Raw genomic sequence first — 57,671 nt, forward strand, 5'->3', positions numbered from 1 at the left:
GTCAACTGACTGTGAAAGGAGAACTTGTGATGCTAAAAGTAAAACAAGTAAGCAAGATTTATGAAGGAAAGATCGCCTATCGTGCGTTAACGGATATTAACTTAACTATTGAAGAAGGTGAATTTGTCGGAATCATGGGTCCTTCTGGAAGCGGGAAAACGACGCTGCTGAACATGATTGCCACCATTGATGAACCGACAACAGGGGAAATCCTGATTAATGATAGAAATCCCCATGTCTTAAAAAAAGAGGAGCTTGCTCAATTCCGGCGCCGTGAACTGGGCTTTGTATTCCAGGACTTCAACCTGCTTCATACCTTGACGGTTGAAGAAAATATGGTCCTTCCGCTGACATTGGACGGAAAAAAAGTGAAGGAAATGAAGGGAAAAGCCCATCAAATTGCTGAAAAACTGGGGATTACCGGCATTATGAATAAACGGACGTATGAAATTTCCGGGGGACAGGCGCAAAGAGCCGCTGTGGCAAGAGCGATGATTCATACGCCAAAGCTGCTATTGGCAGATGAACCGACAGGAAATCTGGATTCCAAGTCTTCCAAGGATGTAATGGAAATGCTTGAATCGATTAATAAAACGGAGAAGACCACGATGATGCTTGTCACACATGATGCACAGGCGGCGAGCTATTGCAACCGGGTCATCTTCATCCGGGACGGCAAATTCTATTCGGAGATACACCGTGGCGATAACCGCCAGGCGTTTTTCCAAAAGATCATCGATACACTTTCGCTGCTGGGAGGGGATGCACATGACCTTTCGTCAGTTCGCGTTTAATAATGTCATCCGCAACAAGCGGCTGTATGCAGCCTATTTTCTCAGCAGTTTATTTACAGTCATGGTCTTCTTTACCTTCTCGATTTTTGCGAATCATCCTGCATTAAGCGGGGATGCGATGAACTCAACCGTCACGAAGGGAATGAATGCAGCAGCCGGAATTATCTATGTGTTTTCGTTCTTTTTTGTGTTGTATTCGATGAGCTCATTTTTGCAGTCCAGGAAAAGAGAATTCGGCTTATTAATGATACAGGGCATGAGCATGAAGCAGATCCGCCTCATGGTGTTTTTGGAGAATATGCTGATTGGCTTATTTGCAACTGTGGGCGGCATTCTCCTGGGCCTTGTGTTTGCAAAAGGGATTTTGCTTCTGGCTGAGAATGTGCTGATTATTGAACGTACGCTTTCTTTTTATTTTCCGGTAAAAGCCATTCTGGTTACCCTTATATCTTTCATCATTTTATTTTTCTTTATTTCCTTATTTGTCACGTATGTTCTGCGCAGCAAAAAGCTGATTGAATTAATTAAAGGAAATAAGATGTCAAAGGGTGAGCCGAAAGCGAATCTTTTCTTAACGTTGCTGGCTGTTCTTTTATTAGGAGCGGGGTATGCAGTCGCTTTACTCGCAAAAGGTGTGATGGTAGTAGCCGCCATGGTGCCGGTGATCATCGTTGTCAGCATTGGGACCTACCTGTTATTTACGCAATTAAGCGTGTTTATCATTAGGAGATTAAAGAAGAATGAGAGTGTTTTCTGGTTTAAGACCAATATGCTGCTGTTTTCCGATTTAGCTTTCCGCATGAAGGATAATGCACGGACATTCTTTATGGTGGCCATGGTTTCAACGGTTGCCTTCAGTGCGATCGGCACATTGTTCGGTTTTCAAACCGTTTTGACCTCCAGCGTGAAAAATCAGAATGCCACAACGTTTTCCTATAAAACGAGTGAAGATCAAGAAGAGAAAAATGTTGCGGCTATCAACCGAATATTAAAGGAAGAAAACATTGAGACTGAATCGGCACATACTGTATTGCAGAGCTTTGAAGTGGGCGGAAGTTCCACTCAGATTGCCAGCCAATCCGATTTTAACCGTTTTGCCTCCCTTATTGGTGAAGATCCCGTTACTTTAAAAGAAGGACAAGTGGTTGTGGTGGAGTATGAAGGCACCAACTTCGGGCAATCGAAGGACCTCATGAATGAAACCATTACACTGACGTCCGGCACAGTTTTGAAACCGAAAGAAGCTATTCATTCGAAAGCCCTGCCGGCAATAGATTCCTATTTTATTATGTCTGATGAAGACTTTAAAAAGCTGCCTGAACCGGCTTGGGAAGAAAGCTATTATGCCTGGCAGGCAACAGATGGAGAGGAAAGGGTCATGGCTGCCTCAGAAAAGCTGTACAAGGAACTGCCAAGATATGAGATCACATCAGTGGAGTATGAAATATATGAGATTATGAAAGGCTACGGTCCCATTTTATTTGTCGGACTGTTTATCGGGATTGTCTTTTTCGTCTCTGCCGGCAGCTTCCTGTACTTCCGTCTTTACATGGACCTGGATGAAGATAAACAAAAATTCAGGTCGATATCCAAGATGGGGCTGACCGGTAAAGAGTTGAAAAAGGTCTTAAACAGACAAACGATGATTCTATTTTTCGCGCCGATCCTCATCGCTCTTATCCATGGTGCTGTAGCCCTGACAGCGTTATCAAATCTGTTCTACTTTAACTTGTTTAAAGAATCTGTCGCTGTTCTGAGTGTTTTCCTGGCCATCCAGGTTGTTTACTTCTTCATAGTGCGCTTTTTCTATACGAAGCAGATACAGGCGTCGATTTAATAAAAGGATTAAGGGTCAGATTGAATCTGGCCCTTTGTTTTCTGGAGAATTTTGCTGCAGTCTAAGCTGCTTCGGACAGAAAAGGGAGAAGCACAGGATTTTGAGTCAGAACTTGGATCAACTTCTGACAGAGAAAGCAGGAACCGAGGGTTTAGAGTCCGAACCCGGATCAACTTCAGACACAGAAGTCTGGAAACATGGATTTTAAGTCCGAACCCAAACCTGCGTCACACCAGGGGTCAATGCTGGATTCCTGTGTTGTAAATTGAATAAATTATTGTGTTCCTTGCATATAATTCTGAAAAGTGTTATGCTTATTAAGAATTATTTTTGTTCGGTGTAAAGGATAGTGTGAGTAAAAACTTTACGTCTTGATGATCACTGAGAGCAAGGATAGTAACACAATGTGTGGTTTACACACAAGGAGGCAACAAACATGGAAAACGGTAAAGTAAAATGGTTTAACAGTGAAAAAGGCTTCGGATTCATCGAGCGTGAAGGTGGAGAAGACGTATTCGTTCATTTCTCAGCTATCCAAGGCGAAGGCTACAAATCTCTAGAAGAAGGTCAAGAAGTGACTTTCGACGTTGAGCAAGGCCAGCGTGGAGCTCAAGCAGCTAACGTTCGCAAAGCTTAATCTTAAACCAAACTCAGGGCAGGCTCTTTATGGGCCTGTTTTTTTGTTTATGTGGCACCCCGCTCACTAAGGAGCAGGGCACATTAAAGATTGGCGAATCCTATCCCCGCTCAACCTCCATCATAATTTTCGTAACATAATGCTCCTTATCATTCCGGACGACAGTATCATAAATGTACTCTTCAAATACATGCTCTCCCAAGGTTAAACCGAGCAATTTCATCTCTGAAAAAAGCCGCTTATAAGTATCGCCGATCGTTTTTTCGCTCCCAACATGATAACCGATGAGGAAATCCCCTTTAACGGCCCGGAAATAGGGATGGCCTTCCTTTGGATTGGGCTGCTCGATATACAAATAGCTGTAATTGGCGTATTCCCCCTTCAGCACCTGCTCACGCTTCGTTATGGACCCGATCGGGTAGCCAGAATCAAGCTGCGAGATCTGCAATTCATTAATAAAATCCGAAATGACCTCTAAAAATTCTTCGTCCGGTATATTTTGAATGTTTCTGCTTAAATAAAGGGTTGCTTCCGGCAAACGCTGAAGCGTAATCCGGCTAAAATCAAGGTGGGAGGCTTCTTCCATTATGGCTATTTTGGCTTCAATCATTTTCTCCTTCATTTCGATTTCCTGACGCTTCTTTACAATCTCTTCTTTTTTCCGGTACATGATGGATAAAAAGCTTTCGGGCGATTTATTTTGCATGTATTGCTGTATATCGTTAAGTGACATGCCAAGATCCTTCAATAAATCAATCACAAAAAACAACTCTAATTGATGAATGGAATAATAGCGGTATCCTTTTTCATTTTTCATGACCGGTGACAAAATTCCAATCTGATCGTAATAAAAAATGGTCTGCTTGTTAACCTTGCAAAGCTTTGCGAATTCACCTGTCGTTAAATATTTGCCGTCTTTTTTACTCATTTTTACATCACTGCCCTTGACTATATAGTTACTATATACACTAGGATAGATCGTATAAATAAATCAAGTTTGACTGTTTTGTAAGGAGCATGATATAGATGAAAAAACCAAAAATCACATTAGGATTATTATTGACGAATTTATTCATTGCCTTTTTGGGAATCGGCCTGGTCATTCCTGTCCTGCCTACGCTGATGAATGAATTAGGCATAACGGGCACAACGATCGGCTATTTGACAGCAGCATTTGCCTTAGCCCAGCTGATTGTTTCCCCGTTTGCAGGGAGGGCAGCCGATAAATGGGGCAGGAAAATCATGATTGTCACCGGCCTGTTTATTTTCGGCCTATCAGAATTCTTATTCGGGATCGGCAAAGAAATCGAGGTTCTGTTCGTTTCGCGGATTTTAGGCGGGATTAGTGCGGCCTTTATTATGCCGGCCGTTACAGCCTTTATTGCGGACATTACCACGACTGAAACCCGCCCGAAGGCACTCGGGTATATGTCAGCGGCCATCAGCACCGGTTTTATCATCGGTCCAGGCATTGGCGGATTTTTAGCAGAGTTCGGAACGCGGGTGCCATTTTTCTTTGCAGGGGGACTTGGTGCGCTTGCAGCTGTGCTATCCCTGATTTTATTAACAGAGCCTGAGCGCAATGAGGAAAATAATGAAGGAGCCGAAGCAGGAAAGAGCGGCTTCAGACGGGTGATGGAGCCAAAGTACCTGCTTGCCTTTATTCTGATTTTTATTGCCTCATTTGGGCTTGCTGCTTTTGAATCCTTCTTTAGCTTATTTGTCGATCACAAGTTTGCCTTTAAACCAGCGGATATTGCTATTGTCATAACGGGCGGAGCCATTTTTGGCGCAGTATCGCAAATCCTGCTATTTGACCGCCTCACCCGCATCTGGGGCGAAATCAAACTGATCCGCTACAGCTTACTGTTATCCGGCCTGCTTGTATTTTTAATGACCGTTGTTCATTCCTATTTTGCGATCCTGCTTGTAACCTTTCTTGTATTTGTAGGATTCGATTTATTCCGTCCGGCTATCACTTCCTATCTTTCCAATATCGCCGGCAATGAACAGGGCTTTGTGGGCGGAATGAATTCGATGTTTACAAGTCTCGCGAATATCAGCGGACCAATTATAGGGGGAATGCTGTTTGATATCGATATTAACTATCCTTACTATTTCGCAGCTCTCGTCACTGCAGTGGGGATTGGTTTAACCCTCGTGTGGAAAAAGCCTGCAGAGAAGGCATCCAAAGTGGTGAAGGCAATCTAAAAGAGTGAATTAGCGTTTAATTCACTCTTATCCATCATTACTGTTTAGCTCCATTTTCCGGGTAGGGCTGACCGTACCCTTCCACATTCCCTGCACGCTCTTTTTCATATTCTGATCCTGAACCCTGACGGTTTACTGCTGCGGAATTTGTTTTCTGTTTCTCTGATTTATTGTTCTGACGCGGCAAATTCTTCACCTCCCATACACAATTATAGTGCTTAAAATTTGGAAAACTATTCAGCGGGAGGATCCCTCATCTGTTTGGACAGGGGAAGTGGAAAACGGTGCGGGGGAGTCCGAACCGGGGACTCAACATAACATTATTCAAAAATCACGTTTCTGCAAAAGCAGGAGCTTTTTTTTTGACAGTTCGGTTTAGATGAAAAGGAAAAATAATACAAAAAAGAGAAGTAATTAGGGAAAAAGAGTGGTTTTTTTGGCAGTTCTACAAATGATTGAATTCAATACAAAGCTCCTCGAAGGAACGGGGAGCTTTTGCCTGAGGAGTAAAAAAATTCTCTAGGATATATAAGAACGAAAGGTTTGAAAAAGGGCTAAAGTATATCCAGCTATTTGAAGACAATAAGCAAGCTGGCTTTCTCCGACTCCTTATGGGGCGTTTTCGGCTGTTTATAAAAAGAAGCTTATTTCCTTTCATAGACTGACGATTCATTCGGCAATGAAGCGGTTAAAGGAAATCATGCAAAATTAATGCAATCCATAACTAACATCTGTTAGATAATGTGAATTAATAGAGTAAGTACAACTATCAAATAATAGGGAAACCTGCATAACTCTGTACTGCAATAGGGCTAACCCCCTTACTATTTCACTGTGGCAGCATAAGATAAGAGTACTTATTCAATAAGGAGGAATTATCTATGCCGGCAGTCGTTTATGTTGATGATGATTGGACTGGGCTTTCGAATGGTACTGAAGTTACTACCCCAGATGGTCCGGCGGTAATTGGAACAGATGCTTTTGCCACAATCGGGGAGGGGGTGTTTGCGGTTGATTCAGGGGGAACCACCCATGTACTCCCGGGCTTATATAAGCCAGGTCTTACAATTTTTATAGACAAGAGTGTCACTATTCTTGGACCACAGGCCAATGTGGATCCGCGGCCTGCTTTCCTTTCAACAAGAATTCCGGGGAGTGCAAATGAAGCAATCATAGATGGAAGGGGGGTATTGGATAACATTCTTAGGATTAATGCAAATGATGTATTCATTAATGGTTTTGAAATCCGCAATGGAAGAACTGATTTAATTAATTCGTTTGGAGGGGCACAAAGGCCAAAAGTCAGTTATAATATTATTCACCAATCAAGTCTGGATGAAGGAATTCAATTGCGCAATATCCGGGACGGTGTAATCGAATATAATTATGTATTTGACACCTTTGGTGATGGCATTAATATTTGCTGTGAATCTTTCGATAGCTTCATCCAGTATAATCAGGTGGAGAATAGCCGGTCACCAGATGCCGCTATATATGTTTATAATTCTACTAATATTACTATTCAGTGGAACCTCGTTCAGAATACACAGGTGAATGATGGAATCAAATTGGGATCCTCGTCTGCCCCTTTGGATACCGGCAGATTTGTGGGCAGGGTTCTAAATAATGTCGTTCGTGATTTAGTGGAAGATGGAATTACAGTCATTTCAAGTGATGCTGTAGTCGCTGGAAACGATGTATATAGAAGCCGCAGCACGAATGGCGCCATCTATTTGGACCGTAATTTAAATAATATCCAGATCACCAATAATTGCGTTCATGACAATGGCATATTAGGGGACGGTAAGGTCACTTATGGGATTAAAATTGGATCAGGTACCAATATTTCAACAAATGTCCATGTTAATAATAATAATATATTTAATAACATAGATGGCGGGCTGTTTTTCAACTCATCGAACCCGCCTCCGCCTGCACTTAATGCAGAAAATAACTGGTGGGGAAGCGCAAGTGGACCGAGTACCGTGCCAGGCCCTGACTCAGCAATTGGAAATGTAGACTATATGCCTTTTTTAACTGAACCAGGCCCAGTCTGCCTTAGTCAGCCGACTATAGAAGGGCCAGGAAACATTATAGTTGAGAATGATACAGGAGAGTGCTCGGCTACTGTATCTTATACTATTACAGCTTCTAGCCCATTTTTCCCCATTAATGAGCTTACCTGTTCTAACGGGAGTATCCATACCTTTTCACCACCTCAATACAATGTTTCCGTAATAGAAAAAGATATATTTCAGGTAGGAACCACAAATGTTGTTTGTACTGTCACCAACACTGATGGCAATACAGATTCTGTTGAATTTACTGTTACAGTTAATGATACTGAACCTCCCAAAATTACTTGTCCAAACGATATAAGAGTAACTGTCGATGCCGGTGAGGGCGGAATGATTGTTACTTTTCCTCCTCCTGATGTAAGCGATAATTGTCCCGGGGTTACGGTGGTGTGTTCTCCGTCTTCCGGTTCCTTCTTTCCAGCAGGAAATACTGTAGTGAATTGTACGGCGACGGATGGATCAGGAAATACTGCAGAATGTTCATTTACCGTTACTGTTGGAGAAAGAACAGTTGGAGAATTTAACAGTGTTGCAATTGGGGCTCGGAGGGTCTATGATTGGGTGTTTGATGCACTAACGATTGAAACAGATAGTATTTTATCTCCTGCCGCAGAAGCAGTTGCATTGGCGGCTGCTGAAGACAGAACGCCACTGGATGTCATTTGCGAAGTTCCCGATTTACCAGGATTTTTTTCGCTTGAGTTTCAGCCGGATATCAGTGAAAATGTGTCCTGTAAGGTTTCATCCAAAATTGAGAGAATAGGAATTCTTGTTAACGGTGTACTCACCGACTTGGCCATTATCAACGTGATTTTTACTATTTGCCCCTTAATTACTATCATTGACAGCAAAGAAGAAATTATCGATCAATTTCGGCCAGCGATCAGCCAGACTCGGCGATTGGCTGTCTATGTGCCGGAACCTTTAACAAGTCAAAACATTCATTGCCGTATTATTGACCTAAGCTGTGAGACGAACTTTAATGAAACAGGTGTACCGGATCTTGGACTTCAAATCACACTCAATATTTGCTTTGATATTCAAGTTGAAGCCGATGTGAAAATGGAAGTGCTCGCTAAATTTTGTTTCCCTCGTCCAAACCTGTATCCATGATTTACAAAGGGTTGAGTGTTCCGGTTCCGATGATAATCCTCCGGGAGTCTGCCCCTAACGTGAGTAAACTGACTTTTCAGGTATCTATATCCTATGTTGTAAAATATATAGTAGACCTTCCTTTTCTAAAAGGGAAAGGTCTGCTTTTTATATATTCAAAAAAGGATGGTGCATGGAAAAATGACACGTAAAATGTAAGTTTTGCAGGGTGTTTGATCCGAGCCGGGGGATTATCTATTATGAACCATAGTCTTAAGGCTCTCACTGAAAAAGAATTCTTTATTAAACAGCTGACGTATATTGATGAAAATTATCAGGACTTAAATGGCCTTTACCTTTCTTCCAGTCCGCTAAAAAAGCGGAGAAAGGATTTTCTCAGTATTTATGTAAGGGAAGTAGAGCAATACATTGCTTTTTGTAATCAGGCGCCTGCGGCCTGCGGAAAGTATTGGTTGAAACAAAGGTAACTGTATTATTTGACGGGGAGGATGACCGGGAAGTTTCTCATATTTGCCTCCGGGAAGAGTCAGACCCTGACAATGGGTGCATCTCGTTCCTGTCTCCGGTTGGCAGGCAGCTTCGGTTAAAAAATCTGGGAGAAAAAACGTCACTCATGATCCCAAGCGGCCAGCTGGATGTGGTGATTGAAAATATATCCTGGGACCAGGAATAAGTCTTTAGCAGAGGGACATGGGACGTGTCCCTCTGCTCCTTTGGGAACGCTGCGATTCAAATAATTGACTGCCTTAACTGTAACTTATAGTATTACAGTAAGTTTGATGCCAGTTTAATTTGTGTAAACATTAAACAAACTAGGTGTGAACGAAAAAAAGGAGTGACTTATATGAATCCAAGCTATAAACCACTATTAGAACCATTGAAGTTAAAAAACAAGGTGGAAACCAAAAACAGAGTGGTCCTGGCACCGATGACCAATTTCTCCTCCCATCCGGATGGAACAGTATCAGATGCCGAGATCGATTATTACGTACGCCGCTCCAAAGGGGCAGGAATGGTGATTACGGCTTGTACATATGTGACAGCCAACGGAAAGGGATTCCATGGTGAATTTGGCGGCGATCATGACGGAATGATTCCAAGTCTTTCGAGACTGGCATCCAGCATTAAAGAACAGGGTGCCAAAGCCATTCTGCAGATCTTTCATGGCGGGAGGGAATGCCCTCCTGAGCTCGTTCCAAATGGCGAAACAGTAAGTGCCAGTGCGGTTGCGTCTGAAGGAAGCAGCAATACGCCAAGAGCACTGACGGAAAAAGAAGTGGAGGATATCATTGCCGCTTTCGGCGAGACTACCCGCCGGGCCATCGAGGCAGGCTATGATGGCGTTGAAATTCATGGCGCCAACGGCTATTTAATTCAGCAGTTCTTTTCTCCGCATTCAAATCGCCGTGAGGACCGTTTCGGAGGCAGCCTTGAAAAGCGTATGACGTTCCCGCTGGCTGTGGTAGACGCAGTGCAAAAAGCTGTACAAGAACATGCAAAAGAGCCATTCATTGTCGGATACCGTTTTTCTCCGGAAGAGCCTACTGAGCCAGGAATCACTATGGACGATACTCTTCAACTGGTGGATGTGCTGTCAGATAAAGGGCTGGATTACCTTCATGTCTCCCTGATGGAGTTCTGGTCCAAGCCAAGACGCGGGGCTGATGAAGCTAAGCCGAGAATTCAGCATCTGTTAGAAAAAATGAATAACCGCCTGCCGCTTATAGGAGTAGGGTCGATCCATACCCCTGATGAAGCCGTAAAAGCATTGGAAACGGGAGTGGCCATGGTCGCCCTTGGCCGGGAACTGATTATGGAGCCGGACTGGGTGCAGAAGGTGCAGGAAGGAAAAGAGTCTGAAATTGCCACTACTTTATCCAGGAAGGATCAGGAGAAACTGGTCATCCCGGATCCGCTCTGGCAGGCAATCGTGAACACTCCGGGCTGGTTTCCGGTTGTAGATTAATTGATACATTTATTATTAAATTAAAGGGCAGAAGTGACAGCTTTCATTGTCATTTCTGCCCTTTTGTTTTTTCTCCATCTTGCTTCCTCCATCCCACGCTGGACAGTTCCATCCATGAAGTCAGCCATATTTTTTTTAAAAAAATTCCTTTGACATTTTCCTGACACATTGTGCCTTTAAAGTATGACTTGTAAGGCAAACAAAAACTAATTCCAATTCAAAATAGATAAGAAGGAAGTGTTTAATCATGACAGAGTTTAACGAAGAAAGCAGAACGGAGAACCGGGCCGCGAAAAAGCCGGTATGGAAAGGATTCCTGTCAACCGTGGCAGCAGGTGTGCTGGGTTCGGCGCTTACGCTGACAGTCGTTCCGTATTTCCAGGAAGATACGCCGCAGGCAACTATTCAGGAAGAAACTGGACAAGCTGTAAGCTCATCCAATCTTGATGTGACGCCAGTATCTGCCACATCCAATTCCCTGGCGGATACAATTGAACAGGCATCGAAGGCGATTGTCGGCGTTGTGAATATGCAGCAGCAAAACAATAATCCGTTCAGCCAGTCGGGTGATGCTGCTGAAAGCGGTACGGGGTCGGGGGTTATTTTTAAAAAGACGGATGATGCGGCCTACATTGTGACCAACAACCATGTGATTGAAAATGCAAGCGAAATTCAGGTGACGCTGCATGATGGTGAGAAGGCAACAGCAGAATTGATTGGAACCGATGCGCTGACAGACATTGCGGTGCTGAAAATCAAAGGGAATGTAGATGCCGCAGCCATGACGTTTGGGGATTCTTCCAAGCTGAGAGTCGGCGATCAGGTGCTGGCGATCGGCAATCCGCTTGGCCTGGATTTATCGAGAACGGTGACACAGGGCATTGTGAGTGCGGTGGACCGCTCGATTGAAGTGAGCACTTCTGCAGGGGAATGGAACTTAAATGTCATTCAGACGGATGCAGCGATCAACCCGGGCAACAGCGGCGGCGCATTGATGAATACAGCCGGGCAGCTGGTCGGGATCAACAGCCTGAAGATCGCGGATAGCGGGGTGGAAGGCCTTGGGTTTGCCATCCCAAGCAATGAAGTGAAAACACTGATTGATCAGCTGATTGAAAATGGGCAAGTGGTCCGCCCGTATCTTGGTGTTGGCCTGGCAAGCTTTGACGAAGTTCCCCCTCAATATTTGCGCAATCTTCCTGATGGCGTAACTAGCGGAGCGATTGTAGCAAACATAGATCCGGATTCCGCTGCAGCTAAAGCAGGATTGCAGGCAGAGGACATTCTCGTCAGTATTGGCGGAAAGCAAATCACGAATTCAGGAGATTTACGCAAGCATTTATACAGCGGTTTTTCGATTGGCGATAAGGTGAAAATTGAATTTTACCGGGGGGGAGAATTGAAAACAGCTGAAGTCACGCTGACAAGCAACCAGAAAGTAAATTAAGAGAGGAGAACAGGATGAAGAATAAGAAAGTTTTTTATTGGATTTTAGGCAGTGTATTAACAATCGGAGCAGCGGCAGCCATCATTTTTACAATAAAAGAGGATAATGCAGCTGCGACTGTAAACGGGGAAAAAATCAGCAGGGATGAGCTGCATGAGCATCTCGTTGACCAGTACGGGCAGGAGCTTCTGGATTCGCTTATCACCGAGAAAGTGATTGATCAGGAAGCGAAGAAAGAAAATGTGAAAGTGACACAGGAAGAAATTGATGAGGAAAAGGCTGTATATGCAGAGTCATATGGCGGGGTGGATGCTTTAAAGCAGACACTCGAATCAAGCGGCCTCTCGATGACTGATTTTGAGGAGGATATCGAATCCTATCTGGCAACGAAGAAGCTGCTCGAACCAAGGATTGAGATTTCGGAAGAGGATATGAAGGCCTATTTTGATGAAAACAAAGACAGCTTTGCCCAGGAGGAACAGGTATCAGCGAGCCATATTTTAGTAGAGGATGAGGAAACGGTAAAAGAAGTCATTGAGAAGCTGAATGATGGCGGGGACTTCGCAGAGCTGGCGGCTGAATACTCGACAGATGATAGCAGCAAAGATTCTGGCGGAGACCTCGGCTTTTTCGGAAGGGGAGACATGGTCGCGGAATTTGAAGAGGTCGCTTTCTCTCTGGAGCCGGGTAAAATCAGTGATCCTGTTAAAACCGAATATGGCTATCACGTAATCAAAGTGGCAGAAAAGCAGGAAGCAAAAGAAGCAGTCTATGAAGATGTGAAAGAAGAGGTTAAAAATACATTATTTGAAACAGAGATGCAGACTGAATACACCGCATGGCTGGAAGAGAAATTTGAAGAATATGAGATTAAGAATTATTTAGAGGGCTGAGGGGAATCTTGAGATGAATTTTTTAAAACGAGCGTTTTTAAGCGTGAAGGCCAGAAAAGGGAAAAGCATTTTGCAGATCTTCGTATTTACCGTGATTTGTGTATTAGTGCTGGCAGGACTGTCGATCCAGACAGCTGCCGAAAAGTCGGGTGATCTCGCCCGCCAAAAGCTTGGGGCAGATGTCACCCTGCAGACAGATATGGAAAAATTGAGAGAGCAGGCGATGTCCCAGCAGCAGAGCGGAGGGGAGCGGGTACGTTTCCAGTCAGTGCCTGTCCCGCTTGATGCAGCAGAGGAACTGACAACTTATGACCAGATTAAAGGCTATAATTTTTACTCATCCACCACTGGGCTGGCCACCGATTTTGTGCCGATTGAAAGCGAGTCGGCTTCCTCAGACACATCTGAGGAAAGCAGTGAAGGGCAGGAGCCTGGAAGAGGCATGCCGGGCGGAATGATGCAGGGGGATGTGAGCCTGCAGGGGGTTGCCTTTACAGACTCGGTTACGGAGTTTATGGATGGAACCTCCTCGATTGTTGAAGGAACTGGGATCTCAGAAGAGCATATCGGAAAAAACGTTGCTCTGATTGAACAGACATTGGCGGAAGAAAACGAGCTCGCTGTTGGCGACAAGATTACCGTGACGAACCCGCGTGATGAAACGGCTGTAATGGAGCTTGAAGTGATCGGAATCTATCAGACAACTTCTGCCGGATCTGATCAGGCAATGGATTTCACAGCACTGAATCCTTATAACAAACTGTATGTTCCATACACTGCTGCTGCAGCACTAAAAGGTGCTGACTATGAAAATACAATCGATAGCGCCATCTACTATATAGAGGATCCAGCTGATATGCAGAGCTTTATCGATCAGGCAAAAGCAGAGAGCAGCATTGATTTCGAAACGTTCAAGCTTGATGCCGATGACCAGCTTTATCAGCAGATGGTCGGACCGATTGAGAATGTAGCCGGATTTTCGAAAAATATTGTGTACCTGGTATCCATTGCCGGAGCGATCATATTGGGCCTGATCGTCATGATGTCGATCCGTGAGCGGAAGTATGAAATGGGCGTCCTGCTGGCGATCGGGGAAAAAAGGTGGAAGCTCGCAGGCCAGTTTATGGCGGAAATTTTAGTCGTGGCTGTCCTATCGCTCGGCATTGCCACAGCGAGCGGCAATGTGGTGGCGAGCCAGCTTGGCGACCAGCTCCTGAATCAGGAATTGGCATCAGCGGAACAGACCAATACACCGGAATCCTTCAGAGGGAGAGGCATGGGCGGCTTCGGTCCGGGAATGATGCAGGCTCAGGAAACAGTGGAGACGGTAGATGAAATGAATGTACAGGTGACGGGAGAAGATCTTGGCTTCCTTGCGCTAATCGGTCTCGTGATTGCGGCATTGTCGGCATTATTGCCTTCGTTAACCGTATTGCGCCTGCAGCCAAAAGCCATTCTAAGCAAGCAGGATTAAAAGGAGATGGAAAAATGAGTTCATTGCTGGAATTCAAAAATATCAGCTACTGGTATAAACACGAAAATAAAAAACACGATATCTTGAAAAATATTAATGTGAGTTTTGAAAAAGGGAATTTTTACAGCATTATCGGGCCGTCCGGATCCGGGAAAACGACATTCCTGGCACTGGCCAGTGCCCTGGATGTTCCGAAAGAAGGAGAAGTGCTGTACGAAGGAAAGGATATCCGAAAAATCGGGCTGACACGGTTCCGGAACAAATTTGTCTCGATTGTCTTTCAATCTTATAATCTGCTTCCCTATATGACAGCCCTGCAGAATGTATTGACGGCGATGGAAATTACAGGGTCTTCTGCGAAAAATAAAAAGGCGATCGCTCTGGAAATGCTGCAGCGGGTTGGAATTTCCGAAATTCAGGCCCGGCAAAAAGTGCTTACATTAAGCGGGGGCCAGCAGCAGCGTGTGTCTATTGCCCGGGCCTTGTGCTGTGACGCCGAGCTGATTGTGGCGGACGAGCCGACCGGCAACCTGGATGAAGAGACTGCCAGGGAAATTGTAGGACTTTTGCGGGCGCTTGCCCATGAAGAAGGGAAATGCGTGATTGTCGTAACGCATGACCCCGACATTGCGAGAGATTCGGATGTGGTTGTGAAGCTTTCGAAAGGGAGTATTGCGGTTTCATCCAACGAACCCGAGCTGGTTTCGAATTGAAGAAAGGTGCCTTTTCCCTATGGGGAGGAGGCACCTTTTTGGTGTACGCTGTATCGAACGTTTTTTGGTTCTTTTAACCGATGGCAGAGTGGGAAGTAGCACATAAATGAACTAAGTCGGGCCTGTTGCCTCAATGAAATTTCAATTCAGAATATTTTATTTGTTATGATAAAATTATAAATATTTGGGGGTGATTGGCTATGCTGGAGGAATTATTGACAGAAATGAAGTCGGGTGCCGCAAAATTTTTTCAATCGTATCCTGTTAAAGCAGATGTATTGCTGACAGGAATAGAATGGAAGGATTTTCATCTAAATTGTCAGATTGCCTCTAAGATCAGAAAGACCGGAATCAATGCGCTGGTAAAGCAGAAATCTGATCATAGTATATGTATGTCTTGTTCTGCAAAAGTTCATTGTTCAATTGAAACTGCTGCATTTTCTCCTATTTTCATTAAAAAAAGAGTGGCAGGAATTATATTAATTACTCCCATAAAAGAACAGAGGGAGTGGCTGCAAAATAATTTGGACCTTCTAGAGCTTCAGCTTGATTTATGCAGTGAATGGGCAGGTGCAAAACTAGAAAATCATGAAATGAAAAAGGAGAATAATCAGTTTTTAGGAGAGATAAATGGAATATTTCATTTTATCCATGAGCCTATATTGATAGCTGGAAGGGACGGAACCATTCATAACATCAGCAATAGGCTGTGCAGCATGCTGAATAAAACTCAAGCAGAATTAATAGGTGAACATATGACAGAAGTCATTTCGGTTCCGGACTGGCTGAAGATGGCCAAAATAGCCAATCAGCAGGAAATGAATGTCTCTCTCCATACAAGTAGAACCGTACGAAAGTCAGAACCCTATCTGGCCCGATTAAAGCCTATTTTATCAGCTGGACAAATCGAATCTTTTCTTATCCAGTTGAATCCCATTTTAAAAACAATGAAAAAAGAGGATAAAAAATTTCTGTACTCCTTTCATGATGTTAAAGGGACAAGCGAGGCCATTCAACGTGTGGTTGAAATAGCAAAAAGAGTAGCTCCAAGCGATTCTTCAGTTTTACTTAGAGGTGAGAGCGGTACCGGGAAGGAAGTATTCGCCCAGTCCATACATCAGGCGAGCAATCGAAAAGACGGCCCATTCATCGCCATTAATTGTGCAGCCATACCTGAATCGCTGTTGGAAAGTGAGCTTTTCGGACATGTAAAAGGGGCTTTTACAGGTTCAAACGCAGATAAACCAGGAAGATTTGAGATGGCCAATGGCGGAACGATATTTCTGGATGAGATAGGTGACTTATCTCTTCATCTCCAGGCTAAATTGTTAAGAGTGGTTCAGGAAAGAAAAATTGAACGGGTTGGGGATACGAAAACCACTCAAATAAATGTACGCATTATAACAGCTACTCACCGCAATCTGGAAGAATTAATTTCCGAAGGGCAATTCAGGGAGGATTTATATTACAGGCTAAATGTAATTCCAATTACCATTCCTCCCCTAAGAGAAAGAAAAGAAGATATTCCTATTCTCGTCGAATACTTCTTAAAATCGTTTTCTCAGAAGCTCTTCCGATCACCAAAGAGATTATCTAAAGATGTCAATGAAATTCTGCTGCATTATCATTGGGCAGGTAATATACGGGAACTCCAAAATGTTGTCCATCACTTTATGCAGCTGGAGATCGGTGATTTGGTCACGATTAAAAGCTTGCCTGTCTATCTAAGTGACCTATATAAAAGCCAGGTAAACAAGAATGCTCTTCAGCAAATACCGGCTGTAACATCCGGCAGAAGAAAGAAACATTCAGATGAAAAGGAGCAAATTCTAAAGCTATTGGATCAATTTGGCAGAGATACGACAGGGAAAAAGAAAGTAGCTGAACAGTTGAACATAAGCCTTCCTACATTGTATAGAAGGATTAGCAAGATGAAAATTAAATGATTCTTCAGTTGAAATAAAAGGGTTTAAAATATGATAAAAAGTCAAAAAAATGAGAAAAAACGAGAAAACTTGAGAAAATCGTTTAAATTATTAGGATTTTTATTTTTAAATTCCTTCTCATTATCAACAGTTTTGCATTTGAAAAAATCTTAAAGGCAATCAATCCCATACTCCTCAAGCCTGAGGGGTTTTCTCTTTTCTGGCACAGTTCTTGCATTTATAAAATTTGAAAGGGGCAGCACATCATATGTCTTGGCAGATTAGAAAGAATGACATTCCCATTTTAGCATTAGGAGCAAAGCTATTATCCTGCGGCGGGGGCGGTGATACGAAAACAGCGGAAAATCTGTTGATGTCCATTATGAGAGAAGATGATGTCATTGCGGTCAAAACCATCTCAGATCTTGGGGATGAATGGGTGGCTGCGGCAGGAATTATGGGTTCCATTGTTTTATTTAATGAGGATATTCCAAGCGGCCGTGAAGGAGTCCAGGCTTTAAAGCTTTATGAATCCGTCATAAGCAAGAATGTAGGAGCCCTTATTTCAATCGAAATAGGCGGTGTTAATTCCTTAATACCCTTAGTAATAGCAATCCAAGCGAATTTGCCCGTCATAGACGGGGATGGAATGGGAAGAGCCTTTCCGGAGTTATTTATGACTGCCTTTCATTTATCGGAAATTCCGTTATCACCGATGGTTTTACAGACACATGACACGAACAGGGTTATTTATGACGCAGAAAATGCTCATTACACAGCAGAAATGGCAAAGGTTTTTACCGTAAAAAATGGAGGCCATGCCCATTTAGTTGGATATGGAGCTAAAGGACGGAAAATGAAGACGTCTATGATTCCCGGAACATTAAATTTAATTTTCAGGCTGGGCAATGTCCTTAAAAGTGAAACATCAGCAGGCGTTAAAATGGATAATATGATACACGTGTTTGAAAACTCCATTTATGGGAAGCCTCAGCAAATCATTAGCGGAGTGGTAACAGAGGTCCGCCGCTGGTTTGAAAAAGGCTCACTTGTAGGAAAGTTCATTGTTGAAGGGCGATCTGCATTTTCAGATCAACGGATTGAAATAGAATTCAAGAATGAATTTATATCCATAAAAAATGGCCAATACATCTGTACAGCACCTGATCTCATCCTGGTATTAAATGAGGAGAATTTAATTCCTTACAATGTTTCTGAAGTTCAATCAGGTCTTTCCATCACCATAGTCGCTGTCCCTGCGCCTAATATTCTTCGTACAAAAGACATGCTGGAGCTAGTCGGTCCGAATAGCTATGGATTAGCCTGTTCCTATAAACCATTTCAGGGGGATTCAGGCTATGAAACTTGGAATTGATGTAGGCGGTACAAACACAGATGCAGTAGTCATAACGAACGACGGCAAGCTTCTTTCCTGGTCGAAACACTTAACAACAAAGGATATCATTACCGGCATTAAATTAGCAGCAAACGAAGCTTTACAGGAAGCGAATATTCCTCCAGAAAAAATTGAGGGTGTATTCCTGGGGACGACTCATGTGCTCAATGCCTTATACTACCCTAACAATCTGGCAAAAACCGCGCTGATCCGCATGACCAAGATACCTTCTTTAATTGGACCTGCCATACAATGGCCATCGTATCTTAAGAAGTATATTGGGAAAGTGTATGATTTTAAGAGTTTGTGTGATTACAAGGGGAATAAAGATGATTCTTTAAATCCGAATTCTGGCCAAATAAACAAGCTGCTCAGCGATATTGAAAAATACAGCATTGAATCCATTTGTATTGTGGGAGCTTATTCCCCTTTATATGAAACGGAAGAACGAGAAATCCGGAAAATCATAAAGGAACATTATCCTGAAATACCGGTTACGATGTCACATGAAATTGGAAGCACCGGTTTTATAGAAAGGGAAAATGCAGCCTTATTAAATGCCATTTTATCAAAAGTTATAAGGCAGGCTATGACTGACTTATCAAAAATATTTAAGAATCTATCGTTAAATTGTCCATATTGGCTGACACAAAATGACGGATCACTTATGGAAATTCATGAGGCTTCGGAATATCCCATTCTGACGATTGGTTCTGGTGTGAGCAATAGTATTAGAGGCGCCAGTATCTTAAGCGGTTTAAAGAGCTGCATTGTTGTGGATGCTGGCGGAAGCACAATCGATATTGGAAAAATCATAAATGGACAGCCCGAAGTTTCTGTAGGTTCTTCTTCTATTTTTGATATTCAAGTTAATGTCCGTGTTCCGCAAATTCATTCTTTGCCATATGGAGGCGGGAGTCTTATCACGATTGAAAACGAATTGGCAAAAATCAAGGAAACGATTGCAAATGATATCGAACAGCAGGGGATGGCATGGGGAGGCCATACATGGACGTTAACCGACTCCTTTCTTAAACTATTTCCCGATTCTTTTCAAGATGAAACTTTAAAGTTGAAAGGATTGGACCTTTTATCAAAAGAAGACTGCAGAAAAGTTATTCAAATGGTAACAAAAGATATTAAGGAGTCAATCTCACGACTCCAGCCAAGTGTCGAGGATCTGCCTGTCATTCTTGTTGGAGGCGGAAGTCCGCTCCTCGCTAATCGGTTATTTGGCAGATATAAGAAGGTATTGCATCCGGCTGGCTACCATATTTGCAATGCTGTCGGAGCATGCTTTGCTCCTCTATCTGCAGAAATAGATAAAGTTTTCTGGTTAAATGGCATTACTAAACAGGAAGTCATTGACCGGGCAAATGAACAGCTTTTTCAGCAGCTTCTCCAAAAAGGAGCAAAAAAAGAAAGCATAGAGCTTGTTTCATTGGAAGAATTCCCATTTGATTATCTGGAAGGCGAAGTATTAAGAGTTCGGTTAAAGGCTTTAGGAGAATTGGCCTGATAGGATGTGGCCACTCCATTTTAAATATAGACAATGTCAAATTTAATAAAGGAAGTGTATATGAATGAAAATCAAAGTGATCATGCCTATTACATCGGATATTTTTAATGACGAAATTAAAGAGGAAGTTAAATACTATGCAAGCGATACAACTGAAGTGGGAGTTACAAGTCTGGATTATGGGCCTGCCTCTGTTGAAAGCGAATATGATGAGGCCTTATGTGTACCTAATTTCTTAGAAAAAGCAAAAGAGGCAGAAGAAGAAGGGTTTCAAGGCGTTATTAGCGACTGCTTCGGAGACCCGGGTGTAAAGCCTGCCAGAGAGATTTTGGATATTCCGGTTGTGGGTGCATGTGAAGCCTCTATGCTGTTCGCAAGCTCTCTTGCAAAATCTTTTTCAGTGGTAACTGTGCTTCCGAATGTTGTCCCAATGATTGAGAATATCAGCAAGACATTAGGGGTAAACGGAAATTTGGCTTCAGTACGCTATGTGAATATTCCCGTTTTGGAAGTTCACGATAAAGATAGGCTAAAAAGAGAATTATACGAGGAAATGATTAAAGCAATCGAGCTAGATCATGCACACGCACTTGTATTAGGCTGTACAGGCTTTATGGGGGTGGCAGCGGAACTGCAGGAACGCTTAAAGCAGAACGGGTACGATGTTCCGGTCATCGATCCAGTGTTTGCCGCTACGAAACTACTTGAAAGCCTGATTTCGATGGGGGTAAAACAAAGCCGCCTGACTTACATGACACCTCCATCTAAAAAGCGAGTGAAAAGTTCATAAGAAAAATGAGCTTAGTTATATCGCATTTTACTTTACCTCAAAATAAGAGGACTCTTTTCTAAATCGAACAAAAACATACAAGGCATTTAAAAAGGAGGTTGAAATTCATGGAAGATCATTCAAAGTTAGGAGACGATTACTCTCTGTCCAGAGTTCCGAAGTCAGCACGTTTGCCAATGTGGGATATCATGCTTGTCCGTGTTGGTGCTCTGGCGACACTCTCTCAATTTATGCTTGGGGCTGCTCTGGGATACGGAATGACTTTTTGGCAGGCGTTTTGGGCCATGATGCTCGGAAGTGTAATATTGCAGGTCGTAAGCTTTCTAATCGGTTATGCGGGGGCGCGTGAAGGGCTGTCTACGAGTCTATTGTCTCGCTGGACAGGATTCGGCCGATACGGTTCGACCATTATCGGAGCCGTCATCGCCATTTGTACAATTGGCTGGTTTGGTGTGCAGAACTCCGTTTTTGCCAATGGACTGGTTCAGGCGACAGATGGAAAATTGAGTCTGCCAGTCGCAGCTGCTATCACAGGATTAGGGGTGACGGTATTGGTTATATTTGGATTTAAGCTTTTGAGCATGACTGCGAAAATTGCCGTACCAGCTTTCCTATTGGTAGTAGGAGTGGGAATCTACCAAGTATTAAGCGACCACTCCATATTTAACCTTATGAGTACTCCTCCTCCCGGAGAAGGACTTTCCATCGGGGTAGGTGCAACAATGGTTGCGGGAGGCTTCATGATTGGTGCAGTCATCACACCTGACTTCAGCCGCTTTGCCCGAAACGGCAAGGATGTATTCTGGATGACCACCATCGGAACCCTTGTTGGCGAGCTTGGTGTCGGAATGATCGCGGTTCTTATGGCCCATGCAGCCAAAACAAGTGATGTTGTCAGCATTATGCTTCAAACATCGGGCTGGCTTGGAGCTGCAGTTGTTGTTTTTTCAACAGTGAAAATTAATAACTTAAATCTATATTCTTCTTCACTGGGATTTACAAATATCATTGATTCCGTATTCAAGGTGAAAGTAAATCGCGGGCTCATTACCCTTATCATTGGTGCGATCGGAACACTGTTATCCATTCTCGGCATCCTGGACAGATTTGTGGATTTCCTCGTTCTGCTTGGAATCATGATTCCTCCTATAGCCGGTATTATGGTGGTGGATTACTTTGTGTTAAAAACATATCGTAAAGCACTTGATGAAAGCAGGGAAAAAGGCATCTTGCCATCAGAGCCGGAGAAATTAAATCCAGTGACTTTATTCGCCTGGGCTGCAGGATTTGCAGGCGGCTATTATATAACGCTAGGAATACCATCCATCAATTCGCTGTTAATAAGCGCTATCATCTATTACCTCGGTGTAATAGCTATGAAAACCATATCCGGCAATAAAGAGGTTAAAGAACATATTGCATCATAAATTTTTGGAATATTAGGAGGTTTTAAAAAATGAGAAAATTAGGCAAGCAGGAGATTGAAGATATTGCAGTAGGTGCCGCATTACTTGGAACCGGCGGAGGGGGAGACCCTTACATTGGAAAGCTCATGGCATTGCAGGCGATCGAAGAATATGGGGAAATTACACTTTTAGATCCAGATGAGGTGCCGGATGATGCATTAATTGTTCCATCAGCCATGATGGGAGCGCCTACCGTTATGCTTGAAAAGGCCCCAAGCGGTGAGGAGGCAGCTGCAGCTTTCAAAAACCTTGAATCGTATTTAGGGAAAGAGATTTATGCGACTATGCCAATTGAAGCTGGCGGATTAAATTCCATGCTGCCTTTGGCTCTTGCTGCCAAACTTGGCCTTCCGGTTGTAGATGTGGATGGGATGGGACGAGCGTTCCCTGAACTGCAAATGGTCACATTCTACTTGGATGGAATTTCTGCTACTCCTATGGTGATCGCAGATGAAAAAGGAAACACAACACTATTGTCGACAATCAATAATGTCTGGACAGAAAGGATTGCCCGGGCTGCAACGATTGAAATGGGCGGTTCTTCCATGATTGCCATCTATCCAATGACTGGCAAGGAGATTAAGAAAAGCGGTATTAGCAATATCTTAAAACTTGAAGAGGAAATCGGCAGAGCGATCCGGCTTGCTAAGGAATATAATGCTGACCCGATAAGCGAAGTACTGAAAAAGGCTAATGGGTTTGAACTGTTTCGCGGCAAAGTCAGCGACATTAATCGGAAGACAGAAACAGGTTTTGCAAGAGGAGTGGCAACCTTCGAAGGAATCAATGAGTATAAAGGCGAGACTCTGGAGGTTCGATTCCAGAATGAACATCTTCTTGCCCAGACGGATCAGCGCTTGCTTTGTGTCACACCTGACCTGATTGCGGTACTTGATGCAGAAACTGGCCTTCCGATCACAACGGAGGGAATTAGATACGGTGCGAGATGTGTCATTATCGGAATGCCTTGCCACCCAAAATGGAGAACAGGGAAGGGGATTGAAACAGTTGGTCCAAAGTATTTTGGATATGATGTGGAATATGTCCCTGTTGAAGAACTAGCCAAAAAAGGAGTGATAGCATAATGGGTGTTTATCGAATTGGAATAGACGTTGGGGGAACCCATACAGATGCAGTGCTTTTAGATCAGGATAATACAGTCATTTCGGAAACAAAATCACCGACAACAGAAGATGTGGCAACGGGCATTTATACAGCCATGAAAAAAATTATACAGGATGGAAATGTTCCGCGGGAAGAAATCAAATATGCCATGCTGGGAACAACACACTGTACAAACGCAATCGTTGAGAGAAAAAGACTGAATAAAATTGCCGCAATACGTATTGGTGCCCCTGCAACCCTCGCGGTTAAGCCGTTGATCGGAGTGCCTGATGACCTGCGTGATGCACTCGGAAAATACGTTTATCTGATTCGGGGAGGACATGAATTTGATGGACGCGAAATCGTTTCTTTAGATGAAGAGCATTTATATCAAATTGCAGAGGAAATTAAAGGGAATGTGGATTCTGTTGCCATTACTTCTGTTTTCTCGCCAGTCTCGCAAGCACATGAGCAAAGAGCAAGTGAAATCATGAAAGAAGTGCTCGGAGAAGATATTTCTGTTTCCTTATCATCCGAAATTGGATCAGTAGGATTGCTGGAAAGGGAAAATGCAACCATTCTGAATGCTGCTGTTGTCAATGTTGCTAAAACAGCTGCGGACGGATTTATCAATGCTTTAAAAAATGAAGGTATCGAGGCAAAAGTCTTTTTCGGACAAAATGATGGCACCCTGATGTCTGTTGAGTATGCGGTGAAATACCCGATTTTCACAATTGCTTGCGGCCCAACGAATTCACTGCGCGGTGCATCTTATTTAAGCGATTCCTCAGATGCTATCGTTGTGGATGTTGGCGGTACAACGTCTGATGTCGGGGTTCTGGTTCAGTCATTCCCTAGGGAATCCTCCCTGGCTGTGGAAATTGGAGGAGCCCGCACGAATTTCCGGATGCCGGATCTGATTTCCATTGGACTTGGCGGCGGAACGATTATTAGAATTCAAGAAAATGGAGGCTTCACAGTTGGACCTGACAGCGTCGGATATCGGCTGCCGGAAAAAAGCCTTATTTTTGGAGGGGACACGTTAACCGCCACAGATGTTGCAGTAGCACTCGGCAAAGTGAATCTTGGCGATTCTTCAAAGGTAGCACATCTTGACCAAACATTATTGAATAAAGTCTATGATAAAATGGTCGAGCTTGTTGAAGAAGCGATTGATAAGATGAAAACAAGTGCGGCGCCGGTACCGGTCATCCTTGTTGGCGGAGGAAGCATTTTGTTGCCGGAAAAATTAAAAGGCGCTTCACAGGTCATTCGGCCTGAGCATTCAGGAGTAGCAAATGCCATCGGAGCAGCGATTTCCCAAGTCAGCGGACAAATTGAAAAGGTATATGCCCTGGCTGAAATCGGAAGAGAAAAGGCGCTTCAACTCGCTAAAGAAAAGGCTATGTCGGAAGCAATTAATGCTGGTGCTGATCCTAATAGTCTGGTCATTGTAGATATAGAAGATGTTCCGCTTGCCTACATGCCTGGCAATGCAACCCGTATTCGCGTAAAAGCTGCAGGAGATTTAGCCCGTCTGGAAGTGAATGAGTTAGTGTAGGATTGGCCGATATTGTAAAAGCTCTAGTCTATCGCTAGAGCTTTTTACTCATGATGGACAGGTGGAACAGTAATATTTAGTATGGAGGGAAGATCAAATGGAAACAGAAACATATATAGATCAGATTAAAAATCACGCTCTTATTATGGATGGCCACTTCGACTTATTGATGGACGTGGCAATTCAAAGGGAACGCGGCAGAAGGAAGGTGATTGAAACAGATTATTGGCGGCGTTTTAAACAAGGCGGCGTGAATATCATCATTGCTGCTATTTTTATTGATAGCAGTTTTTTGCCGGAAATGGCCTTGCGGAAAGCCTTGAATCAAGTAAGTGCAATTTATGAAGAAGTACAGGAATCACCAGATAAGTTAATGATCTGCAAAAATAGTGAAGACATGCTGCTGGCCCGGAAATCAGGCAAAATCGGTTTCCTGCTTTCTCTTGAGGGTGCAGAGCCAATTGGGACCGACTTAAGCCTGTTAAGGATATTCTATGAATTGGGTGTCCGAAACATGGGCTTGGTGTGGAGCAGAAGAAATGCTGTCGGTGATGGAAGCCATTTCAGCCCAATACGGGAAGGCAGGAAAGGCGGCATAACCTCTTTTGGTGTCCAGTTAATTGAAGAAGCAGAACAACTGGGAGTGACGATTGATGTTTCCCATTTGAATGATGAAGGTTTTTGGGATGTCATTGAAATTTCAAAAAAGCCTATTATTGCTTCCCATTCAAATGCAAGGGCTCTTTCGAATACGATGCGCAATTTAACGGATGACCAAATGAAAGCCATTGCCTCCAAAGGCGGTGTTATCGGAATAAACGCGGTCAGCATCATTGTCGCGGCTGAAGACGAAAACAGTAATCTGGACCAGCTGATTAACCATCTTGATTATATGGTTCAGCTAGTTGGCATTGATCATGTCGGAATAGGCCTCGATTTATGTGATGATTTCTTCAAATATGTGTCCGCAGAGGATTTAGCCAGCATGCCTCGGAAACCGTTCGATGTGATTGACGGACATGGAAACCTGGGTCAATTGATTAAGGGATTGGCAGATAGAGGGTACAAGACGGAAGATATAGAAAAGATTTTGGGACGGAACTTTCTGAGAATATTTTAAACCTGAAGCTAGTAAATAAATGTATGCAACCTGACTTGTAAAAAAGGTGCTTTGCCCATTGCAGTTTTGGGAGAGGCACCTTTTGGCTAACATTATTTGTTTCTTAAAACAGACGGTAGAATAGGAAGTAGTGCATATAATCGAAAAGTGGTACATAAATGAACAAACCTGAAGCATAAATAGAAAAAGTGATGCAAAAATCTATGAAAGTGGTGCATAAATGTAAATGCCTCCTAGTTGTCCGCGGAAAATTCTTCTCTATTCATACAATCCGCCTGTATACATCCTCGTCAAGTTCACAATTACATCATCCAACTGATACTTTCCTTTGTTCATCACCAGCTCCCACATGAACATCTCATTGGAATAAAACCAGCCTCTAGCGGTGAGGGCAGGATCTAGGTGCTCTTTGGCGAGCTTTTGCGCCTGGGCGTAGCGGATATCGACGGAAATGCGTTCGATGAACCGTTCACGGATACCATACCATTTTTCCTCTATCTCAGGTGAGACGCCTATTGCCTCTTTTACGACCTTCATCATATCCCGCTCATCCAAAGCCAGCTGCAGGAACAGCCTCACCTGCTTCTTAATATTTTCATAGGCCTCTTCTTTGGCCTGCGGCTTAAACGGCATCTCTGCCACTTCGTAAAACTGGTTCATGAGATCTTCCATTAAAGTAATGAAAAGCTCGTCTTTATTTTTAAAATAGACGTACGCCGTGCCATAGCCTGTTTTTGCTTTTTTGATCACTTGGGAGATGGTCGCTTTTTGAAAGCCATTTTCGAGAAAAACTTCTTTTCCGGCCTGGAGAAGCTTTTGGCGTGTTTTCAGGGCCTGCTGCTGCCTCGCCGGCAATTGATCTGTGTTGTTCGTCATCTATTTCATTCCTTTTATTTTCTAATATTACTGACATTATATCATTGACATAGTGTCAATCAAACAATATAATTTTCGTAAATAAGAAATATTCTGAAAGGTTGGGAATCTATGGATTTTACAAAAGAGTATGCAATCGGACTGGATGCCGGGAATGGCCTGTCCTGCCGGGAAGAGTTTTATATAAAAGAAGATGGAATTTATCTGGATGGCAATTCACTTGGCCTGCTTTCAAAACGTGCGGAGAAATCACTCCTTGACCTGCTTGAATCCTGGAAACACCATGCCATTGACGGCTGGACAGAAGGGGACAATCCCTGGTTCTATCTATCTGAAAAACTGGGTAAAGAGATGGCGCCAATCGTAGGGGCAAATCCGGAGGAAGTAATTGTAAGCGGTTCCACAACAGTTAACCTTCACCAGCTTGTCTCCACTTTTTATAAGCCGGAAGGAAAAAGAACGAAGATACTGGCAGATGAACTGAATTTTCCGAGCGATATATATGCCCTTCAAAGCCAGGTGAAGCTGAAGGGCTATGATCCTGAGGAGCATCTTGTCCAGGTAAAAAGCGCCGATGGCCATACGCTGAGAGAAGAAGACATCGTCGCGGCGATGACAGATGAAATTGCGCTGATTGTCCTGCCGGGCGTTCTGTACCGCAGCGGCCAAGTGCTGGATATGGAATATTTGACTGCTGAAGCGCATAAGCGCGGGATTGAGATTGGCTTTGATCTATGCCATTCGGTTGGATCTGTCCCTCATGCCTTAAGTGATTGGGATGTCGATTTCGCGTTCTGGTGCAACTATAAGCATCTGAATGGCGGGCCTGGTTCGACGGGCGGGCTGTTTGTGAACAAGCGCCACTTTGGCCAGGTGCCGGGACTTGCCGGCTGGTTCAGCTCCCGCAAGGATAAGCAGTTTGATATGGAACATGTGCTGACTGCGGCAGAAGATGCGGGCGCCTACCAGATCGGCACGCCGAATATATTCAGCATGGCGCCGATTATTGGCTCACTCAGCATGTTTAATGAAATCGGCATAGAGAGGATCCGTGAAAAATCTCTTCAGCTGACAGGCTATATGATAGAGCTGATTCAGCATGAGCTTGACGGACACGGCCTTGTCCTGCGCAATCCGCTTGATGAAAAAAAGCGAGGCGGCCATATTTATCTGGAGCACCCGGAAGCAGCAAGAATCTGCAAGGCGCTGAAGGCAGAAGGAGTCATCCCGGATTTCCGCGCACCAAACGGGATCCGCCTGGCACCTGTTGCGCTATACAACACATTTGAAGACGTATGGAAAACCGTGCAAATTTTAAAAGGCATCATGGAAGAGGAAAAATACAAGCAATTTGAAAATAAGCGGGGAGTCGTAGCATGACGAAAAAAGGATGGATTGATATTTCACAGCCGCTGACTAATAGCATTGCCCACTGGCCCGGAGATACTCCCTTCAGCTATGAAACAGCTTTTACAAAAGAACAAACCGGCTCTGTCAATATCGGCCGGATTACGACCAGCCTGCATACCGGCACCCATGTCGATGCACCGTTCCATTTTAATGACGAAGGCGAAAAGATATTGGGCCTGGACATCGAACTGTATATCGGGCCGGCGCTTGTAATTGATGTATCTGCCTTCGAAACGGTGGATTCGGAAGTTCTGAACGGATTTGATCTCGAAGGTGTTGAACGTGTGCTCCTTAGGACCTCGGTTCCGAATAATTCGGAAGTGTTTCCGAATCGGATCCCTGAACTGACCTCGGATATGGCAGACTACCTAGGCAGCAAAGGAGTGCGCCTGCTCGGAGTAGATGTGCCATCTGTCGATCAGCTAGACAGCAAAGAGATGGAAACGCATCATGCCTTATACCGGAATGGCATTCATATACTGGAAAACATCATGCTCGATGAGGTAGAAGAAGGAAATTATGAGCTAATTGCCTTGCCGCTTCCAATCAAAGACGGAGACGGCAGCCCGGTGCGGGCGGTTATTCGGCCGATTTAAGCGGGGGAACGGCCAAAACCTCGAATTTATCGGCCAAACGCTAAATTTCTGCCTGGCTGGAAGTGCAGCAGCCAGCAGAAATAGCCTTTACCGGCCGATTTGAAGGAAATACCGGCCAAAAACGTACAATTACCGGCCGATTTCGATAAAATACCGGCCAAAATGCGGGATTTACCGGCCAAATGAAGTCCGGCCGCAAGGCGCAGCAGATATATCGGTCACTCGATGAAATAACAGGCACGGCCCGAATCGGGTACGACAAGAACTAATCTCAAGGAGGACATAACATGAAAGAAAAACACCAGGACGTAAACGCGACAACCTCTGAAAAGAGCATCCATACAGATTTTACTAATAACATGACATACGGTGAATACCTTCAGCTTGATAAAATCCTATCCGCGCAAAACAGGCTTTCCGGCCATCATGATGAGATGCTGTTCATCGTCATCCACCAGGTGAGCGAGCTGTGGATGAAGCTGATTCTTCATGAAATGGGAGCAGCCATCGAATCGATCGAAAATAATGACTTATCCACAGCGCAAAAGAGACTTGCGCGCGTTTCGAAGACGCAATCGCAGATTATTCAGGCATGGGATGTGCTGTCCACCATGACGCCGTCCGAATATATGGAGTTCCGCGATTCACTTGGTCAGGCATCTGGCTTCCAATCCTACCAGTATCGTATGGTAGAATTTGCGTTAGGCTACAAAACAGATCATGTTCTGAAAATCTACCAAAAAGATCCCGAGCTTCATGCAAGATTAACAGAAGCATTCGAAAGACCTGGCCTTTACGATGTAGCCATCCGCGCGCTTCACAAAGCCGGACTGCCAATTGATGACGACATTCTGCACAGAGATGTAACGAGAACCTACAAAGAAAATGATTCTGTCCGCGAGGCCTGGATGACTGTGTATAAAAATCCTGAAAAGTATTGGGAGTTATACGAGCTTGCGGAAAAACTTGTGGATATCGAAGACTGGCTGCAGCAGTGGCGCTTCCGCCATATGAAAACGGTCGAACGAATCATCGGCTTCAAGATGGGCACAGGCGGTTCATCCGGTGTCGGCTATCTGAAAAAAGTGCTGGATCAGCGATTCTTCCCTGAACTTTGGGATATCCGTACAGAGCTGTAATCTATCGGGGGAACTTCGGACGGAAGCTGGGAGAAAACCGTTGGCTGAGTCCGAACCTGGATCAACTTCAGACACAACCAGCGAAAAAACCAGTGTCAGAGTTTGAACCTGGATTAACTTCTGACACAGCCAGCGAAAAAACGCGGTCAGAGTCCGAACCCGGACCACCAAAAAACAAAAAACAGGGGGGAAACTATGAGTACAAATCGAGAGCAATGGTCATCTAAATTCGGCTTTATTATGTCCTCGGCCGGTGCAGCGATTGGCCTGGGGGCCATCTGGAAGTTCCCGTACGTAGCCGGAACAAGCGGCGGGGGCGCCTTTTTGCTGATGTTTATCGCATTCACGATTCTGGTAGGGCTGCCAATGCTCATTTCAGAATTTATTATCGGGCGGGGCGCACAGAAGGAAGCGGTGTCTGCCTATTATAAACTGGCGCCAAACAGCCTATGGACAATTACCGGGAAGCTTGGGGTGATCGGCTGCTTCCTGCTGCTGAGCTTTTACTCGGTTGTTGGGGGCTGGGTGCTGATTTACACAGTCCTGTCGATCGGCGGCCAAATCATCAAGCCGGGTGCAGCCTATCCGGAACTATTTGGCATGATCACTTCGACGCCAAGCTGGACGCTAATGGGACTGGCTGTGTTTCTTCTTATTAATATTGTCGTCATTACATTCGGAATCCAAAACGGGATTGAAGCTGCAAGCAAATACATGATGCCGCTATTATTCATCTTTTTTATCGTGCTTGTCATACGCGCATTGACGCTGGATGGAGCAATGGAAGGAGTCAAGTTCTTCCTGAACCCGGACTTTAGTAAAATCACAGGCGAATCGGCACTCTATGCATTGGGACAATCATTCTTTGCATTAGCAGTCGGTTTTTCATGTATGGTCACGTATAGCTCATACCTGGATAAAAAAGTCAGCATTCCAACGTCAGCCGGATCTGTTGTCATCATGAACATCATCATCTCAGTCCTGGCAGGCTTGGCGATTTTTCCAGTTGTATTTGCATTCGGATTTGAACCGGCGGAAGGCCCGGGGCTGCTGTTCATGGTCCTGCCGGCTGTCTTTTCACAGATTCCATTAGGAGAAGTGTTCCTGGCGGTCTTCCTGCTGCTTTTCTTATTTGCAACCCTGACATCATCGTTCAGTATGCTGGAAATCATCGTCTCCGCCTTCATCGAGAACGGAAAGCATTCACGGAAAAAAATCTCCTGGATCTCCGGCATTGTCATGTTTGCCGCCGGGATTCCTGCTGCGCTGTCCTTCAGCCTGCTTGGAGACTTCACGATTTTCGGAAAAAATATCTTTGATGCAACCGACTACCTGGTCAGCAACATCCTGCTTCCGCTGGGCTGCCTGCTGATTGCCTTGTTTATTTCTTTAAGAATGGACAAAAGGCTTGTAAAAGAAGAATTTCTGCTTGGCAGCGACATTTCACCAGCCATGTACACCGCGTGGAGCATCCTGATGAAAGTGGTTGTTCCGGTTACGATTTTGGTTGTGTTTATGAGCACATTGGGAGTTATTTAAAGAGGCGCCTATCCGGCGCTTTTTTACTTTTTCATAAAAAATTAAATTTAAGGTTTATGGGCAAAATAAAAAGGGTATATAAATTTAGGACTCTGTCATAAAAATGATGTGATCTTTTCAAGAGAAGGATTTACTTCGATTTAAACGAATTGTATAGATAAAACGAGGGGGCGTATGTTTAAAATGGAAGCAACCTACAAAGAAACAAGCGATGTTGCAGGATTTATTGTTGCGAATCGTGAGAACTTTCAGCAAAAATTATTGTCAGAGGCTGTGAATGTAGCCTCTAAGATCAATGAAATTCTGCAAAGAGGGAATATTGATCTTTTAAAAAATGCCGAAAGAATGGCTTTATATGTTGCTGAAAATAGAGAAGAAGAGCTGATTGCTTTTGCCAGACAGGAAGGCGTTGCCTGGGCTGAGCATTCCCTCACGCTTTCTTTTAAACTTGAATGGGTGCAGGCGATCCGGCGGACTTTGTGGCACTTCCTGTTCCAATATGACAGAATTAAAGGGCAGGACAAAGTAGCTGAAGATTTTTATAGTATGGAAAAAGAGGTCAATGATCATGTGGACCAATTTTTAAATAACTTCTTTATCAGCTATTCTGACTATAAAGATGAGATGCTTAAATCGCAGCGCAAGCTGGTGGAGCATTTGTCCGTTCCGATTATTCCGGTCAGCACGTCTGTCGCTGTTCTGCCTCTGATTGGCATGATTGATTCGTACCGGATTCAGACGATTGAAGAAAAAGTTCTTATGGATATTTCTTCCAATAAAATACAGACCTTAATTATGGACCTTTCCGGAATTGCCGACATGGAAGTTGATGTCATTGTCCACTTCAAAAAGATTTTGAGCGGCATCAGAATGATGGGCTGTGATGCAGTCATCACCGGCCTGCGAGCTGAACTTGTCCGCAAAATGATCCATGCTGGAGTTTCATTCCAGAGTCAGGCGGAAACAAAGGGAACTTTGCAGCAGACCTTACAGGAGTATTTAGTGATTGAACCTGGGAAATAGTCATATACAACTGCCTGTCGCTGTCCTTATTGGAACACGGCAGGCATTTTTTAAAAGGAGCCCGCTATGACAGATTTTGATGAATGGCTGAATATCCATACACACGGTGACCAAAAAGGGTTCCACAAATCCTTTCACTATCACCGCTACGAACCTACTCCTTATGAGGGCCTGGAAAAACTGTTCAGCGAATACACGCTGAAAAGCAGTGATCGCCTCGTGGACTTCGGCTGTGGCAAGGGCCGGCTTCCGTTTTATATACACCATACCTTTCGGGCATCCGCTGCAGGTGTGGAAATGAGTGATGACTTTTACCGTGAGGCAATCAAAAATCTCCGCACGTACAAGGGGGAAAAAGCAGGAATCAGCTTTCATTGCTTTCTGGCTCAGGAGTATGAAATCTCTCCGCAGGACACTCATTTTTACTTTTTCAATCCGTTTTCGGTGCAGATTTTTATGAAAGTCGTCAATAATATACTCCGCTCAGCCGAAGGGAACCCGCGCAAACTGGACATTATTCTATACTACCCTTCAGAAGATTATCTATTTTATCTGGAAAACAGCACTCCATTTGAGCTGATCAAAGAGGTGACACTGAAGGGTGATGAAAACGACCGTTTTCTGGTCTATCGGTTCAATCAAACGTTTGATTGAAAATCCCCCCTGCCAAAAGGCTGGGGGAATTTCATTTTATCGCAGTCTAACGGGCAGTAAGACCCCCGCTTTAAGACTCAGAGGAATCAAAGGAGGATAAGTGGGGGTCAAACTACCCGTAAAGGCCCGATTGGTGAGATACAGTGAAACTTGCCGACGCGCAGGCAGAGGCTTAGTTGAACCAATCGGGTTCGTAGTGTCGATTGATCGAAGCGCTAGCGGAGATCTTAGCGACACTAGAACGCGACTAACAAATCAGTGGGGGAAAGGAAAACCCCACTGATTGAAGTTTCACTTTATCGTACAGGCCTTGTATCCGGTTCTGTTTCATATTCGCGGTTTGGTTTAAAGAGGAGACCCAAATTAATCAATCCGGCAATTCCCACTAAACCATAGACAATTCTTGATAACACTGCATCCTGTCCTCCAAATAAGCTGGCAACTAAATCAAATTGGAAAAATCCAATCAGCCCCCAATTGATGGCTCCTATAATCGTTAGTACAAGTGCAGTACGCTGGAAACCGTTCATGTTCTTGTCCTCCTCGCTTTATTTACTATTCAGAATGCCGCATCAGAGAATACCGTCACAGCTTGAGTCCTGATGCTTAATCCTGCTGTATATAAGGAGATTACCCGAATATTGCAGGGGCAAACAATTACCAGAGAGTTAGAGGGAAAAAAGAATGCCCATTAAATGTGAACTTCGGGAAAAGTATAATGAAATTGGGGAACATAACACTTAATTTGAGGAAAAGACTCAGCAATTTAGGGAAACAACCCTCCAGTTTGAGGAAAACATTCAATAAAATGAGGAAAAGCTATCCCGAAAAAGGATAGCTTTGTTAATTCCTGTTTAATGCGCTTTTTTACTTACTTCGCACTCAAACGTCTAATACGCTCATCCAGATCCGGATGGGTTGAGAACAAGGAAGCTTTGCTTCTGTTATTAATTTTCAAAGTAGAGATCGCTGTCTGTTCTTCACTCTTAACGCGGCTGGAGTAGGCTTTCAGCATCTGCAGGGCATGTGTCATTTTGTCTTTGCCGGCAAGGTCAGCACCGCCGCGGTCCGCATGGAACTCACGATGGCGGGAGTAGGCGAAGACGACAAGACTTCCAAGGATTGAGAAGGCGATCTGGAACACAATCACAGCGATAAAATGTACAATCGGCGCCATTTCCTCTCTGACAAAGCGGGATGCTACCCACGCCGCGATTCTGGCAAGGAAGACGACAAATGTGTTGACAACCCCCTGGAGAAGGGTCATGGTGACCATGTCTCCGTTCGCAATGTGTGCCACCTCATGGGCGATGACACCTTCAATGGCATCGTCGTCCATTTCCTGCAGCAACCCAGTTGAAACTGCCACAAGCGAGCGTTTTTTCGAAGGTCCTGTTGCAAATGCGTTCACTTCAGGGGAATGGTAGATCCCGACTTCCGGCATATGTGTTAAGCCTGCCGCTCTTGAAAGGCGGTGAACTTTTTCCACGATGTCCCGTTCAGCTGCTGAAAGGGCACCATTCGGATCCAGCACCTGGACATTCATCATTCTCTTGGCCATCCAGCGGGACATCCACAGGGAAATGAAGGAGCCTGTGAAACCTATCACGGCACTGACCACAAGCAATGCGCCGAAATCAATGCCGCCCTGGGCATTGATGTAATTTCCTCCGCCAATCAGCGAGAAAATAACACTGATCGTCACTAGAACCAGCACGTTCGTCAATAAAAAGTAAAAAATACGTTTACCCATTTCCTCACCCTTTAATCTATTTTTGAGTTCATATGAACTTGTCTTCTGACTATATAATATAATTTTTCAAGTGAAATGACAAGTAAAAACTAGGCGGTAACGAAATAGACGTTGACTGTGATCATTGAAACCATTAGGATGAAAGCATCGAAAGAGAACGCAGGGGCTGATTATATTGGAATTATTCCAGCTATCGAGGAAAAGCATGGCTGATTTCCTTTTGTCGCTGAAGGGGGAAGGAGGGCATTCGCCCAAACAAATCCTCCAGCAGGCATGGGCGGGTGCTCATGAAAAGAAAGGAATATCAATGGAAGCTTTTCTGGATACCAAAATGCCGGCTATTTTTGAAAAATTGCTGCGGGCAGATCTGCAGAAAATCGGTTTTTCCATCAATGAAATTGTCGCACTGGGAAACCAGATTGAATTCACCCATTTATCTTCGACTGCAGTACAGAATTGGGTGAAGCGGGATGTGAAGAACCTGATTGGCAGTCCGCAGCTCGGCAAAAAGTATTCAGCAGACCAGGCTGCCATGCTTTTTATCGTGGAGGATTTGAAAGCGACGCTTGATTTTGATTCGATCCGAAAAATTCTTGCTCTCCTTTTTAATGATCTGGATGACCGCACAGACGACCTGATAGAGCCGATCCCTTTTTATTCTGCTTACGCGGCTATTTTTGAAAAAGCCCATCAGCACAATAGTACCGGAAAAAGCATGCACGATCAGACAGAGCAATGCATCAAAAAAGAAGCATTGAAAGCATTGGAGAGTTTTCAGAATTTTACTGACCAGCAGAAAGACATCGTCTCCAATATACTTGTTACGGCATCATTGACGGTTTTATCTGCCTACTACAAGTCGCTGACAAAGAAATATGTAACGGCTACCTTATTTTTAAATGGGTAAGTCCATAAGGCATCGCCCATAGGAGGCGATGTTTTTTTATGACCTTTTTCATGCACACTGAAAATAATCATTGACCGTGTGGTGCACCCCACAGTTTAAGATAAATGGGAGGAAGCGATGTACAGGATTAGCGAATTTGCGGAAATGACGGGGTTAACGAAGGAAACATTGCGATACTACGCAGAAGTGAAGCTGCTGGAGCCCGCTTTTATTGACTCAAAAAACAATTACCGATATTACGATGACGGCAGCTACTTTTTGGCTATCCTGTTAATAAAACTAAGAAGATTAGGCTTCACCATTCAGGAAATGATTTCTGTGATGGAGGATGAATCATTCGCCAATCTTGAAGCATTGCTGCTGCAAAAAAGAAAGCTGATCGAGAAGCAGATCGAGGAGCTTCAAGGTCAAATAGATGAAATCGATGCCTTTTTGGATTCGGGGAAGGAGGAAGAATTGTGATTCAATGGAAAGAAGAAATCATGATTGAAAGAAATATTGAAAAGGTGTGGAGCCTGTTTTCCGACCAGCACATAAAGAAAATCATGCCCAAGGTCGAAGAGCACACCCTGATCGAAAAAAGGGAAGATGAAGCAGGGGCAAAGCACAGGCAAACCTACAGAGAAGGCAAGCGCCTGGAGACTTATATTGTCGAAACGCTGGCTTATGAGAACTCAAAGGATAAAAAGCATAAACAGATCCATTTTGTATTGGGAAAAGCCTTTGAAATCACCCTTGCATTTACGCTGGTCAAAATCGATGACTCCCGCACCAGGTTTATTTATGAAGGGGAAAATAAAGGGGTAAACTTCGTTGGTAGGGCCATGCTGAAGCTTGGCGGCGATAAAAACAACCTGAAAGTGGTAGAGGAATTCCTGCAGAAGGTTCGAGAGGAAGCAATGAAAAGTATGTAGACTATGTTTGGCGCGGTCTTTATAGAGGCGGCGTTTTTTTATTTTCAGGTATTAATTTCTCCTGCTGTATGGCGATAAAGCTAATGTAAGATATAATCGATACTATTATGAAAATAAGGGGTTACAAGGTGAATTCTTACGGAAAAGAACAGCAAAAACAAATCAATAAAGTGCTCGAATATATTGAAGGACATTTAAGTGAGCCGCTTCCGCTTGAAAAGCTTGCGGCAGTATCGACATACTCCGTTTATCACTTTCAGCGGACGTTTAAAGGAATTGCAGGTGAAACGCCTTCTGAGTATATCAAAAGGCTGCGCCTCGAGAATGCGGCCCACTATTTAATTTACGAACGTCATATTCCAATCACACAAGTTGCGATGATGTGCGGTTTTTCATCTTTATCCTATTTTACATACTCATTCCGGGAAAATTTTAAAACGAGTCCAAAGCAATGGAGGGAGGGTGCTTATTTAGAGCTTTTTCCAAGGGAATATTATGATAGCAAGAAATCTAAACTTTATAGCAAGATTCAGAAAGAAGGATCTCATTCAAACACCTATAATGATTTTAGATGGCTGGACCTGGCAAAAGTGAAGACGATTGAGCTGCCGGCTTGCACAATCGTAAAGAGGCAAAGCATCGGCCCGTATACACAGGGGATTCCGGATATGTGGGAAGAAATCTATCATTGGTCCAAATCCAGAGGGCTCCTGAATCTGAATACGATGATAGCAGGTGTCCCGAGGAATAATCCGTATATTACGCCTCCTGAAAAAAGCCGGTATGACTGCTGCATCGGGGTTGATGAAAGTGCGATCACAGATCAGGATGACGAGCTTATTTCACCATTTGCAGGCGGAAAGCATGTTGTTTATGAATTTGAAGAGCCTCTTCCTTACAGTGAAAGAAGCACGTTCATTGAATGCTACTCGGAGCTCTACAGCTATTGGCTTCCAAGAAGCGGGTACAGATACCTGGGAAATCCGGTTGAATTCGTACAGCTGGATGAAGAATCAGGCTCACTTTCTCTTAATTGCCGAGTTAAAGCTATTGCGCTGGCCATCGAACCAAAATAGAAAGGGTGTGTGGAGAAGTAGTGATGGATTGGAATTCAGTGAATATTTTAGCTGTCTTGCTTGGCGGGGTTTTATATATGATGTATGGGGGAATCTACTATTCTTTATTATTAGGGAAGAAATCACGAAGCAATGAAATTAAGGACCACCAAAGTGATGGCCCTCTTAAATATTTGATTTCTGTCGTTATTGCGTTTATCAGTTCCTTTTTCATTGGTGTCCTTGTGCAATCGATTGGAATCGGAAACTGGATGGAAGGCCTGGCACTGGGCTTTATGATTGGATTCATAATTTCCATGGTTTATTTGAAAAATAGGCTGTTCGGTTTGATGAGCCAAAAGGCATTTTTAATTGCCATAGGCGATCATCTTATTATTTTCACTTTGCTGGGTGCCCTGCATGGGGTATTGAATTAAACATCGCCGGTTTCAGCCGGCGATGTTTCTTTCTGTTAAGATGCTTTATACTTCCCGCCTCATCGCTTTAAGCACATCCACCTGTGTCGCGCGCTTGGCAGGACGCCAGCCGGAGAAGATGGTGACAGTCAGGCAAATCGCCACACTGATCAGTGTCAGGGACCACGGAATGTAGGAAAGCATGAGGCCCTCAGGCGGAGCTTCCTCAAACACTCTTTCCAGCACAAGCGGAAGCGCCAGGTTGACGGCATAGCTGATTCCATAAGCGACAATTGTGCCAAACAGGGCGCCAAGCAGGCCGATATAGCTGCTTTCAAGGACAAAGATCCGCTTAATCGTCTTCGGATGGGCACCGATCGCTTTCATGATGCCGATATCGGGGGCGCGCTCCGTAACGGCCATCGTCATTGTATTATAAATGCCGATGGACGCAATTATTAAAGCAATGGTTCCGATGAAGAGAAGGCCGATTTTTAGAATCGTAAAAACCATATTAATCTGCCTCATCTCGTTCACGATGGAATAAACCATATAATTGTCTTCTTTCAATTTGTCATTGATACCTGTGACAGCCTCGACATCTTTAGCATAAAGGCTGACACTATCGTAAATCCTTCCATTATCTTCGGGCGTTCCTTCAATCTGCTCCGGGTTTCCGCCAGGTGTGCCGGTGAAAGCTTCGACTTCTTTAAAGATGTCTTCAGAAATGAAGACCGTGCGGATCTGCATCCATTCTTTAGAAGGCTTTTTTGTGACCCCGGTTATGGTCAGGGGAATGGACTTTTTAATTTCCTTGCCATCCTCCATTTTGATAACTTCCATTTCAATCGTCTTTCCGACTAACTCACCCTTGTAGGCTAATTCTTCTTTTATCGTTCCATCCTCATTAAAGGCGTTTTCTCCTTCTTTCGGCTCCAGTGACAGACCATCCGCAAAGGAGGAGCCAACCACTACTTCATTTCCTTTTTCCGGGAGTCTTCCTTCAGAAAGCTCAAATCCTGCTTTCACTTCTTCGGGGAAATAGGCCGAAACGGCTTCTGATTGAGCGGTATAATCCTCTGTTTTAAAGATCGGGCTTTGCTGCAGAGATTGCCTGCGGGTGACTGCTTTTACCCCGGTGATTTCTTGAAAATGCTGGATATCTTCATCTTTGATGCCCTGAAAATTTCCTTCGCCCGCTTCCTTGCCGTGAACCTGAACTTCTGTCACAAGGCTGTCTTCCATTACATCCTGGATGATCGATTTATGGAGGCCGAATCCGACTGATGCCAGTACAATCAGAAAGGTACATCCAATCGCTGTGGCTAAAATCGTCATAAACAGCCTTGTTTTATTCTTTTTCATATTTTGCCTTACAAATCGGAATTGATCTTTTACATTCATGCCAATACACCCTCCATAACCCTTCCATCTGTGATTTCAATTGTCTTATGGCCGATGGCTGCCACTTTTTCGTCGTGCGTAATAATCAGGAACGTAATGCCCAGATCACGGTTCAGCTCTTGAATGAACTGGAGCAGCTCGTTTTCTGTTTCGCTGTCCAGGCTGCCAGTCGGTTCATCAGCAAGAATGAGGGGAGGATTCACGACAAGCGCCCGGGCGATGCTGACACGCTGCTGCTGTCCGCCGGAAAGCTCACTTGGATAATGGTCCTTATATTCAATGAGTCCTACACGCTTTAACGTCTCTTCCGTCTTCTGCTGTCTTTCCTTTTCGGGCATTCCCTTGAGAATAAGAGGGAGCTCGACATTCTGGTAAGCCGTCATGCTCGGAATCAGCTGAAAGCTCTGGAAAATGAATCCGAGATTTGCCAGGCGGAAATCAGCGAATTTTCCTTCGTTATAGTCACTGACCTTCTCGCCATGAATCCAGACCTCACCATGCTTTGGCTTAATAAAACCGCTGATGATATTCAAAAGCGTCGACTTCCCGGATCCGCTCCTGCCCACAATTGTTACAATCTCGCCTTTCTCCACTGAAAAAGAAACACCCTCCAATACCGGAATAACCGTCTTCTTTTCTTTTTTGCCAATCTCAAACGCATGGCTTAATTCTCTAACGTCTATCACGCAATAACCTTCCTTCTAAAAAAGTGTCTGCCATCTAGACGTACGAAAGGGCACTTCCGGCTTCAAAAAATATAAAATAATTTTTGGTGACAGGCACCACCCGAATTTTGTCGAATCCATCTCGTTTGGTTTGAATATTTTAAATTTTAAAAGAGATACGACTAATGTGAGTAGTAGTGAACTGTAAAAAAGGAGGAAATGCTATACTAAAATATGACATCGAAGAAATCCTTTTGGCCAGCAATGCCAATGTCGGCGGCCCGACCACTGCTGCTGCGATGGCCATCGCTAAAGGCTGGCAGGACCTGATTGGACCGATTCTCGTTGTCGGAACACTGGGCTATATCATCGGCAACTATGTCGGCACTGCGCTTGGACTGTGGTTTTCCGGTTTATGTAAAAAGAGGGAGGCCCGCATTGAATTTTGCGGGCTATTTCTATTTTGCAAGGCCGTTAACATCTCTGGTATTTCGGTCAATTAATGGATATCGGTCAAAATTTCACTTTATCGTTGAGCCCCTGATATTCCGCGATCCAGCTCCTCTTTCTCCCAAATTTCACCCTTCTTCAAGAAAAATCCAAAGAAATTTTTCAGGATTTGTACTATAATAATAGCTGGTTTATTTTTAGAGTAACGAAATAATAGAAAGCGGTGTTGATACCTTGGATAAACGGTTTGGTACCGTAACGATATTTTCTTCTGTTCAATGGCTATTTTTTATTTTTGCCAATACAGTGATGGTTCCGATCTCGGTTGGAACAGTCTTCGGGCTGCCGGGAGAAACGATTGCGATGATGTTGAGAGCCTCGCTTATCTTTACTGGGCTGGCAACCATTTTTCAAGGCTGGAAAGGACATCGCTACCCGCTCATGGAAGGCCATTCCGGCTTGCTGTGGGGAGTCATCTTAAACCTTGGTCTGTCGGCATCGTCCCTTGGCATGAGCTATACGGAAATCGGGGGCGGAATTGCGACAGGCGTTCTGCTCGCTTCAGCTGTCACCCTAATTCTAGCAGCCTTCAACGGCATCTCTCTGCTAAAATCGATATTCAGCCCTATGGTGATGTCCGTTTACCTGTTCCTATTAACCTTCCAGCTGATTTTTATCTTTTTCAAAGGCATGATGAAGGTCAGTGAACAGGGCACAATTGATGTTCCCATCACCTTTTATTCCTTTGCCCTTGTTATTTTTGTAAGTTTATTAAAATTAAAAGGGAACGCCGTCATCAGCAATTTTTCTATTTTAATAGGGTTGCTGGCAGGCTGGATCGGCTATGATCTCCTGTTTGCAGGTGAAGCGGTCCAGGGGACAGCGGCCGGAGATGTGAGCTTTACGCTGTTTCCGCTGGGACAGCCTAACCTTGAATTCGGAATTGTGTCAGTAGCGTTCTTTGCGTGCCTGATGAACCTGAGCAACACAGTCGCTTCTATCAGTTCTGGTGACCGCCTATTTAAAAAAGAATCCGGGAAGCGCGAGTACCGCGGATCGATTTTTATCACCGCGTTATTTACGGTGATTGGAAGCGGGTTTGGCCTTGTGCCGTATACGCCATTTACCTCATCGATCGGATTCCTTCAGAGTACGCGAATATTGATGAGAACACCATTCTTCATTGGCGGCGCACTGTTGACGGTCATTGGTCTGATTCCGCACCTGGGCTCATGGCTCGCCGGCATGCCGGTAACAGTTGGGAACGCCGTGCTGTTTGTCGCGTATCTGCAGCTGTTCGGGACTGCCTTCAACAGCTTAAGCGGAAAAGTGTTCAACTCAGACACAATCTTCCGTTTAGCCGCACCCGTCCTGATCGGCATCAGCTTGATGAATACACCCGCCGGGGTGTTCGCGGGATTGCCGGTTTTAATTCAGCCATTCTTATCCAACGGGCTTCTAATGGGCGTCCTGATTTCCATTCTTCTTGAGAAAATGGTGAACTGGTCTGCGTTCGAACAGCTGGAATTGAAGAATAACTAGTAAAATCCCCTGTGTGAAGGGGATTTTTTTAAAAGATAAGAAAGTATATAATTTTTGAACGTCGATAACTGTCTAGCAAGCAGCCTAGCCTACCCCCTCGAGGTCACAAGCTTGTCTTGTTTCGGCTCCTAGGGACTCATCATAAGCCGTTTCCTTCCAAAAGGAAATACGCCTTCTTACAGGAACCGTCTTATGCCTGAGGCCCGCAGGACAAGGAAGGCTTCGTCAGCATAATCATCGCACGACCAAAAGCGACAGCTTTTGAGAGGATGCGGGTCATGCAGACGTTGCCACAGGACGAGGCGCTCTTAGTCTGCGTTCCTTCGTGGGCAAGGCGCTTGCGCTTTTCTTAATAGATGGATTGGGCATCTGCAGGCAGGCTGCGGACATGCTTTAAGAATCCGGTCACACGCTTATCATCTTCAAAGGGGTACTCGAATCCCAGTTTCTCCGCGACCTCGACGGCCGTTTTTCTGAAAAGGGAGCACATGGTAAAAAGGGCTTCCCAGATGTGATTAAAATCGGCGTCTGAATAGGTGGATTCGAACTGCTCCCATGCTTCTGCAGGAAGAAAATCGGGCAGATACTTGCCGGTTTTGCCTGCGCTCTTTGTAAAATCGGCTGCGATGCCGGCCATCCATTCCAGCATGGCTATCAGCACACTGCGGTTTATCTGCTCATGCATAAACATCGCGTAAGTCAGCTCCCGGCGCCAAAGCCCTTTGCTGATATTCATTGTGATCCACCAAAACTCATTGCACAAATCCGCAAACTCCTTCGCATCCGGCTTTTTAATGTGATAATCCCGGTCACTGGCTGGCGGCAGGGACCCAATCAATCCATCCTTATCAAGAAGCAGTACACTCAGGCTGTCGGGCTCCAGCAGCTCCTCTATCTTTTCAACCGGAATCAACGTCAGATCAATCCGGTTTCCGTCCATAAACTGCATCAGATAGGGAAAGCGGCCGTTTCCATCGGCAGGCGGCAGCACCTTCTCCTCCGGCATCTGCATCATCACCCGCTCGCCAAACACGTTAACCCAGCTATGATCACAGGTGAAGGATTCCATTTCCCTCACGATGTACACAATATCATAATCCTGAAAAATATCTTTCTTTACATTTGGATTCGCGCGCGACCCATTCAGAATCACCGCACGAACCCGCTCATCTTCCCTGGCTGCTGATTGAATCATATTCATCATCTCGGTTTCGGTTCTAGACTTCATGTGGCCTCCTGTTTGTTTGGTTTTACTTTTAAGATACTTTATTTAGGGGAGGATTCCTTCTGGTGATTCTGATTTATGACTATTTTTTGTGGGATATCTCTATTTGGTTGGCAGCGGCTTTTATTAACGCCCGTTTTGCGGGTGGCTGTCCCATTTGGTCGTTAAAGAGCTGGGCTAACGCCCATTTTTGGTGGTGCCTTTCTCACTTGGTCGTTAAAGAGCTGCATTAATTCCCAATTTTTACAGGTGCCTATCCCATTTAGTCGTAAAAAGCTCAGATTAACTTCCATTTTTCTTGTTGCATCCACCATTTGGTGTTCTACCATTAATACCAAGAAGGGAACATGAAGCCGAAAAAGACTCCAGAGTAGTGAAAATGGTCGCCATAAAGGGTCCATGGAAGCCGAAAAAAGCATCAGAGCCAGAAAAATGGTCGCCCTGGAGCTCTCATGAAGCCGAAAATAGAATCAGAGTGGGGAAATAGTAGCCATGAAGCCAAAATAGGCCGTGAGCCAGAAAAATCGTCCCTAAAAAACAAAAAGAATCAGGCGCCATCCCAAGCACCTGATCCCCACTGCAATTAAGCATGCACCAATTTCACCTGCTGTTTCAAAATCTTGCCGCTCGCATTCCGCGGCAGTTCATCCACAAAGGAATAGATCCGAGGACACTTAAATTCAGCGAGATGTTCGGCTGCAAACGCCCGTAATTCTTCCTCAGACACCTGACTCTTTCGCACAACGACTGCTTTGACGGTCTCACCCCATTCTTCATGGGGCACACCGACGACACAGGATTCCAAAACCGCGTCATGCTTCGCGAGTACTTCTTCAATTTCACGCGGATAAATGTTGACCCCGCCCGAAATAATGACATCTTTTTTACGGTCCACGATGTAAAAGTAGCCATCCTCATCCCGGTAGGCAATGTCGCCGGTATAGAGCCAGCCGTCTTTCAGTACGGCGTTCGTTTCATCAGGATTATTGTCATACCCGAGCATGAGGCTGTCACCTGTCAGAAGAATCTCACCGTATTCATTTGGAGCTGTATCGGTGCCATCCGGCCGGACCACCCGGATTTCCATGTTTACCGTCGGATTTTTGCCGATGCTTCCGGCCTTCTCCAAATGCTCTTCCGGGTATAAGAGAATGCCATTTGGCCCCGCTTCGGTCAGTCCGTATACCTGATAGAAGTTTTCGTTTCGGAACGCCTTTTTCACATGGTGATAGGAGGCAAGAGCCAGCGGGCCGCCGCCATATGCAAAGACACGCATGCTGGATAAATCATAAGAAGCTAAATCCGGATCCTTGGCCGCAAGCAAATAGGCGACAGGGGCCGCAAATGAGAATGTCGTCTTCTCCTGCTGAATCCAGTTCAGGAACACATTTGGAGTAAAGTCGCCGATCACATGGGATGCTCCGCAATATAGCCCGCTCATGAAAAAGGTATTCAAAGGAGCAGAGTGGGAGAGTGGCATCAGGGTGAGCATGGAATCATTATGCGACAAGCTGAAATTAACCGAAACCGCCGAAGCGATCGCCAGAATGCGTTCATGGCTGAACACAACTCCCTTTGGCGTCCCGGTAGTTCCGGATGTGAAAAGAATCTCACAGACGTCCCGCGAATCAATCGGCACATCAAGATTGCCGGCAGAAAAATGAGCAGAAGCCTCAAGAGAATCCTGAATCGAAAAATGGAAATTCAAACTCTCACTTAACGCCGAAACCGACTCTGCCAGCTCAACCTCATACAGAACCCCGGATGCATTCGCACTTTGAAAAACAGCTGACAACTCCTTCGGTGTCAGGCGAATATTCATCGGCAGCGGTATCGCGCCGATTTTCATGCAGGCAAAAAAAGCATAAAAGAAGTGCTCCGTATTGCGGGACATTACCGCAACACGATCGCCCCGCCGGATTCCTTCATCCTGAAAATATCGTGCCAGTCTGTTGCAAGTGCTGTTCATGTCTCCATATGTAAGGCGGTTCGATGCCGTTATAAAAGCATCTTTTTCAGGGAATTTCCTTGCGTTTCTTTCCAATACTCCGTGAATGGTTGCAGCCACTATACTCAGCCCCTTTTTTAATGAATTTATGACTTCACCCGGCTGTTTTCATACTTTTCTTTGTACGTCAAAATGTCTTCCCGCAGCATTTGCAGCTGCATGATCTGTTCTTCGATTTCCCTCAGCTTGCTGTCAGCAAAGGCAATAATCATGCTTTTCTCCGCTTCGCCTTCCGGGTTCGATTCATACAGTTCAATCATTTCTCTGATTTCCTGAAGGCTGAAGCCGAGTTTTTTCCCGCGCAGAATCATCTTCAGCCGGCGGCGCTCGCGATTTGTATAGCTGCGCTGTTTGGTCAGACTGTCCCGGTTTTCCGAAGTCAGCATGCCAATTTCCTCGTAATAGCGTATCGTCCTGGAGCTGATGTCAAACATCGCCGCAAGCTCGCTGATGGTAAATACCTTTTCTTCTGCCATTATGTATCCTCCTAGTTGACGTTAACGTTAGCTTAGTTTTATAATAATTCTGAATATTAGTATTTGTCAATCAAAAAAGGAGTGATTCTTCCATGACGATAACTTCCCAGGACCACCAGATAAGAGGAAACAATTCATACACATTTGATGAGTTTTTAGATCGGCGTGCCAAACAGGATTGGTATAAGGATGATCCCTTTTTGCAAAATGCCTTAAAAAAATATGCAGGCTCGCAATACGAACAGATACATAATGAACTGCAGGTTTTTTCTCCGGCTGTTTCGTCCAAATGGAACACGCTTGCCGAGAGAGCGGCAAGGCCTGAATCCCGTCCGTATATGCTTCATTTTGATGCCTTCAACCACCGCATTGACCGTGTCGTCCGTCCAATGGAAACGCATCAGCTGGAAAAAGAAGTGTTTGGGGAAGGGCTTTTTTCAAGCAAAATGCCATCCTGGGAAAGTTTCACAAAGCGGATGCTGATTCATCAGCTGGGGGAAGCTGGTGTTGCCTGCCCGCTGACATGCACGATTGGATTAATCGCACTCCTTGAACAATATCCGAATGAAGATATTTCTGAGCTGGAGGAAATTTTACTTCATACAAAAGAGGGGCTGGACGGGGACTTTGCGATCGGTGCCCAATTTATGACTGAGATTCAGGGCGGTTCCGATTTGCCTGCCAATGTGCTTGAGGCGGTTCCAGATGGTAAGAACTATCGCCTTTACGGCAATAAATTTTTCTGCTCGGTTGCACATGCCGACTATTCAGTGGTCACTGCAAAGATATCAGGCACTGATAAAGTGTCCACGTTCATTGTTCCGTCCTGGCTGCCTGGTGATAAGGAGAATGAAAAGCGCAACGGCTATGAAATCAACCGGATTAAGTGGAAAATGGGCACGGCCGAGCTGCCAACAGGTGAATTTCAGTATAATGGGGCTCTTGCTTACCCGGTTGGCCCGGCAGGAAAAGGAGTGGCCGTTGCAGTCGGCATCGTTCTGACACTATCCCGCCTTGAAATCGGCATTGCCTGTGCCGCCTTTATGCTCCGTGCAGTCCGGGAAGCCAATATTTATGGAGATTTCCGGACCGTCTTTGGCAAAAAGGTAAAAGATTACCCGCTATCAGCGAGAATGCTGAAAAAAATTGAAAATGCCGCCCATAGGACAGCTGCAGGCGCTTTTAAAATCTATGATCTATTTCTGCGCCTTGACCAGCCGTTGAATGCCGGGATTCCGGTTAACCAGCCGCTCGAACTGAGAAAGCAGCTCTTTAACCTGAGGGAGCTTGTGCTTCTGCAGAAAATCTGTGCGACGAATGAAGGAGCAGAAGTGCTGCGCGATGCCATCTCTGTCTTTGCCGGCCATGGTGTTATGGAGGAATTCTCGTCACTGCCGCGCATCTTCCGGGATGTCGTCGTTAATGAGCAGTGGGAAGGCCCGCGCAATCTGCTGCTGACGCAAATTTACCGGGATATTCAGAGAGTGGCAGACTGGTATCCGCCGGCTGATTTCGTGTCGGATGTGCTTGCAGGTGCTTCTAAGGAAACGATTGATCGATTTGCGGAGCAGCTGACGGATCTCCTGCAGCGCCCGGTGTGCGGGGAAGTGAGCGAAGCCTCCATGGAAGCGGCTGAAGAGTGGGATATGTTCTGCGATTCCTTTTTTAAAGTGTACCAGACGATTGCTCTGGAGGAATTACAGTGACAAAAGAAGCCTGGCAGGGGTCTGCCAGGCTTTATTCGTAACTTTACCAACGAAAATTCACGTTCCAAATTTCTCAATATAAACACCAAATTTCATCTGCGAAACCGCTCAGTGCTTAATCCGATAGATAACCGATGCCAGCAAATTGGCCAGGAAGAAGATCGGATTTCCCTGCATGTTCTCATGCAGAACCAGTTCATGAACCCTCATGCTGTCATACATTTCTCCCTGTGTTTTCCCCTTCGCTTTGTTTTTGGCCTCCATCTCTTTTAGGTTAGCCAAAAAGCGGTATTGCATGGGCAGGATGATGAGAGAAAGCAAAACATATAGCCCGAGAACCACCCAAAAAATGGTTAAAAGCATCTTATCCCCTCCCAGACTGATTAATTCCATTTTACACCAAATAATGCCTACTCGCATTCAAGGACCATGCAAGAACGTACGTTCCTATTTATAGGCATAAATCCGCCGCTTCCAAAATAAGATGAAGTATCATCCAAGAAAAGAGGCGATCCAACCATGATTACAAAAGAGATGCTGGTCCGTTTTGATGAGCTGAACCGCAGGAAAAAGGACCTGGAAGCAGAACTGGATAAATTGAAAGACCTGTTCCACCAGTATTTTGATACAGCAGTGGGACAGAATGAAAAAGGGGAAATCAAGATTGATAGTTATAAACTGCAGAGACAGATTAGGAGGACAGAGAAGTTTGATCCCGCTCCAACTGTCAGCAAACTCGAGGAGCTGAATCTTATCGATCTGATTCAAAAGCGTCCGGATGAAGGCAAAATAAAATCAGCCATGGACCTTGGATTGATTAAGGTAGCGGACCTGGAAGGCTGCAGAATCTCCAGGACCACCGCTGCTCTCCTGATTAAAAAACTGAATTAATCTTTTTTATAAAAAGTGTTTGACCTTCACGCTGCGTAAAGGTGTATCGTTATTAACAGAAAGTACTTTCTATAACTTTTCGAAAGGAGGACCATCGCATGGAATACACAGTGCAGAAGCTTGCGCAGCTGGCCGGGGTCAGCTCGAGGACTCTCAGGTATTATGACGAAATTGGAATTCTTAAGCCGGCAAGAACCAATTCGTCGGGATACCGGATTTATGGCCGGCATGAAGTTGACAGACTGCAGCAGATTCTGTTCTACCGAGAATTGGGCGTCAGCCTCGATCAGATCAAGGAAATCATCACAGCACCCGCTTTCGACGCTGCGGATGCGCTGAAAGAGCACCGCGAGAAACTCCTTGAGAAAAGAAAACAGCTTGATCTGCTTATTACAAATGTAGAAAAAACGATAGCATCAGCAGAAGGGAGAACGAACATGTCAGACAAAGAGAAGTTTGAAGGGTTCAAAAAGAAAATGATTGAAGATAACGAGAAGCAATACGGAAAAGAAATCCGCGAAAAATATGGTGAGGAGGCGGTTAATAAGTCGAATGCCAAACTAATGAACATGACCCGGGAGGAGCATGAGGCTGTAACCAAACTGGCCGAAGAGGTGAACAGCACCTTATCCCAGGCCATGGAAACAGGCGACCCGGCAGGCGGGCTGGCTCAAAAAGCAGCCGAACTGCATAAGCAATGGATCACCTTCTATTGGAACGAATACAGCAAAGAGGCCCACGCCGGCCTTGCAGAAATGTATGTTGCAGATGAAAGGTTTAAAGCTTATTATGATAAAATTCAGCCGGGTGCCGCTGAGTTTTTAAGGGATGCAATCAAGATTTATACTGGACAGCAATAGGTATGAAAGCGGCTGGCTCTGCGGCCGCTTTTTTTTGGCTGAATATCCCGCTGCAGAGGAAAATGGAATCGTTCTGGTTGATAATTGCGTTAGTGCTCCAGGGTAAATGCGTAACATCCCACTTTTTGTGCCACCATGCAAAATATGAGACTGCAGACGAAAATTGCGTTCATCTCTATTCTACTTGCGCCATACAAATTAACTTTGCGCTATCCGCCAATATTTCACTAAAACCATCTGCTTACTGTATGTAACTCCTTCCATAGGGGAAAATGAGTAACAAGATACCAACTCAAAATGGCAGGGGTGATGAGATGAGCCGCATTCCTTCCTATAAAGATGAGCAATCCATTAGGGAGAAATTAAGAGATATTTCTCTTGAGCATTGGGTCCATGAGGATTTGTTCAGTTTTAATTGGTGGCTGCTGCTGGCTGCAAGCATTTTGCCATTTTTTATTTGGTGGAGGCTGCTGGATAAGAGCAGGTTATTTGAAATACTGACTTTCGGCTTAATCTGTGCGATCTTCGCCTGTTTCCTGGATGTCGTAGGTGTGAGCATTCTTTTGTGGGGATATCCGGATAAGCTGTTTCACTTTATCCCTCCGTTAGTCCCTGCGGATTTTGTAATCATTCCGGTATCTGGGATGCTGATTTACCAGTATTTCAGCACATGGAAAAGCTATACCGTCGCAGCAGTGGGCCTGGGAGTCCTGTTTGCTTATATCATTGAACCGTTATTTAGTTTCTTAAATATGTTTGTACTCATAAATTGGAAGCATACTTATTCGTTAATAGGCTTTATCCTCTTTTTTCTGTGTATTCGTCTTTTGACGCTGTCCTTAAAGCGTGCGGTGGAAAAATAAGACAAGCGGTCAGCCAAGCTGGCCGCTGTTTTTCATGATTAATAGTGAGAGCTGTGGAAACACTTTTTACAGCAGCTGTAATGCCGCTCAAATGAGCATTTTTTGCAGGTGCAATGATGAATTTCAGGTGTGCATTTTTTACAGGAGCAGCTTTTATGCTCATAGGAACATTTTTTGCAGGAACAGTGGTGTTTAAAATCGCTTGTGCATTTCTTACAGCCGTGACGTTCAGGCTCTTCTTTCTTTTTGCAGCAGACCTTTTTCTTGTAATAATATTCTTCAACACAATAATGGCACATGGAATTCACTCCTTTCTCCTTCTAATATATGAAGGGAAAGCGAGAAGGAAAGAGCCCTTGTCCATATTGTTTGAAATATCCGCAAATGCCCCCTCATTTTTCGCAGTCTAACGGGCAGTAAGACCCCCGCTTCAAGACTCTGAGAATCAAAGGAGGGTAAGCGGGGGCCAAACTGCCCGTAAAGGCCCGATTGGTTCAACTAACAATCAGTGGGGTATAAGGAAAACCCCCACTGATTGAAGTTTCACTTTATTGAGGGGGCTGTTCACAGTTAATTAACGGTCTCAGGAATCACCTTCACCTTTTTCTGCTTTTTCTTCACCCAGCCAAAATGGAGGTTGGATGAAGAGAACAAGCGATAAACCGCCGGAATCAGGAGAAGCGTAATAAAGGTCGCAAACATCAGGCCGGAAATAATGACCATTGCCATTGGTGCCTGATAGTTGCCGGAAGTTCCCGATGCCAAAGCAAGCGGCAGCATTCCGCCAACAGTAGTCAAAGTGGTCATAAAAATCGGCCGGATCCGGTTTTTGCCGGCTTCGAGAAGTGCATCTTCAATAGAGAAGCCTTCCATGCGAAGCTGGTTCGTACGGTCGATCAGCAGGATTGCGTTATTGAGCACAATCCCAATCAGCATAACAATGCCCATTCCTGACATGACACTAAGTTCCATCTGGGTTAAAAACAGTCCGAGTATGACGCCAACGATGGTCATCGGAATGACAGACATGACGATCAGGGGATGGCCCAGATGGTTAAACTGCACAGCCATCACCAGATACACAAGGAAAAGCGCAATGGCTAAAACAAACACCATATCCATGATCAATTCCTGCTGCTGCTCAAGATCGCCGGCAGCTCCAGCACTATATCCGGCAGGGGCTTCAAAATCATTGATCAGCTTTTGGACATCCCGGTTCACAGCCCCAAGATCCCTGCCTTCGATATCAGCAGAAATGGAAATGAAGCGATCCCCGTCATGATGAGAAATTTCATTCGGTGTTTCTGCACTCTTCAAATCTATGAAGGAGGATAATGCTTTCTCACCCTGGGCAGTCGGAATTTTTAAATCCAGCAGTGCTGACCTGGAATCTGTTTTTTCAGCCCACTTCAAGGCAAGTGGGACCTTTTCTTCATTCATGGCCATTTCCCCAACAGGCAATTCCATGAAAGCCTGCTCCACAAACTGCCTGATTTGCAGCTGGGTTAAGCCTGCTTTTTCAATCGGTTCTTCTTTTAAAACAACAACCTGCTCCTTTGATGTGCGCTCCATCGAATTGGTTACACCAACGATGCCGTCAATTTTTTCGAGCTCCTCTGAAAAATCTCCTGCAAGCTTCTGCAGTTCTGCAAATTCTTCACCCGTAATATTTACTTGAACCGGTGAACCGCCGCCAGCTGACATCGCACTTTGAACATTTTTAACCGGGAGGGTATCAGACAGGCTGCGAAGTTCTTTCATAATGTCTTCATTGACATCTTTTTGCTCTCTTGTAATGTCATCGCCCTTTGTCATATTAATGATCGTATAGAACATACCGCCGCTGTCCATGACATAATTAGACTCTACATCTTCAATGGATTGAAGTTTCTGGTTGATCCCCTGGGCGATATCTTCTTTTTCTTCGGGAGAAAGCCCTGTTTCAAGGTTAACCATCAGCTCTGTGTAGCGGTTGAACATATCCGGCATGATCGTCATCGGAATTTTCGTCACAAGCGTTAAAGAGCCGGCAAACATCAGGAAGAAAATCGCAATGACGGCAAAACTGTACCGTTTTTTCCGGATGGCCCATGCCGCAAGCCGGCTATACATACGCATAATCGGTCCTTCTTTGTGCTCTTTCTTTGGCTTGCGGAGCTTCAGCATTTTCTCCGAAAGAGAAGGGATCAAAGTGAACGAGACAATAACTGAACTGATCAGTGTAATGGCTACAACAGCAGACAGCATGATCATGAATGAGCCCACATCGCCGCCAATCAAACCGATCGGCAGGAACACGACAATCGTCGTAAGCATCGAAGCAATAACAGCGGAGGAAACCTCTTTCGTTCCTTCCAAAACGGACTCAAGCTTGCCCAGTCCCTGTTCCTTCTTTCGATAGATGGATTCGATAATGACAATCGAAGAATCCACCATCATTCCGATTCCAAGACCGAGCCCAATCAGGGTCAGCATATTAAAGCTGTAATCAAATACCCACATCGCCGCAAATGTCAGCAGGATGGAGGTCGGAATCGACAGGCCGATGATAAAAGTGGCCCTGACATTTCTTAAAAAGATCAGCAGTATGGCAATGGCAATGACGCCGCCGATTAAAATGTTGCCGGTCACGCCATCAATCGATTCCTGTACATAATCTGCCTGTGCTACCATTTCGTTCAGTTCAAAGCCCTTTACCAGGCCGTCTTCGCGAATGTTCTTCACTTCATCCCGGACAGCGGCTGCCATTTCGATTTGAGTGGCATTTGCTGAGCGCCCAACCTGGACAAAAATGAAGTCCTTGGTGCCGTTTTTCCAGACGAACGATGAGCTTTCCACCGGCTGAAAACGGACATCTGCCACATCTTTTAAATCAATAAACCCATTTTGAGACGGGATTTTAATATTTTCAACATCCTGCACATTTTCAAGCTTCGTATTCCAGCGGAGAGAGGGGGAACCGGAGTCACTGCTTAGTTCTCCGAGGGTTGCTTCGCTGTTCACCTGCTGAATCGCACCAATGACAGCCGCAGAATCGAGCCCTTTTTCCGTCAATTTGCTGCGGTCGAGTTCAATGATTACCTCATGCTCCTGAACCCCGGCCAGCGATACATCGCGGACTTCCGGCAATGCTTCCAGCCGCGGTTCAAGGGTTTCTTTTGCGAAAGCGGTCATTTCCTCCATGCTGCCGCCGGATACATCCATATAGAATTCATAGCTTTGCGTGGTCCCATACTGCCCGGCCGTGACATCCGTAATTGCTGCATTCCCGCCTTTAGCGGCATTTGCAGCAGACTCTACTTCTTTAAAAAGATCATCGCCCCGGCCCTGTTCAAATGTAATTTGAAATGAACTCCGTCCGATTGCCGATGTGGAGTCAACCGATTCCACTCCCTCAATCCCCCTGATTTGCTGCTCCAGGGGATTGGTAATCGATCGCTCCACTTCAATAGCAGCCATTTCACCCGCGCTGACCTCCACATAAGCGCCATCCATTGTCACCGGAGGCATCAGCTCCTTATCCAATTCCATAATGGAAAAGCTGCCAATGGCCAAAACCAGCACTGTCATAAGCGCTACCAAAATCTTTCTCTCTACAACCATTTTTAATACTTTCATAAACATTCTCCTTACTCCCTAATAGTGAAAATTTGCACCCAAGATCTAATTATACAGACGCAAATAGGTATTAATAACTACTTTTTCTGTAATATTCCAATAATTCGTCCGACCTATTTCGTCAAAGTCTGACCTCGTTTGCAGGAAAAACTTAACATTTATTACAAATACTATCTTAACCGGGATAAAAGAGAGCCATAACGAGCCAGAGACATATATTGCTATCGGACTTAAGGCTGAGAAGAAGCAGGCTGGGATCAAGGGCGAAAACCTTGAAAAGAAGGGGATTGCAGTGAATCTGCCGGATTAACGCCGAAAAAGTGGCGGGAGGAGGGGAAGTGGTAGTTAATCTTCCGGATTATTGACGAAAAAATGGCAGTTAACCACAAAGAGTAACGACGAAAAAGTATCGAGTCAAGAAAAAATGGTAGTTAGTCCCCGGACTAACTACCAAATGTACGATAGCGGAATCAAAACGGCAGTTAATCCCCATCACCTGACGAAAATATAAAAATAATATTAACAGGCAAGGGATTAATATCCCCGCCATTCAGCCTATAACCCTTCCAAAATGACAATCCCAAACAGTATGTTATACTGAAGAAATCATAAAACTCCCAATATTGGAGGAGAGATCATGTTCACTGTTTTTTCAACATTCGACGTTCCCGATGAAAAGTCGGAAGAAGTCATTCGCATATATAAAAATCGTTCGCGGTCGGTCGACCAGGCAGAGGGGTTTGTCGATTTTCTGCTTCTGCAGAATGATAAGCGCGCCGGTGAACTGACTGTGCAGCTCATTTTTGATACAAAAGAAAACTATTTAAACTGGGTCCGGAGCGAAGATTTTAAAAGAATCCATGATTTAGAGAAAAAGTATCCGGATCAGGAACTGGCTGCTGTGGTTCCGAAGGTTTCTCAATATAAGGTGGTGGCTAAGTGAATTATGAAAAGATCGTAAACGGCGTAACCGAAAAGATCTATGAACGCGAGCCTTCTCTGCTTCAGCGCTTCGGAGTGCAAGGGAAAGAGAAGTGCCGCGAGGATAACCATCATCATATGAAGCATCTCGAGACAGCTTACGAGCTGGATCAATCTGCTTTTTTCACTGACTATGCTGTCTGGCTTGATGGTATTTTAAAGAAGCATGGGATGGAGTCCCGGCATCTGATCGACAACTTCGAAATCATTCAGGCTGTGCTGGCTGAGGAGAAAGAGTCTGCGGAGAAGGCAGAACGATTCCATCTTTACCTGGCGGAAGCTATCTCTGTCTTGAAAGGTGAACCAGCGAAAGGGGGCGCGTAGGATGCGGCAGGCAGAAATACTTGCTTCCTTATTACTTGAGGGAAATTCCGGGAAAGTTTGGGAAAACATCCGAAAGCATCCGCAGCTATCGCGTATCGAGGTTTATCAAAATTTGATTACACCTGCGATGCAGCACATCGGCTACCTATGGGAGACGAATCAAATTACAGTGGCAGATGAGCACCTGGCAACAGCTACATGTGATTTTGTACTGTCCAAACTCGCTTACCAAAGTGAAAAAAGACAATCTGGCCAAAAAGCCATGTTCCTCTGCCTGGATGGGGAACAGCACTATATTGGCCTGAAGATGGTCAACAGCCTTTTTGAAGAGCATGGCTGGGACACGAAGTATTTTGGTCCAAGCCTCCCTTTGGAATATGCGCTGAAAACGGCAAAAGACTGGAAGCCAAGCGTAATCGGACTATCAGTCACCATCGTCTATCACCTGCCGAAGCTGAAGGAATATGCCGAGGTATTTGCCAAACTGCCGCATAAGCCGGCTGTTATCATTGGCGGGCGATTAGCAGGGAAGTATGACCTGGTTCCGTATTGTTCCGATCGTACAGTTATCCTTAAGGATTTGCCTGAAACAAAGCAATGGCTCCAAAATTATGAAGCGGGAGGACAGCAAAATGCAATATTTTAATCATGCGCTTCCGCTTGCGTTTTTAAAGGCTGACAGAAACGGAAAAATCATTAGCTACTCCACTATAGCACGGGAAAGTTTTGACCTGAGCGGCGGGCATCTAAAAGGAATCATAGATGAAGAAAGCATTGAAAAGCTGATTCAATACAGCTGGGAGCCCGGTTTGGATCCTGTGAAGCTTGAACTGAACATGAAAACCAGAGAAATGCCTCTCTGTTTATTTGAGGTTCATATCCAATGGGACAGCGAGGATTATGCCAATATGCTGTTTTTGCCCAAAGACAGCTCAAACGAGGGACTGATGGATAAACTGATGCAGCTGCAGAAGCGCCTCACCTCCACCGACTTTGAACTTTTGGAGAAAAAAGAAGAGCTGGAGCAGGTGCTGACCCGCCTGAATCAATTGTCCGGTCCGTTTATACCGCTCTCTGAAACGCTTTGCCTGATCCCTTTATTTGGCGATATAACTGCAGATAAAATTAACATTATTTCAGAAAGCTGCCTGAAGGCTGTTTTTGCCGGCGAATATGACGAAATCCTTTTTGATCTGACAGCAGTGGGGGAAATTGAAGGAAAAGGCATCGAGAAATTCACTCAGCTGATTAAAACATTAAACTTCATGACAGGCAGCATCATCAAATTGATTGGCATAAAGCCAAACCTGGCTGAAGTGCTGAATAACTACAAGCTGGATGAATGGGTGCAGATCGATCAATCCCTGAAGCAGGTTTTAAATATCTATTTTAATCGGAATGAGCTGGGGGCCTCTTAGGGGGTCTTTTTTTTTGCAGAAAAATGCATGATTTTTATAGATGAAGGGAGGATAGTAATAACCTAAATGATGGGGGAACATTCATGCCTGAAAGACCACCGATTACATCAAATGAACTGGCTACGCTTTGGATGACTTATCAGCAGAAAACCATGTTCTTTAGAATGCTTGAATACTTTATTGAACAATCCAATGACGAAGAAGCGAAAAAAATAATGTCCGATTTACAGGGTGAAGTAGCCTCATTTATCCAAAGAATCGCTGGAATTATGAAAGAGGAAGGGGCGGCCATTCCGGTCGGATTTACCGAACAGGATGTGACTCCTGATGCACCGGCATTATTCGCCAATGGATTTGATATCCTGTTCGTGCGCCTGATGAAGTCGATCAGTATGGGACTGCACACTCTGCACTTAAGTATGTCTTACCGGGAAGATATTATCTTACTGTATAGAGATCTTACTTCCATGACCCAGGAATATTCCAGAAAATGCACCCAATACTTACTGGGAAAAGGTCTGCTGATCCGCGCGCCTTTTGTGACCATGCCAGAAAAGACTGAATTTGTAAAGGATACAAATTATTTAAAGGGAACAAACATGCTGGGAAGTAAACGGACAATCAACACGGTTGAGCTAGGCCAGCTGTATTTTACAATTGAAGCCAATGTGACAGGCATGCAGATGATTACAGGTTTTGCTCAATGCGCACAGACAAAAGAAGTAAGGAAGTATTTTTTAGAAGGAACAGAACTGGCAAAGGGAATTATTAGCGAGTTCACTGAGATGCTGCTGGAGGATGGAATTCAAACCCCAATTGGTCCAGGAGGCCATGCCACCCGTTCTACTGCTGCCCCGTTCTCCGATAAGCTTATGATGTACTGCATTAGTCTGTTCTGCAGCTTTTCAATCGGG

General features: G+C 44.7%; 54 protein-coding genes and 2 pseudogenes (1 of these 56 only partly in view). 44 read left to right on the top strand and 12 right to left on the bottom strand.

Translation table 11 applies throughout. The annotated features are described in order from the left end of the window. The first annotated feature begins 29 nt into the window (after positions 1 to 29). The 3 genes from PBF_RS00920 (at position 30) to PBF_RS00930 (ending at position 3,268) form a co-directional block, all read left to right on the top strand. Positions 30 to 794, top strand: a complete 765-nt coding sequence (locus PBF_RS00920) for an ABC transporter ATP-binding protein (RefSeq protein ID WP_035325858.1) — start codon at positions 30 to 32, stop codon at positions 792 to 794. Then, a complete protein-coding gene (locus tag PBF_RS00925; RefSeq protein WP_035325861.1) occupies positions 769 to 2,631 on the top strand; it encodes an ABC transporter permease in 1,863 nt (620 codons plus the stop codon). Before PBF_RS00920 ends, PBF_RS00925 begins: the two co-directional genes overlap by 26 nt. A gap of 436 nt (positions 2,632 to 3,067) precedes the next feature. Next, on the top strand, positions 3,068 to 3,268 hold the full coding sequence (locus tag PBF_RS00930; RefSeq protein WP_009335135.1) for a cold-shock protein: 201 nt from the start codon (positions 3,068 to 3,070) through the stop codon (positions 3,266 to 3,268). A gap of 100 nt (positions 3,269 to 3,368) precedes the next feature. On the opposite strand, the gene PBF_RS00935 is transcribed toward PBF_RS00930, so the two are convergent. Further along, positions 3,369 to 4,196, bottom strand: a complete 828-nt coding sequence (locus PBF_RS00935) for a MerR family transcriptional regulator (RefSeq protein WP_035325868.1) — start codon at positions 4,194 to 4,196, stop codon at positions 3,369 to 3,371. Positions 4,197 to 4,294: 98 nt separating this feature from the next. On the opposite strand from PBF_RS00935, the gene norA reads away from it, so the two are divergent. Then, on the top strand, positions 4,295 to 5,479 hold the full coding sequence (gene norA, locus PBF_RS00940; RefSeq protein ID WP_035325872.1) for a multidrug efflux MFS transporter NorA: 1,185 nt from the start codon (positions 4,295 to 4,297) through the stop codon (positions 5,477 to 5,479). 37 nt (positions 5,480 to 5,516) lie between these two features. Here norA and PBF_RS26030 read toward each other — a convergent pair whose 3' ends face one another. Then, positions 5,517 to 5,666, bottom strand: coding sequence for a hypothetical protein (locus PBF_RS26030; protein ID WP_156478325.1), 150 nt, complete (start codon positions 5,664 to 5,666; stop codon positions 5,517 to 5,519). Between the two features lie 408 nt (positions 5,667 to 6,074). On the opposite strand from PBF_RS26030, the pseudogene PBF_RS26650 reads away from it, so the two are divergent. The 17 genes and pseudogenes from PBF_RS26650 to PBF_RS01015 all read left to right on the top strand — a co-directional run. After that, a pseudogene (locus PBF_RS26650) lies at positions 6,075 to 6,191 on the top strand (GNAT family N-acetyltransferase); the annotation flags it as partial. A 169-nt stretch (positions 6,192 to 6,360) separates the two neighbouring features. After that, positions 6,361 to 8,670, top strand: coding sequence for an HYR domain-containing protein (locus PBF_RS24825; protein ID WP_051488772.1), 2,310 nt, complete (start codon positions 6,361 to 6,363; stop codon positions 8,668 to 8,670). A gap of 239 nt (positions 8,671 to 8,909) precedes the next feature. After that, positions 8,910 to 9,137 (top strand): hypothetical protein, encoded by a 228-nt coding sequence (locus PBF_RS26655; protein WP_235192174.1) that lies wholly within the window; start codon positions 8,910 to 8,912, stop codon positions 9,135 to 9,137. After that, positions 9,119 to 9,343 carry a GreA/GreB family elongation factor gene (locus PBF_RS26660; RefSeq protein WP_235192175.1) on the top strand — a complete coding sequence of 75 codons (225 nt, stop codon included), beginning with the start codon at positions 9,119 to 9,121 and terminating at the stop codon, positions 9,341 to 9,343. The genes PBF_RS26655 and PBF_RS26660 overlap by 19 nt, the downstream gene beginning before the upstream one ends. Before the next feature lie 171 nt (positions 9,344 to 9,514). Continuing rightward, positions 9,515 to 10,636, top strand: coding sequence for an NADH-dependent flavin oxidoreductase (locus PBF_RS00955; RefSeq protein ID WP_035325875.1), 1,122 nt, complete (start codon positions 9,515 to 9,517; stop codon positions 10,634 to 10,636). Between the two features lie 247 nt (positions 10,637 to 10,883). Beyond that, positions 10,884 to 12,083, top strand: a complete 1,200-nt coding sequence (locus PBF_RS00960; protein ID WP_035325879.1) for a S1C family serine protease — start codon at positions 10,884 to 10,886, stop codon at positions 12,081 to 12,083. Between the two features lie 14 nt (positions 12,084 to 12,097). Next, positions 12,098 to 12,976 carry a peptidylprolyl isomerase gene (locus tag PBF_RS00965; protein WP_035325881.1) on the top strand — a complete coding sequence of 293 codons (879 nt, stop codon included), beginning with the start codon at positions 12,098 to 12,100 and terminating at the stop codon, positions 12,974 to 12,976. A gap of 13 nt (positions 12,977 to 12,989) precedes the next feature. Next, complete coding sequence (locus PBF_RS00970; RefSeq protein WP_035325884.1) at positions 12,990 to 14,450, top strand: ABC transporter permease; 1,461 nt, start codon at positions 12,990 to 12,992, stop codon at positions 14,448 to 14,450. Between the two features lie 14 nt (positions 14,451 to 14,464). Next, complete coding sequence (locus PBF_RS00975) at positions 14,465 to 15,163, top strand: ABC transporter ATP-binding protein (RefSeq protein WP_035325888.1); 699 nt, start codon at positions 14,465 to 14,467, stop codon at positions 15,161 to 15,163. A 200-nt stretch (positions 15,164 to 15,363) separates the two neighbouring features. Then, positions 15,364 to 17,109: a sigma-54 interaction domain-containing protein gene (locus tag PBF_RS27115; RefSeq protein WP_051488773.1), complete on the top strand. Its 1,746-nt coding sequence runs from the start codon at positions 15,364 to 15,366 to the stop codon at positions 17,107 to 17,109. A 247-nt stretch (positions 17,110 to 17,356) separates the two neighbouring features. Then, on the top strand, positions 17,357 to 18,463 hold the full coding sequence (locus PBF_RS00985; RefSeq protein WP_035325892.1) for a DUF917 domain-containing protein: 1,107 nt from the start codon (positions 17,357 to 17,359) through the stop codon (positions 18,461 to 18,463). Then, positions 18,447 to 20,003, top strand: a complete 1,557-nt coding sequence (locus PBF_RS00990; RefSeq protein WP_035325896.1) for a hydantoinase/oxoprolinase family protein — start codon at positions 18,447 to 18,449, stop codon at positions 20,001 to 20,003. The genes PBF_RS00985 and PBF_RS00990 overlap by 17 nt, the downstream gene beginning before the upstream one ends. 64 nt (positions 20,004 to 20,067) lie before the next feature. Then, on the top strand, positions 20,068 to 20,793 hold the full coding sequence (locus PBF_RS00995) for an aspartate/glutamate racemase family protein (protein ID WP_035325899.1): 726 nt from the start codon (positions 20,068 to 20,070) through the stop codon (positions 20,791 to 20,793). 107 nt (positions 20,794 to 20,900) lie between these two features. Further along, the gene (locus tag PBF_RS01000) at positions 20,901 to 22,220 is read left to right on the top strand and encodes a purine-cytosine permease family protein (RefSeq protein WP_035325903.1); all 1,320 of its coding nucleotides are present in this window, start codon (positions 20,901 to 20,903) and stop codon (positions 22,218 to 22,220) included. A gap of 29 nt (positions 22,221 to 22,249) precedes the next feature. Beyond that, the gene (locus tag PBF_RS01005) at positions 22,250 to 23,344 is read left to right on the top strand and encodes a DUF917 domain-containing protein (RefSeq protein ID WP_035325907.1); all 1,095 of its coding nucleotides are present in this window, start codon (positions 22,250 to 22,252) and stop codon (positions 23,342 to 23,344) included. Continuing rightward, positions 23,344 to 24,924 carry a hydantoinase/oxoprolinase N-terminal domain-containing protein gene (locus tag PBF_RS01010; RefSeq protein WP_035325910.1) on the top strand — a complete coding sequence of 527 codons (1,581 nt, stop codon included), beginning with the start codon at positions 23,344 to 23,346 and terminating at the stop codon, positions 24,922 to 24,924. Before PBF_RS01005 ends, PBF_RS01010 begins: the two co-directional genes overlap by 1 nt. 97 nt (positions 24,925 to 25,021) lie before the next feature. Next, complete coding sequence (locus PBF_RS01015) at positions 25,022 to 26,044, top strand: dipeptidase (protein ID WP_051488774.1); 1,023 nt, start codon at positions 25,022 to 25,024, stop codon at positions 26,042 to 26,044. Between the two features lie 258 nt (positions 26,045 to 26,302). Here PBF_RS01015 and PBF_RS01020 read toward each other — a convergent pair whose 3' ends face one another. Next, positions 26,303 to 26,920, bottom strand: coding sequence for a TetR/AcrR family transcriptional regulator (locus PBF_RS01020; protein WP_035325913.1), 618 nt, complete (start codon positions 26,918 to 26,920; stop codon positions 26,303 to 26,305). 111 nt (positions 26,921 to 27,031) lie between these two features. Between PBF_RS01020 and kynU the strand changes: the two genes are divergently transcribed. From kynU to PBF_RS01050, 6 genes are all read left to right on the top strand, one after another. Then, entirely contained in the window at positions 27,032 to 28,300 is a 1,269-nt protein-coding gene (kynU, locus tag PBF_RS01025) for a kynureninase (protein ID WP_035325916.1), read from the top strand. Further along, positions 28,297 to 28,926, top strand: coding sequence for an arylformamidase (gene kynB, locus PBF_RS01030; RefSeq protein ID WP_035325920.1), 630 nt, complete (start codon positions 28,297 to 28,299; stop codon positions 28,924 to 28,926). Before kynU ends, kynB begins: the two co-directional genes overlap by 4 nt. A gap of 287 nt (positions 28,927 to 29,213) precedes the next feature. Continuing rightward, entirely contained in the window at positions 29,214 to 30,065 is an 852-nt protein-coding gene (gene kynA, locus PBF_RS01035; RefSeq protein ID WP_035325923.1) for a tryptophan 2,3-dioxygenase, read from the top strand. Positions 30,066 to 30,260: 195 nt separating this feature from the next. Further along, positions 30,261 to 31,604, top strand: coding sequence for a sodium-dependent transporter (locus PBF_RS01040; protein WP_035325926.1), 1,344 nt, complete (start codon positions 30,261 to 30,263; stop codon positions 31,602 to 31,604). Between the two features lie 183 nt (positions 31,605 to 31,787). Then, positions 31,788 to 32,627, top strand: coding sequence for an STAS domain-containing protein (locus tag PBF_RS01045; RefSeq protein WP_035326595.1), 840 nt, complete (start codon positions 31,788 to 31,790; stop codon positions 32,625 to 32,627). Between the two features lie 66 nt (positions 32,628 to 32,693). Beyond that, positions 32,694 to 33,281 (top strand): SAM-dependent methyltransferase, encoded by a 588-nt coding sequence (locus PBF_RS01050; protein ID WP_035325928.1) that lies wholly within the window; start codon positions 32,694 to 32,696, stop codon positions 33,279 to 33,281. Positions 33,282 to 33,577: 296 nt separating this feature from the next. Here the strand turns inward: PBF_RS01050 and PBF_RS01055 are convergent, their stop codons facing one another. Both PBF_RS01055 and htpX read right to left on the bottom strand, forming a co-directional pair. Then, positions 33,578 to 33,811, bottom strand: coding sequence for a DUF378 domain-containing protein (locus tag PBF_RS01055; RefSeq protein ID WP_035325931.1), 234 nt, complete (start codon positions 33,809 to 33,811; stop codon positions 33,578 to 33,580). A gap of 341 nt (positions 33,812 to 34,152) precedes the next feature. Further along, complete coding sequence (htpX, locus tag PBF_RS01060) at positions 34,153 to 35,034, bottom strand: protease HtpX (RefSeq protein WP_035325935.1); 882 nt, start codon at positions 35,032 to 35,034, stop codon at positions 34,153 to 34,155. A 175-nt stretch (positions 35,035 to 35,209) separates the two neighbouring features. On the opposite strand from htpX, the gene PBF_RS01065 reads away from it, so the two are divergent. From PBF_RS01065 to PBF_RS01085, 5 genes are all read left to right on the top strand, one after another. Beyond that, a complete protein-coding gene (locus tag PBF_RS01065; RefSeq protein ID WP_035325938.1) occupies positions 35,210 to 35,941 on the top strand; it encodes a DUF1836 domain-containing protein in 732 nt (243 codons plus the stop codon). Between the two features lie 117 nt (positions 35,942 to 36,058). Next, on the top strand, positions 36,059 to 36,403 hold the full coding sequence (locus PBF_RS01070; protein WP_035325941.1) for a MerR family transcriptional regulator: 345 nt from the start codon (positions 36,059 to 36,061) through the stop codon (positions 36,401 to 36,403). After that, positions 36,400 to 36,855: an SRPBCC family protein gene (locus PBF_RS01075; RefSeq protein WP_035325944.1), complete on the top strand. Its 456-nt coding sequence runs from the start codon at positions 36,400 to 36,402 to the stop codon at positions 36,853 to 36,855. The genes PBF_RS01070 and PBF_RS01075 overlap by 4 nt, the downstream gene beginning before the upstream one ends. Before the next feature lie 128 nt (positions 36,856 to 36,983). Beyond that, positions 36,984 to 37,931 carry an AraC family transcriptional regulator gene (locus PBF_RS01080; RefSeq protein ID WP_035325947.1) on the top strand — a complete coding sequence of 316 codons (948 nt, stop codon included), beginning with the start codon at positions 36,984 to 36,986 and terminating at the stop codon, positions 37,929 to 37,931. Between the two features lie 23 nt (positions 37,932 to 37,954). Then, positions 37,955 to 38,347: a DUF1761 domain-containing protein gene (locus tag PBF_RS01085; RefSeq protein ID WP_035325950.1), complete on the top strand. Its 393-nt coding sequence runs from the start codon at positions 37,955 to 37,957 to the stop codon at positions 38,345 to 38,347. A 45-nt stretch (positions 38,348 to 38,392) separates the two neighbouring features. Here the strand turns inward: PBF_RS01085 and PBF_RS01090 are convergent, their stop codons facing one another. Further along, positions 38,393 to 39,730 carry an ABC transporter permease gene (locus tag PBF_RS01090; RefSeq protein ID WP_035325954.1) on the bottom strand — a complete coding sequence of 446 codons (1,338 nt, stop codon included), beginning with the start codon at positions 39,728 to 39,730 and terminating at the stop codon, positions 38,393 to 38,395. After that, positions 39,727 to 40,416, bottom strand: a complete 690-nt coding sequence (locus PBF_RS01095; RefSeq protein ID WP_035325957.1) for an ABC transporter ATP-binding protein — start codon at positions 40,414 to 40,416, stop codon at positions 39,727 to 39,729. Before PBF_RS01095 ends, PBF_RS01090 begins: the two co-directional genes overlap by 4 nt. A 203-nt stretch (positions 40,417 to 40,619) precedes the next feature. On the opposite strand from PBF_RS01095, the pseudogene PBF_RS01100 reads away from it, so the two are divergent. Both PBF_RS01100 and PBF_RS01105 read left to right on the top strand, forming a co-directional pair. Next, positions 40,620 to 40,808 (top strand): annotated as a pseudogene (locus tag PBF_RS01100) (DUF819 family protein); the annotation flags it as partial. A gap of 271 nt (positions 40,809 to 41,079) precedes the next feature. Beyond that, complete coding sequence (locus tag PBF_RS01105) at positions 41,080 to 42,387, top strand: uracil/xanthine transporter (protein ID WP_035325963.1); 1,308 nt, start codon at positions 41,080 to 41,082, stop codon at positions 42,385 to 42,387. A gap of 349 nt (positions 42,388 to 42,736) precedes the next feature. Here PBF_RS01105 and PBF_RS01110 read toward each other — a convergent pair whose 3' ends face one another. From PBF_RS01110 to PBF_RS01120, 3 genes are all read right to left on the bottom strand, one after another. Further along, a complete protein-coding gene (locus PBF_RS01110; protein WP_035325967.1) occupies positions 42,737 to 43,615 on the bottom strand; it encodes an aminoglycoside 6-adenylyltransferase in 879 nt (292 codons plus the stop codon). 580 nt (positions 43,616 to 44,195) lie between these two features. Further along, on the bottom strand, positions 44,196 to 45,680 hold the full coding sequence (locus PBF_RS01115; RefSeq protein WP_035325970.1) for a class I adenylate-forming enzyme family protein: 1,485 nt from the start codon (positions 45,678 to 45,680) through the stop codon (positions 44,196 to 44,198). Positions 45,681 to 45,706: 26 nt separating this feature from the next. Beyond that, positions 45,707 to 46,096: a MerR family DNA-binding protein gene (locus tag PBF_RS01120; RefSeq protein WP_035325973.1), complete on the bottom strand. Its 390-nt coding sequence runs from the start codon at positions 46,094 to 46,096 to the stop codon at positions 45,707 to 45,709. A gap of 92 nt (positions 46,097 to 46,188) precedes the next feature. Between PBF_RS01120 and PBF_RS01125 the strand changes: the two genes are divergently transcribed. Beyond that, positions 46,189 to 47,802: an acyl-CoA dehydrogenase family protein gene (locus PBF_RS01125; protein ID WP_035325977.1), complete on the top strand. Its 1,614-nt coding sequence runs from the start codon at positions 46,189 to 46,191 to the stop codon at positions 47,800 to 47,802. Between the two features lie 108 nt (positions 47,803 to 47,910). On the opposite strand, the gene PBF_RS01130 is transcribed toward PBF_RS01125, so the two are convergent. Next, positions 47,911 to 48,165, bottom strand: coding sequence for a DUF3949 domain-containing protein (locus tag PBF_RS01130; RefSeq protein WP_035325980.1), 255 nt, complete (start codon positions 48,163 to 48,165; stop codon positions 47,911 to 47,913). A 156-nt stretch (positions 48,166 to 48,321) separates the two neighbouring features. Between PBF_RS01130 and PBF_RS01135 the strand changes: the two genes are divergently transcribed. The 4 genes from PBF_RS01135 to PBF_RS26355 all read left to right on the top strand — a co-directional run bounded on the left by PBF_RS01135 (position 48,322) and on the right by PBF_RS26355 (position 50,826). Next, entirely contained in the window at positions 48,322 to 48,693 is a 372-nt protein-coding gene (locus tag PBF_RS01135; protein ID WP_035325983.1) for a hypothetical protein, read from the top strand. Between the two features lie 98 nt (positions 48,694 to 48,791). Next, positions 48,792 to 49,553, top strand: coding sequence for a MerR family transcriptional regulator (locus PBF_RS01140; protein WP_035325986.1), 762 nt, complete (start codon positions 48,792 to 48,794; stop codon positions 49,551 to 49,553). Between the two features lie 272 nt (positions 49,554 to 49,825). Further along, a complete protein-coding gene (locus tag PBF_RS01145; protein WP_235192176.1) occupies positions 49,826 to 50,416 on the top strand; it encodes a CBO0543 family protein in 591 nt (196 codons plus the stop codon). Between the two features lie 155 nt (positions 50,417 to 50,571). Beyond that, entirely contained in the window at positions 50,572 to 50,826 is a 255-nt protein-coding gene (locus tag PBF_RS26355; RefSeq protein WP_200870000.1) for a hypothetical protein, read from the top strand. A 160-nt stretch (positions 50,827 to 50,986) separates the two neighbouring features. Here PBF_RS26355 and PBF_RS01155 read toward each other — a convergent pair whose 3' ends face one another. Next, a complete protein-coding gene (locus PBF_RS01155; protein ID WP_035325993.1) occupies positions 50,987 to 54,034 on the bottom strand; it encodes an efflux RND transporter permease subunit in 3,048 nt (1,015 codons plus the stop codon). 637 nt (positions 54,035 to 54,671) lie between these two features. Here PBF_RS01155 and PBF_RS01160 point away from each other — a divergent pair. The 5 genes from PBF_RS01160 to PBF_RS01180 form a co-directional block, all read left to right on the top strand. Continuing rightward, positions 54,672 to 54,977, top strand: a complete 306-nt coding sequence (locus PBF_RS01160; RefSeq protein ID WP_035325995.1) for an antibiotic biosynthesis monooxygenase family protein — start codon at positions 54,672 to 54,674, stop codon at positions 54,975 to 54,977. Beyond that, entirely contained in the window at positions 54,974 to 55,339 is a 366-nt protein-coding gene (locus PBF_RS01165) for a hypothetical protein (protein WP_035325998.1), read from the top strand. Before PBF_RS01160 ends, PBF_RS01165 begins: the two co-directional genes overlap by 4 nt. Before the next feature lies 1 nt (position 55,340). Continuing rightward, the gene (locus PBF_RS01170; RefSeq protein WP_035326006.1) at positions 55,341 to 55,985 is read left to right on the top strand and encodes a cobalamin B12-binding domain-containing protein; all 645 of its coding nucleotides are present in this window, start codon (positions 55,341 to 55,343) and stop codon (positions 55,983 to 55,985) included. Next, complete coding sequence (locus PBF_RS01175; RefSeq protein WP_035326009.1) at positions 55,972 to 56,757, top strand: STAS domain-containing protein; 786 nt, start codon at positions 55,972 to 55,974, stop codon at positions 56,755 to 56,757. Before PBF_RS01170 ends, PBF_RS01175 begins: the two co-directional genes overlap by 14 nt. Before the next feature lie 83 nt (positions 56,758 to 56,840). Then, on the top strand, positions 56,841 to 57,671 hold the 5' portion of the coding sequence (locus tag PBF_RS01180; protein ID WP_035326011.1) for a DUF3231 family protein. It continues 171 nt past the right edge of the window; the window shows 831 of its 1,002 coding nt (coding positions 1-831); it begins with the start codon at positions 56,841 to 56,843; its stop codon lies off the right edge, out of view.

It is taken from the genome of Cytobacillus firmus DS1, from assembly GCF_000565285.1.
Taxonomy (GTDB): Bacteria; Bacillota; Bacilli; order Bacillales; family Cytobacillaceae; genus Cytobacillus; species Cytobacillus firmus_A.

Coding starts and splice junctions, on each gene's coding strand:
- PBF_RS00920 (WP_035325858.1), top strand. CDS start 30: ATGCTAAAAGTAAAACAAGTAAGCAAGATTTATGAAGGAAAGATCGCC.
- PBF_RS00925 (WP_035325861.1), top strand. CDS start 769: ATGACCTTTCGTCAGTTCGCGTTTAATAATGTCATCCGCAACAAGCGG.
- PBF_RS00930 (WP_009335135.1), top strand. CDS start 3,068: ATGGAAAACGGTAAAGTAAAATGGTTTAACAGTGAAAAAGGCTTCGGA.
- PBF_RS00935 (WP_035325868.1), bottom strand. CDS start 4,196: ATGAGTAAAAAAGACGGCAAATATTTAACGACAGGTGAATTCGCAAAG.
- norA (WP_035325872.1), top strand. CDS start 4,295: ATGAAAAAACCAAAAATCACATTAGGATTATTATTGACGAATTTATTC.
- PBF_RS24825 (WP_051488772.1), top strand. CDS start 6,361: ATGCCGGCAGTCGTTTATGTTGATGATGATTGGACTGGGCTTTCGAAT.
- PBF_RS26655 (WP_235192174.1), top strand. CDS start 8,910: ATGAACCATAGTCTTAAGGCTCTCACTGAAAAAGAATTCTTTATTAAA.
- PBF_RS00955 (WP_035325875.1), top strand. CDS start 9,515: ATGAATCCAAGCTATAAACCACTATTAGAACCATTGAAGTTAAAAAAC.
- PBF_RS00960 (WP_035325879.1), top strand. CDS start 10,884: ATGACAGAGTTTAACGAAGAAAGCAGAACGGAGAACCGGGCCGCGAAA.
- PBF_RS00965 (WP_035325881.1), top strand. CDS start 12,098: ATGAAGAATAAGAAAGTTTTTTATTGGATTTTAGGCAGTGTATTAACA.
- PBF_RS00970 (WP_035325884.1), top strand. CDS start 12,990: ATGAATTTTTTAAAACGAGCGTTTTTAAGCGTGAAGGCCAGAAAAGGG.
- PBF_RS00975 (WP_035325888.1), top strand. CDS start 14,465: ATGAGTTCATTGCTGGAATTCAAAAATATCAGCTACTGGTATAAACAC.
- PBF_RS27115 (WP_051488773.1), top strand. CDS start 15,364: ATGCTGGAGGAATTATTGACAGAAATGAAGTCGGGTGCCGCAAAATTT.
- PBF_RS00985 (WP_035325892.1), top strand. CDS start 17,357: ATGTCTTGGCAGATTAGAAAGAATGACATTCCCATTTTAGCATTAGGA.
- PBF_RS00990 (WP_035325896.1), top strand. CDS start 18,447: ATGAAACTTGGAATTGATGTAGGCGGTACAAACACAGATGCAGTAGTC.
- PBF_RS00995 (WP_035325899.1), top strand. CDS start 20,068: ATGAAAATCAAAGTGATCATGCCTATTACATCGGATATTTTTAATGAC.
- PBF_RS01000 (WP_035325903.1), top strand. CDS start 20,901: ATGGAAGATCATTCAAAGTTAGGAGACGATTACTCTCTGTCCAGAGTT.
- PBF_RS01005 (WP_035325907.1), top strand. CDS start 22,250: ATGAGAAAATTAGGCAAGCAGGAGATTGAAGATATTGCAGTAGGTGCC.
- PBF_RS01010 (WP_035325910.1), top strand. CDS start 23,344: ATGGGTGTTTATCGAATTGGAATAGACGTTGGGGGAACCCATACAGAT.
- PBF_RS01015 (WP_051488774.1), top strand. CDS start 25,022: ATGGAAACAGAAACATATATAGATCAGATTAAAAATCACGCTCTTATT.
- PBF_RS01020 (WP_035325913.1), bottom strand. CDS start 26,920: ATGACGAACAACACAGATCAATTGCCGGCGAGGCAGCAGCAGGCCCTG.
- kynU (WP_035325916.1), top strand. CDS start 27,032: ATGGATTTTACAAAAGAGTATGCAATCGGACTGGATGCCGGGAATGGC.
- kynB (WP_035325920.1), top strand. CDS start 28,297: ATGACGAAAAAAGGATGGATTGATATTTCACAGCCGCTGACTAATAGC.
- kynA (WP_035325923.1), top strand. CDS start 29,214: ATGAAAGAAAAACACCAGGACGTAAACGCGACAACCTCTGAAAAGAGC.
- PBF_RS01040 (WP_035325926.1), top strand. CDS start 30,261: ATGAGTACAAATCGAGAGCAATGGTCATCTAAATTCGGCTTTATTATG.
- PBF_RS01045 (WP_035326595.1), top strand. CDS start 31,788: ATGGAAGCAACCTACAAAGAAACAAGCGATGTTGCAGGATTTATTGTT.
- PBF_RS01050 (WP_035325928.1), top strand. CDS start 32,694: ATGACAGATTTTGATGAATGGCTGAATATCCATACACACGGTGACCAA.
- PBF_RS01055 (WP_035325931.1), bottom strand. CDS start 33,811: ATGAACGGTTTCCAGCGTACTGCACTTGTACTAACGATTATAGGAGCC.
- htpX (WP_035325935.1), bottom strand. CDS start 35,034: ATGGGTAAACGTATTTTTTACTTTTTATTGACGAACGTGCTGGTTCTA.
- PBF_RS01070 (WP_035325941.1), top strand. CDS start 36,059: ATGTACAGGATTAGCGAATTTGCGGAAATGACGGGGTTAACGAAGGAA.
- PBF_RS01085 (WP_035325950.1), top strand. CDS start 37,955: ATGGATTGGAATTCAGTGAATATTTTAGCTGTCTTGCTTGGCGGGGTT.
- PBF_RS01090 (WP_035325954.1), bottom strand. CDS start 39,730: ATGAATGTAAAAGATCAATTCCGATTTGTAAGGCAAAATATGAAAAAG.
- PBF_RS01110 (WP_035325967.1), bottom strand. CDS start 43,615: ATGAAGTCTAGAACCGAAACCGAGATGATGAATATGATTCAATCAGCA.
- PBF_RS01120 (WP_035325973.1), bottom strand. CDS start 46,096: ATGGCAGAAGAAAAGGTATTTACCATCAGCGAGCTTGCGGCGATGTTT.
- PBF_RS01125 (WP_035325977.1), top strand. CDS start 46,189: ATGACGATAACTTCCCAGGACCACCAGATAAGAGGAAACAATTCATAC.
- PBF_RS01130 (WP_035325980.1), bottom strand. CDS start 48,165: ATGCTTTTAACCATTTTTTGGGTGGTTCTCGGGCTATATGTTTTGCTT.
- PBF_RS01135 (WP_035325983.1), top strand. CDS start 48,322: ATGATTACAAAAGAGATGCTGGTCCGTTTTGATGAGCTGAACCGCAGG.
- PBF_RS01140 (WP_035325986.1), top strand. CDS start 48,792: ATGGAATACACAGTGCAGAAGCTTGCGCAGCTGGCCGGGGTCAGCTCG.
- PBF_RS01145 (WP_235192176.1), top strand. CDS start 49,826: ATGAGTAACAAGATACCAACTCAAAATGGCAGGGGTGATGAGATGAGC.
- PBF_RS26355 (WP_200870000.1), top strand. CDS start 50,572: ATGCTCATAGGAACATTTTTTGCAGGAACAGTGGTGTTTAAAATCGCT.
- PBF_RS01155 (WP_035325993.1), bottom strand. CDS start 54,034: ATGAAAGTATTAAAAATGGTTGTAGAGAGAAAGATTTTGGTAGCGCTT.
- PBF_RS01160 (WP_035325995.1), top strand. CDS start 54,672: ATGTTCACTGTTTTTTCAACATTCGACGTTCCCGATGAAAAGTCGGAA.
- PBF_RS01170 (WP_035326006.1), top strand. CDS start 55,341: ATGCGGCAGGCAGAAATACTTGCTTCCTTATTACTTGAGGGAAATTCC.
- PBF_RS01175 (WP_035326009.1), top strand. CDS start 55,972: ATGCAATATTTTAATCATGCGCTTCCGCTTGCGTTTTTAAAGGCTGAC.